Source organism: Mucilaginibacter sp. P1_A3 (genome assembly GCF_056406855.1).
Genome location: NZ_JBFTZJ010000004.1, coordinates 288,357 through 346,027, shown reverse-complemented (window position 1 = coordinate 346,027; position 57,671 = coordinate 288,357). Strand labels below are relative to the sequence as shown.

Annotated in this window: 50 protein-coding genes and 5 tRNA genes (2 of these 55 cut by a window edge); 48 read left to right on the top strand and 7 right to left on the bottom strand. The window is 37.5% G+C overall.

Features of this window, described 5'->3' with window-relative positions:
• The 31 genes from AC1D0K_RS10360 to AC1D0K_RS10210 all read left to right on the top strand — a co-directional run.
• Positions 1 to 195: the 3' portion of an acyl-CoA dehydrogenase gene (locus tag AC1D0K_RS10360; RefSeq protein ID WP_477394972.1), read on the top strand. Its footprint begins 984 nt before the window's first position; 195 of the gene's 1,179 nt are visible here — the last part of the coding sequence; its start codon lies beyond the left edge, outside the window; it ends in the stop codon at positions 193 to 195.
• A 248-nt stretch (positions 196 to 443) separates the two neighbouring features.
• On the top strand, positions 444 to 974 hold the full coding sequence (locus tag AC1D0K_RS10355; protein ID WP_477394970.1) for a hypothetical protein: 531 nt from the start codon (positions 444 to 446) through the stop codon (positions 972 to 974).
• Between the two features lie 488 nt (positions 975 to 1,462).
• Positions 1,463 to 1,654, top strand: a complete 192-nt coding sequence (rpsU, locus tag AC1D0K_RS10350; RefSeq protein WP_295717253.1) for a 30S ribosomal protein S21 — start codon at positions 1,463 to 1,465, stop codon at positions 1,652 to 1,654.
• Between the two features lie 50 nt (positions 1,655 to 1,704).
• Complete coding sequence (locus tag AC1D0K_RS10345; protein WP_477394968.1) at positions 1,705 to 2,652, top strand: tyrosine-type recombinase/integrase; 948 nt, start codon at positions 1,705 to 1,707, stop codon at positions 2,650 to 2,652.
• Positions 2,653 to 2,665: 13 nt separating this feature from the next.
• On the top strand, positions 2,666 to 3,013 hold the full coding sequence (gene hpf / locus AC1D0K_RS10340; protein ID WP_295717254.1) for a ribosome hibernation-promoting factor, HPF/YfiA family: 348 nt from the start codon (positions 2,666 to 2,668) through the stop codon (positions 3,011 to 3,013).
• A gap of 238 nt (positions 3,014 to 3,251) precedes the next feature.
• A tRNA-Thr gene (locus tag AC1D0K_RS10335) sits at positions 3,252 to 3,324 on the top strand.
• Positions 3,325 to 3,390: 66 nt separating this feature from the next.
• Positions 3,391 to 3,471, top strand: a tRNA-Tyr gene (locus AC1D0K_RS10330).
• Between the two features lie 147 nt (positions 3,472 to 3,618).
• A tRNA-Gly gene (locus tag AC1D0K_RS10325) sits at positions 3,619 to 3,691 on the top strand.
• 84 nt (positions 3,692 to 3,775) lie between these two features.
• Positions 3,776 to 3,847 (top strand) — tRNA-Thr (locus AC1D0K_RS10320).
• A gap of 68 nt (positions 3,848 to 3,915) precedes the next feature.
• Positions 3,916 to 5,103: an elongation factor Tu gene (gene tuf, locus AC1D0K_RS10315; protein ID WP_477463052.1), complete on the top strand. Its 1,188-nt coding sequence runs from the start codon at positions 3,916 to 3,918 to the stop codon at positions 5,101 to 5,103.
• A gap of 75 nt (positions 5,104 to 5,178) precedes the next feature.
• Positions 5,179 to 5,249: transfer RNA gene (locus AC1D0K_RS10310), tRNA-Trp, on the top strand.
• A 19-nt stretch (positions 5,250 to 5,268) separates the two neighbouring features.
• Positions 5,269 to 5,463 (top strand): preprotein translocase subunit SecE, encoded by a 195-nt coding sequence (secE, locus tag AC1D0K_RS10305; RefSeq protein ID WP_295717257.1) that lies wholly within the window; start codon positions 5,269 to 5,271, stop codon positions 5,461 to 5,463.
• 16 nt (positions 5,464 to 5,479) lie between these two features.
• Complete coding sequence (nusG, locus tag AC1D0K_RS10300; RefSeq protein WP_290324705.1) at positions 5,480 to 6,022, top strand: transcription termination/antitermination protein NusG; 543 nt, start codon at positions 5,480 to 5,482, stop codon at positions 6,020 to 6,022.
• A 190-nt stretch (positions 6,023 to 6,212) separates the two neighbouring features.
• A complete protein-coding gene (gene rplK / locus AC1D0K_RS10295; RefSeq protein ID WP_184542728.1) occupies positions 6,213 to 6,653 on the top strand; it encodes a 50S ribosomal protein L11 in 441 nt (146 codons plus the stop codon).
• 81 nt (positions 6,654 to 6,734) lie between these two features.
• Entirely contained in the window at positions 6,735 to 7,433 is a 699-nt protein-coding gene (gene rplA, locus AC1D0K_RS10290) for a 50S ribosomal protein L1 (RefSeq protein WP_295717261.1), read from the top strand.
• 2 nt (positions 7,434 to 7,435) lie between these two features.
• Positions 7,436 to 7,954 carry a 50S ribosomal protein L10 gene (gene rplJ, locus AC1D0K_RS10285; protein ID WP_477441910.1) on the top strand — a complete coding sequence of 173 codons (519 nt, stop codon included), beginning with the start codon at positions 7,436 to 7,438 and terminating at the stop codon, positions 7,952 to 7,954.
• Positions 7,955 to 8,017: 63 nt separating this feature from the next.
• Positions 8,018 to 8,401: a 50S ribosomal protein L7/L12 gene (gene rplL / locus AC1D0K_RS10280; protein ID WP_073405423.1), complete on the top strand. Its 384-nt coding sequence runs from the start codon at positions 8,018 to 8,020 to the stop codon at positions 8,399 to 8,401.
• Positions 8,402 to 8,626: 225 nt separating this feature from the next.
• The gene (gene rpoB, locus AC1D0K_RS10275) at positions 8,627 to 12,430 is read left to right on the top strand and encodes a DNA-directed RNA polymerase subunit beta (protein WP_295717263.1); all 3,804 of its coding nucleotides are present in this window, start codon (positions 8,627 to 8,629) and stop codon (positions 12,428 to 12,430) included.
• Between the two features lie 105 nt (positions 12,431 to 12,535).
• Positions 12,536 to 16,822: a DNA-directed RNA polymerase subunit beta' gene (gene rpoC, locus AC1D0K_RS10270; RefSeq protein WP_477394957.1), complete on the top strand. Its 4,287-nt coding sequence runs from the start codon at positions 12,536 to 12,538 to the stop codon at positions 16,820 to 16,822.
• A 209-nt stretch (positions 16,823 to 17,031) separates the two neighbouring features.
• Positions 17,032 to 17,343 carry a DUF3467 domain-containing protein gene (locus AC1D0K_RS10265; RefSeq protein WP_184542718.1) on the top strand — a complete coding sequence of 104 codons (312 nt, stop codon included), beginning with the start codon at positions 17,032 to 17,034 and terminating at the stop codon, positions 17,341 to 17,343.
• 151 nt (positions 17,344 to 17,494) lie between these two features.
• Positions 17,495 to 18,313, top strand: a complete 819-nt coding sequence (locus AC1D0K_RS10260) for a polysaccharide biosynthesis/export family protein (RefSeq protein WP_477399002.1) — start codon at positions 17,495 to 17,497, stop codon at positions 18,311 to 18,313.
• 73 nt (positions 18,314 to 18,386) lie between these two features.
• Complete coding sequence (locus tag AC1D0K_RS10255) at positions 18,387 to 20,717, top strand: GumC family protein (RefSeq protein WP_477399004.1); 2,331 nt, start codon at positions 18,387 to 18,389, stop codon at positions 20,715 to 20,717.
• A gap of 40 nt (positions 20,718 to 20,757) precedes the next feature.
• Positions 20,758 to 22,134 (top strand): MATE family efflux transporter, encoded by a 1,377-nt coding sequence (locus tag AC1D0K_RS10250; protein ID WP_477399006.1) that lies wholly within the window; start codon positions 20,758 to 20,760, stop codon positions 22,132 to 22,134.
• Position 22,135: 1 nt separating this feature from the next.
• Entirely contained in the window at positions 22,136 to 22,765 is a 630-nt protein-coding gene (locus AC1D0K_RS10245) for an acyltransferase (protein ID WP_477399008.1), read from the top strand.
• Positions 22,766 to 22,780: 15 nt separating this feature from the next.
• Positions 22,781 to 23,395: an acyltransferase gene (locus AC1D0K_RS10240; RefSeq protein WP_477399010.1), complete on the top strand. Its 615-nt coding sequence runs from the start codon at positions 22,781 to 22,783 to the stop codon at positions 23,393 to 23,395.
• On the top strand, positions 23,392 to 24,285 hold the full coding sequence (locus AC1D0K_RS10235; RefSeq protein ID WP_477399012.1) for an NAD-dependent epimerase/dehydratase family protein: 894 nt from the start codon (positions 23,392 to 23,394) through the stop codon (positions 24,283 to 24,285). Before AC1D0K_RS10240 ends, AC1D0K_RS10235 begins: the two co-directional genes overlap by 4 nt.
• Positions 24,282 to 25,418, top strand: coding sequence for a glycosyltransferase (locus tag AC1D0K_RS10230; protein WP_477399014.1), 1,137 nt, complete (start codon positions 24,282 to 24,284; stop codon positions 25,416 to 25,418). The genes AC1D0K_RS10235 and AC1D0K_RS10230 overlap by 4 nt, the downstream gene beginning before the upstream one ends.
• Positions 25,419 to 25,766: 348 nt before the next feature.
• Complete coding sequence (locus AC1D0K_RS10225) at positions 25,767 to 26,927, top strand: hypothetical protein (RefSeq protein WP_477441908.1); 1,161 nt, start codon at positions 25,767 to 25,769, stop codon at positions 26,925 to 26,927.
• Entirely contained in the window at positions 26,887 to 27,612 is a 726-nt protein-coding gene (locus AC1D0K_RS10220) for a glycosyltransferase family 2 protein (protein WP_477398985.1), read from the top strand. Before AC1D0K_RS10225 ends, AC1D0K_RS10220 begins: the two co-directional genes overlap by 41 nt.
• A gap of 293 nt (positions 27,613 to 27,905) precedes the next feature.
• Positions 27,906 to 28,268: a serine O-acetyltransferase gene (locus tag AC1D0K_RS10215; RefSeq protein WP_477463051.1), complete on the top strand. Its 363-nt coding sequence runs from the start codon at positions 27,906 to 27,908 to the stop codon at positions 28,266 to 28,268.
• A 48-nt stretch (positions 28,269 to 28,316) separates the two neighbouring features.
• The gene (locus AC1D0K_RS10210) at positions 28,317 to 29,495 is read left to right on the top strand and encodes a glycosyltransferase (protein WP_477398989.1); all 1,179 of its coding nucleotides are present in this window, start codon (positions 28,317 to 28,319) and stop codon (positions 29,493 to 29,495) included.
• A gap of 190 nt (positions 29,496 to 29,685) precedes the next feature.
• On the opposite strand, the gene AC1D0K_RS10205 is transcribed toward AC1D0K_RS10210, so the two are convergent.
• Complete coding sequence (locus tag AC1D0K_RS10205) at positions 29,686 to 31,620, bottom strand: right-handed parallel beta-helix repeat-containing protein (protein WP_477463050.1); 1,935 nt, start codon at positions 31,618 to 31,620, stop codon at positions 29,686 to 29,688.
• 427 nt (positions 31,621 to 32,047) lie between these two features.
• On the opposite strand from AC1D0K_RS10205, the gene AC1D0K_RS10200 reads away from it, so the two are divergent.
• The 17 genes from AC1D0K_RS10200 (at position 32,048) to AC1D0K_RS10120 (ending at position 51,492) form a co-directional block, all read left to right on the top strand.
• Positions 32,048 to 32,962, top strand: a complete 915-nt coding sequence (locus AC1D0K_RS10200) for a glycosyltransferase (protein WP_477463049.1) — start codon at positions 32,048 to 32,050, stop codon at positions 32,960 to 32,962.
• A gap of 26 nt (positions 32,963 to 32,988) precedes the next feature.
• On the top strand, positions 32,989 to 33,570 hold the full coding sequence (locus AC1D0K_RS10195) for an acyltransferase (protein WP_477463048.1): 582 nt from the start codon (positions 32,989 to 32,991) through the stop codon (positions 33,568 to 33,570).
• 4 nt (positions 33,571 to 33,574) lie between these two features.
• Positions 33,575 to 34,150, top strand: coding sequence for an acyltransferase (locus tag AC1D0K_RS10190; RefSeq protein ID WP_477398995.1), 576 nt, complete (start codon positions 33,575 to 33,577; stop codon positions 34,148 to 34,150).
• Between the two features lie 120 nt (positions 34,151 to 34,270).
• Positions 34,271 to 35,431, top strand: coding sequence for a glycosyltransferase (locus AC1D0K_RS10185; RefSeq protein ID WP_477398997.1), 1,161 nt, complete (start codon positions 34,271 to 34,273; stop codon positions 35,429 to 35,431).
• Positions 35,432 to 35,739: 308 nt separating this feature from the next.
• Positions 35,740 to 36,882, top strand: a complete 1,143-nt coding sequence (locus tag AC1D0K_RS10180) for a glycosyltransferase family 4 protein (RefSeq protein WP_477399904.1) — start codon at positions 35,740 to 35,742, stop codon at positions 36,880 to 36,882.
• A gap of 30 nt (positions 36,883 to 36,912) precedes the next feature.
• Entirely contained in the window at positions 36,913 to 38,166 is a 1,254-nt protein-coding gene (locus AC1D0K_RS10175) for a protoporphyrinogen/coproporphyrinogen oxidase (RefSeq protein ID WP_477399902.1), read from the top strand.
• A 131-nt stretch (positions 38,167 to 38,297) separates the two neighbouring features.
• Positions 38,298 to 39,413: a GDP-mannose 4,6-dehydratase gene (gmd, locus tag AC1D0K_RS10170; protein WP_477463047.1), complete on the top strand. Its 1,116-nt coding sequence runs from the start codon at positions 38,298 to 38,300 to the stop codon at positions 39,411 to 39,413.
• 111 nt (positions 39,414 to 39,524) lie between these two features.
• Complete coding sequence (locus AC1D0K_RS10165) at positions 39,525 to 40,256, top strand: WecB/TagA/CpsF family glycosyltransferase (protein WP_477398666.1); 732 nt, start codon at positions 39,525 to 39,527, stop codon at positions 40,254 to 40,256.
• Positions 40,257 to 40,360: 104 nt separating this feature from the next.
• The gene (gene fcl, locus AC1D0K_RS10160; RefSeq protein ID WP_477398668.1) at positions 40,361 to 41,302 is read left to right on the top strand and encodes a GDP-L-fucose synthase; all 942 of its coding nucleotides are present in this window, start codon (positions 40,361 to 40,363) and stop codon (positions 41,300 to 41,302) included.
• A gap of 368 nt (positions 41,303 to 41,670) precedes the next feature.
• Positions 41,671 to 42,225: a dTDP-4-dehydrorhamnose 3,5-epimerase gene (gene rfbC / locus AC1D0K_RS10155; protein ID WP_477398670.1), complete on the top strand. Its 555-nt coding sequence runs from the start codon at positions 41,671 to 41,673 to the stop codon at positions 42,223 to 42,225.
• Between the two features lie 48 nt (positions 42,226 to 42,273).
• Complete coding sequence (gene rfbD, locus AC1D0K_RS10150; protein ID WP_477463046.1) at positions 42,274 to 43,137, top strand: dTDP-4-dehydrorhamnose reductase; 864 nt, start codon at positions 42,274 to 42,276, stop codon at positions 43,135 to 43,137.
• 15 nt (positions 43,138 to 43,152) lie between these two features.
• Complete coding sequence (rfbA, locus tag AC1D0K_RS10145; RefSeq protein WP_477398674.1) at positions 43,153 to 44,013, top strand: glucose-1-phosphate thymidylyltransferase RfbA; 861 nt, start codon at positions 43,153 to 43,155, stop codon at positions 44,011 to 44,013.
• Positions 44,014 to 44,131: 118 nt separating this feature from the next.
• Positions 44,132 to 45,532 carry a UDP-glucose 6-dehydrogenase gene (locus AC1D0K_RS10140; protein ID WP_477398675.1) on the top strand — a complete coding sequence of 467 codons (1,401 nt, stop codon included), beginning with the start codon at positions 44,132 to 44,134 and terminating at the stop codon, positions 45,530 to 45,532.
• A gap of 137 nt (positions 45,533 to 45,669) precedes the next feature.
• The gene (gene lhgO / locus AC1D0K_RS10135) at positions 45,670 to 46,890 is read left to right on the top strand and encodes an L-2-hydroxyglutarate oxidase (protein ID WP_477398677.1); all 1,221 of its coding nucleotides are present in this window, start codon (positions 45,670 to 45,672) and stop codon (positions 46,888 to 46,890) included.
• A 132-nt stretch (positions 46,891 to 47,022) separates the two neighbouring features.
• Positions 47,023 to 48,921, top strand: coding sequence for a DUF1800 domain-containing protein (locus tag AC1D0K_RS10130; RefSeq protein WP_477398679.1), 1,899 nt, complete (start codon positions 47,023 to 47,025; stop codon positions 48,919 to 48,921).
• Between the two features lie 18 nt (positions 48,922 to 48,939).
• Positions 48,940 to 50,214: a DUF1501 domain-containing protein gene (locus tag AC1D0K_RS10125; RefSeq protein ID WP_477398681.1), complete on the top strand. Its 1,275-nt coding sequence runs from the start codon at positions 48,940 to 48,942 to the stop codon at positions 50,212 to 50,214.
• A gap of 192 nt (positions 50,215 to 50,406) precedes the next feature.
• Entirely contained in the window at positions 50,407 to 51,492 is a 1,086-nt protein-coding gene (locus tag AC1D0K_RS10120; protein WP_477442633.1) for a mannose-1-phosphate guanylyltransferase, read from the top strand.
• Positions 51,493 to 51,679: 187 nt separating this feature from the next.
• On the opposite strand, the gene cysN is transcribed toward AC1D0K_RS10120, so the two are convergent.
• The 6 genes from cysN to AC1D0K_RS10090 all read right to left on the bottom strand — a co-directional run.
• A complete protein-coding gene (gene cysN, locus AC1D0K_RS10115) occupies positions 51,680 to 52,924 on the bottom strand; it encodes a sulfate adenylyltransferase subunit CysN (protein WP_477396631.1) in 1,245 nt (414 codons plus the stop codon).
• A 65-nt stretch (positions 52,925 to 52,989) separates the two neighbouring features.
• Positions 52,990 to 53,895 carry a sulfate adenylyltransferase subunit CysD gene (cysD, locus tag AC1D0K_RS10110; RefSeq protein WP_477396633.1) on the bottom strand — a complete coding sequence of 302 codons (906 nt, stop codon included), beginning with the start codon at positions 53,893 to 53,895 and terminating at the stop codon, positions 52,990 to 52,992.
• A 145-nt stretch (positions 53,896 to 54,040) separates the two neighbouring features.
• Positions 54,041 to 54,955, bottom strand: a complete 915-nt coding sequence (gene miaA, locus AC1D0K_RS10105; RefSeq protein WP_477396635.1) for a tRNA (adenosine(37)-N6)-dimethylallyltransferase MiaA — start codon at positions 54,953 to 54,955, stop codon at positions 54,041 to 54,043.
• 219 nt (positions 54,956 to 55,174) lie between these two features.
• Positions 55,175 to 55,822 carry an IS1096 element passenger TnpR family protein gene (locus tag AC1D0K_RS10100; RefSeq protein WP_295720957.1) on the bottom strand — a complete coding sequence of 216 codons (648 nt, stop codon included), beginning with the start codon at positions 55,820 to 55,822 and terminating at the stop codon, positions 55,175 to 55,177.
• 45 nt (positions 55,823 to 55,867) lie between these two features.
• Positions 55,868 to 57,280, bottom strand: a complete 1,413-nt coding sequence (locus AC1D0K_RS10095; protein ID WP_477396638.1) for a CCA tRNA nucleotidyltransferase — start codon at positions 57,278 to 57,280, stop codon at positions 55,868 to 55,870.
• A 155-nt stretch (positions 57,281 to 57,435) separates the two neighbouring features.
• A protein-coding gene (locus tag AC1D0K_RS10090; protein ID WP_477396640.1) for an L-threonylcarbamoyladenylate synthase crosses the window boundary here: on the bottom strand, positions 57,436 to 57,671 show its final stretch. 331 nt of this gene lie beyond the right edge of the window; only the last 236 of its 567 coding nucleotides appear in the window; its start codon lies beyond the right edge, outside the window; its stop codon occupies positions 57,436 to 57,438.

Sequence of the window (57,671 nt, the reverse complement as noted above, 5' to 3'; positions counted from 1 at the left end):
TCGGCTATGGCCAAATACTTTGCATCAGAAACCGCAGTGCGTGTAGCTACAGAGGCAGTGCAGATCTTCGGGGGCTACGGCTACACCAAGGATTTCCCGGTGGAGAAATACTATCGTGATGCCAAGCTTTGCACCATAGGAGAGGGGACAAGCGAGATACAGAAGATTGTAATAAGCAGGGAAGTATTGAGATAGTATCAAGTAGTTAGTATCAAGTATCAAGATTGAATAGTTTATATAAATGCCTGGTATTGGAGTGATTGCTTCGATATTCGGCATTTAACATTAAATAACATATTAGTTGTTGAAACTAACGCTGAGGTATCTAAATTTAGATATTGAAAAAGCACCTGATTATAATCCTTATCACGCTTTCATTTGCTGAACCTGGCTTTTGCCAGCAGGCAGCCTCGTTTCTTAAAATCTCCAGGACGTTAAAACCGATGGATTCGATTGACTATCGCGCAAAAATCCAATATTTTCCGGTAATACCCTCGAATAGAGAGGATTACATTTTGTCCGTTGATGAAAGCAAAATAGAGTTTATGTACGGAGTGCCTTACACAAGCGCGAAATACAATTACCTGAAGGTGCCCGTAACATTCACCAATGCCTCGGAAACAACTTTGAGATACTTTAGCATGTCAGGTTCCTGGTGGGATATTTACAGAACAGATAATCCAAATTTAAAAGTCTTCGCTCAGCATAGTTGTTATAAAAATTCGAACGTAATTTTATCGTTGTCTCCTCATCAGTATATTAAAAGAGACATAATAATCGAAATCCCTAAAAAAGAAAGTGTGGCCATCGCATTTAAAATAGGTATTATATTGCAAAAGGAATTAGATAATGATTATTCTATTAACGCTAAACCAACTCAACCCTTGTTTTCAACACCAGGCAGGCAGAAGCTCATATGGTCCAATTATGCGATGATTTCGCAATGGCGTGCTATTAAAAATAAAAAAATATAGTCTATTAATATCTTGCTTATCGCAGGCCTTTTATTGGACGAAAATGGTGTTGAATTTTTGAAGCCATCTACCTAAATAATATTTCCTGATTTATATTTAAGAAATGAAAAGGTATTATTTGCTGTTTACTTTATTACTATCATTGTTTTATAAACCGGGGCAAGTACAGCGGCCTGCAAAGCATCAAATGACGTCCAAACGAGGTGTAGGTCAGTATGTACTAAACATTGATCAGGACGAGATATGTAGAAACCCCTTAACTCTGTAAGTCGGGGATTGCTTCGTACCTCGCAATGACGCATTTTTTTAAACCTTGTGTTTCCCTTTCGCTAAGGCATAAAGCTCAACATGCCCCCTGATCCCGCCATCAAAGTTCAAACAAAACCACTCACCTAATCAACCCAATAAACAAATTCAACTTCTCTCTTTGATTTTCAAATATTTGTCTCTATCTTTGGCCCTCCTTGAAAGGAGGTATTTAGGAAATTATGATCATTATTAACGTAAAAGACGGCGAATCATTAGACAAAGCATTGAAACGCTTCAAAAAGAAATTTGAGAAAACTGGAGTTTTAAGAGAACTACGTAGTCGTCAGGCTTTTGAAAAAAAATCTGTAACCCGTCGTCATGTTGTTAAACATGCCATCTACAAGCAAAATATGAACTTAGAAACTGTTTAATTCCCTAAAAAGAATTTTTTTCGGATTTCTTAACACTATATTAAAACTATTTGTACATTCAATCTCTGGATGTTCAAATAGTTTTTATGTTTTTAGAGCGTTTTATCCAATATATTAAGTTCGAAAAGCGATACTCTCCCCATACGGTATCAGCCTATCAATCAGACCTGGATCAGTTCATGCTCTTCCTTAACAACCCTGGTAATGCCATTGTTGTGCCTGGATCCATCATTACCCATCCCGACCAGATTAGCTATCACGACATCCGTAACTGGATGGTTGAGCTGATTGACCAAAAGCTCACGCCCCGCTCTGTAAATCGGAAAATGGCTACCCTGCGCAAATATTTTAAATTTTTACTGCAGGAGGGGATAATTACGCAAAATCCGGCATCGAAGATCCGTTCGCAAAAAATACCAAAGCATTTACCGGTTGTTGTTGAAAGTGCAAGCCTTACGCATATACTGGATAACGATATTGTTACCGACGGCGATTTTGAAGGTTTACGCAACAAACTGGTAGTTGAAATGCTGTTTGGCACCGGCATGCGGCTGGCCGAGCTTTTGGGCCTGAAAGACAGTGATATTAACGATTATGAAGGTACCTTAAAAGTGCTGGGCAAACGCAATAAAGAGCGCATCATTCCTATCAATACCGAGCTACGGATTTTACTTGGACGGTACTCGGAGTTAAAGAAAAATCAAAATTTTCATAACAATTCGGTAATGTTAATCGTTACAAGTAAGGGTGCTGATGCATACCCCAAACTAATTTACCTGATAGTGCAAAAATACCTCTCCAATATATCAACCCAGAATAAAAAGAGCCCTCACGTACTACGGCACACATTTGCAACAAGTTTATTAAACAATGGGGCAGACTTAAACTCCATTAAAGAACTTTTGGGCCACGCTAACCTTAGCGCGACCCAGATTTATACACACAATTCAGTTGAACGATTAAAGTCTATTTACAAACTAGCCCATCCAAAGGCGTAATTAAGGAGGAAACATGAAAATTACAGTGCAATCAATTCATTTTACCGCAGACAGAAAATTATTAGATTTTATTCAGAAAAAGGTAGACAAACTCGATACTTTTTATGATCATATTATTAGTGGCGAGGTTTACTTAAAGCTTGAGAATGTGGAAGATGAGGCAAATAAAATTGCCGAGATTAAACTATTGCTGCCGGGCAACCAGATTTTTGCAAAGGAAAAATGCAAAACTTTTGAAGAGGCAACGGATTTAGCGGTTGAAAGCCTTCGCAAGCAGATTGAAAAGCATAAACAGAAGAAAGCAATTGCCGACGCAGCCGCTAAAAAGGTAATTTTGACCGAGGCAGAAGAGGGATTTTAATATAAAAAAGGCCTTTTTGAGGCTAAAATCGACGGGTTTAAAGCCCGTCGATTTTTTTTAATAAAAAATTTTGCAGCGAAGTAAATTTTTGTAGATTTGCAATCCCTTTCAGAGAGGTGCTAACGACTGCAAATATTTCTGAAAATAGTTCTTTAAAATATAAAAAAGGTTGTTAGTTTTGCCGCTCGATAAATGGAGCCATAAAGGTTTCAGAAATTGAAATGCAAAAAAAATATAAGCCTCCTTAGCTCAGCTGGTAGAGCGACTGACTTGTAATCAGTAGGTCATTGGTTCGATCCCGATAGGAGGCTCAGTTTTTTTCGGAAGAGTAATGTTTAGCTTCAACTTTGAACATTGCGAATCCGGAATCAACTAACGGGGGGATACCAGAGCGGTCAAATGGGGCGGACTGTAAATCCGCTGCTTCGGCTACGAAGGTTCGAATCCTTCTCCCCCCACTTTTTTAAGTCGGCAGTTTACAATTTTCAGATAGCAATTAAAGCTTTCAGATGATTGTGAACTGCTAACTTGATTAAAAAGGTTACCGATTTGAATTATCAGCCTGGCATACTGCCAACTGAAATTATAAACTGGAAACTAAACAAGCGGAAGTAGCTCAGTTGGTAGAGCGATAGCCTTCCAAGCTATAGGTCGCGAGTTCGAACCTCGTCTTCCGCTCAGTTAAAGCAGGCAGTTAGCCGGGCGCAGTAAGCAGTTAAAAGCTACTTCACCAGATTGCTGACAACTGCAAACTAAACAATAGCCGACGTAGCTCAGTGGTAGAGCACTTCCTTGGTAAGGAAGAGGTCATGGGTTCAAATCCCATTGTTGGCTCAATAGCATAAAGAGAATAAAGAATAACAATTTTAAGTATAAATTAACCTACAAAATAATTATAAATCATGGCAAAAGAAAAGTTTGACCGCAGTAAACCGCACTTAAACATCGGTACAATCGGTCACGTTGACCACGGTAAAACAACCCTTACCGCAGCTATTACGAAAGTATTATCTGATGCAGGTTTCTCAGAAGCTCGTTCATTCGATTCAATCGATTCAGCTCCTGAAGAAAAAGAGCGTKGTATTACTATTAATACAGCTCACGTTGAGTACTCAACTGCTAACCGTCACTACGCTCACGTTGACTGTCCAGGTCACGCGGATTATGTGAAAAACATGGTTACTGGTGCTGCTCAGATGGATGGTGCTATCATCGTTGTAGCCGCTACTGACGGTCCAATGCCTCAAACTCGTGAACACATCCTTTTAGCCCGCCAGGTTGGTGTGCCTTCATTGGTTGTATTCATGAATAAAGTTGACATGGTTGACGATCCTGAATTGTTAGAGTTAGTTGAAATGGAAATCCGTGAATTATTATCATTCTACGAATATCCTGGAGACGATATCGCTGTAATTCAAGGTTCGGCTTTAGGTGGTCTTAACGGCGATCCTAAATGGGTTGGAAAAATTATGGAGTTGATGGATGCTGTAGATTCACAGATCCCTATCCCTCCACGTTTAACTGAGCTTCCTTTCTTAATGCCGGTTGAAGACGTATTCTCAATCACTGGTCGTGGTACTGTTGCTACCGGTCGTATTGAGCGTGGTGTTATCAACTCAGGTGAGCAAGTTGACATCCTTGGTATGGGTGCTGAAAACTTGAAATCAACTGTAACTGGTGTTGAGATGTTCCGTAAGATCCTTGATAGAGGTGAAGCTGGTGACAACGTAGGTTTATTGTTACGTGGTATTGAAAAAACTGATATCCGTCGTGGTATGGTTATTTGCAAACCAGGTTCAGTAACTCCGCACACAGATTTCAAAGCTGAAGTTTACGTATTATCAAAAGCAGAAGGTGGCCGTCACACTCCATTCTTCAATAAATACCGCCCGCAATTCTATTTCCGTACTACTGACGTAACTGGTGAAATTTCATTAGGCGAAGGTGTAGAAATGGTTATGCCAGGTGATAACGTTACAATCACTGTAAAGTTGATCAACGCTATCGCAATGGAAAAAGGCTTACGTTTCGCTATCCGTGAAGGTGGCAGAACAGTAGGTGCTGGTCAGGTAACTGAAATTTTGAAATAAGAGTTTCAAAAAGGTTAATTGGAAACATAAGTTTTACCCACAAGGTAAGCTTATGTTTTCTTATTAAAAATATACACGGGAATAGTTCAACGGTAGAATAGAGGTCTCCAAAACCTTTGATCAGGGTTCGAATCCTTGTTCCCGTGCATAAGCAAAGTAGTAAAGATGGCTAACGTAACTGAATATATTAAAGAATCATACATCGAGTTAACTGAGAAGGTGACCTGGCCAACGTGGCGCGAGTTGCAAAGCAGTGCCGTATTGGTACTGGTTGCTGCAATGATTATCGCTATGCTTATCTTTGGTATGGACCAGATTTTACAACGTTTAACTACGGCTTTTTATAGTTCACTAACATAATATTTAGGAGATAGAGATGAGTGATCAATTGAAATGGTATGTGGTGAGGGCCATAAGTGGTAAAGAAAAAAAGGTTAAACAATATATAGATGCCGAAATTAGTCGTTTGGGCATTACGCATTTAGTACCACAGGTATTAATACCTACAGAGAAATACTATCAAATGCGCGATGGAAAAAAGATAGCCAAAGAGCGTAACTATTTTCCTGGATATGTATTGATGGAAGCCGTACTTGATGGCGAGACTGAACACATCATCAAAAATATTAATAGTGTAATAGGATTTTTGGGCGATAAAGCCGGTAATGCTATTCCATTACGCCAAGCCGAAGTTAACCGTATTTTAGGTAAGGTTGATGAAATGAGCGCCCAGGGTGAAACCATGAATGTTCCATATTACATTGGCGAAAGCGTAAAAGTAATGGACGGACCTTTCAACGGATTTAGCGGGGTGATTGAAGAGGTTAACGAAGAGAAGAAGAAATTAAAAGTTATGGTAAAGATATTCGGGCGCCGTACGCCGCTTGAATTGAATTACATGCAAGTAGAAAAAGAATAGTATCAAGTAGTTAGTATCAAGTAGCAAGATGACTTGCAAAGCTGATAGAATGAATAGATACCAATAAAGAAATAGGTTAAAAGTAGTAAAGGTCTTGATACTTGATACTAACTACTTAATACCAATAAAAACCTTAAATGTTACTTAGCTTCCACTTACTAACATTGAGTTATAATTAAAGTAAATTAAAATGGCAAAAGAGATCGGTGCAATGGTAAAGCTGCAAGTTAAAGGCGGCGCCGCAAACCCATCACCTCCGATTGGCCCTGCATTGGGTGCAAAAGGTGTGAACATCATGGAGTTTTGCAAGCAATTTAATGCACGTACCCAGGATAAAGCTGGAAAGGTGTTGCCTGTTTTGATTACTGTTTATGTTGACAAATCTTTCGAATTTATTATTAAAACCCCTCCTGTTGCAATCCAGTTATTGGAAGCAACCGGTTTAAAAAGTGGTTCGGCTGAACCCAACCGTAAAAAAGTTGCCAATGTAAATTGGGAGCAGGTTGAAACTATAGCCAAAGATAAAATGGTAGATCTGAATGCATTTACTGTAGAATCAGCCATGAAAATGGTGGCAGGTACTGCCCGTAGTATGGGAATAACCGTATCAGGTACGGCTCCCTGGAATTAAATTGATTTCGGATTTAGGATTTTTTTAAATCTCAGATCTCAGATCAAAAATTAAATAATTTATACAAAATCAGTTTAAGAAGTGGCTAGATTAACAAAAAATCAAAAAGCGGCACTCTCCAAAATTGAGGCAAACAAATCGTATACATTAGAAGCAGCAGCAAATTTAGTTAAAGAATTAACCCTTACTAAATTTGACTCTTCAGTTGATATAGACGTTCGTTTAGGTGTTGACCCTCGTAAAGCCAATCAAATGGTACGTGGTATTGCAACATTACCTCATGGAACCGGCAAAACTGTACGTGTATTGGTGCTTTGTACTCCTGATAAGGAACAAGAAGCTAAAGATGCAGGTGCGGATTTCGTAGGTTTGGATGATTATATTGCCAAGATTGAAGGCGGATGGACTGACGTTGATATTATCATCACTATGCCAAGTGTTATGGCTAAGGTAGGTCGTTTGGGTAGAATATTAGGCCCGCGTAACCTTATGCCAAACCCTAAATCAGGAACAGTAACTCCAGAAGTTGGAAAAGCTGTAACTGAGGTTAAAGGTGGTAAAATTGACTTCAAAGTTGATAAAACAGGTATCATCCATACCTCAATAGGAAAAGCATCATTCCCTGCAGATAAAATTTATGAGAATGCATTAGAAGTATTGCAGGTTATCTCAAAATTAAAACCATCAGCAGCAAAAGGAACATATTTCAAGAGCATTCATATCTCTTCAACCATGTCTCCGGGAATAACAGTTGAAACTAAATCAGTAGCGGGGATCTAATCATGAATAAAGAAGAAAAACACGACCTTGTTCTTGCCCTTACTGAGCAAATGAAGGAGTACGGTAATTTCTATATTACTGATACCTCTAACTTATCAGTTGCAAAGATCAACAACATCCGTCGTAAATGTTTCGAAAGCGATATTACGATGAAAGTAGCGAAAAATAGCTTGATTAAAAAAGCTATGGAAGCTGCGGGTGGCGATTACAGCCCAATATTTGAAGTATTAAAAGGTTCATCATCAATCCTTTTTTCAAAATCAGCAACTGCTCCGGCAAAGTTGATTAAACAATTAAGAAAAGGAAATGAAAAACCGATTTTAAAGGCAGCTTATATTGATTCAGCAATATTTATCGGTGATAACCAGATAGATACTTTGATCAAACTAAAATCAAAGGAACAACTGATAGGCGAAATTATTGGTTTACTGCAATCACCGGCAAAGAACGTTATTTCAGCATTACAATCAGGCGGAAATATACTTGCAGGCGTAGTAAAAACATTACAGGAAAGAGGTTAACGAACACCTTATTAAAGTTCGATAATAATAAACAAAAAGCATTAAAAGTAAAATTTAAATAAAATGGCGGATTTAAAAGCGTTTGCTGAACAGTTGGTAAACTTAACAGTAAAGGAAGTAAACGAATTAGCTCAGATCTTAAAAGATGAGTATGGTATTGAGCCTGCTGCTGCAGCTGTTGCTGTTGCTGCTGCTCCTGCTGGTGGCGATGATGCCCCTGCTGCTGAAGCAGTACAAACTGCATTTGACGTTATCCTGAAAGAAGCAGGCGGCGCTAAATTAGCAGTTGTTAAATTAGTAAAAGACTTAACTGGCTTAGGTTTGAAAGAAGCTAAAGATCTTGTTGACGGTGCACCAAAAGAAGTTAAAACTGGCGTAACTAAAGAAGAAGCTGAATCTTTGAAAAAACAATTAGAAGAAGCTGGAGCAGTAGTTGAGGTTAAATAAGTTAACCCAATAAAATATAGCATGAGACTCCGACCTATTTTGGTCGGGGTCTATTGCTGTTTATAAAGGTTTGGATTGAGAAGATAATAGATATGAGATTTGAGATATGAGGCTTTACCGTTTATTAGTAACGCTAAAGTCTTTAAAACATCATTCCCGTCTCAAATCTCACATCTCAAATCTTACATCTACAAAAGTTTATTAATAAACTAAAAATTAAACACCTTGGCAAACAAAATTAATCAAAGAGTAAACTTTGCAACCAGTAGAAAGGTACTTGATTACCCCGATTTCCTGGATGTTCAGTTACAATCTTTCCAGGAATTTTTTCAATTGGAAACCACCTCAGACAACCGCTATAAAGAAGGTTTGTTTAAAGTGTTTGCTGAAAATTTTCCTATCTCAGATTCAAGAAACATCTTCGTTTTAGAGTTTCTGGATTACTTTATTGATCCGCCACGTTATGATATACAAGAGTGTATCGAGCGCGGATTAACTTATAGTGTACCATTAAAAGCCAAGCTTCGCCTGTCATGTAATGATGAGGAGCACGAGGATTTTGAAACAATTGTACAGGACGTGTATCTGGGAACTATCCCTTACATGACTCCTAAAGGTACGTTTGTTATTAATGGCGCCGAGCGTGTAATTGTATCTCAATTACACCGTTCACCAGGTGTATTCTTTGGCCAAAGCCGCCACACCAACGGTACAAAATTATACTCTGCCCGTGTAATACCTTTCAAAGGTTCATGGATTGAGTTTGCAACTGACGTTAACAACGTGATGTATGCTTATATTGACCGTAAAAAGAAATTCCCGGTTACCACGTTACTTCGTGCAATTGGTTATGATTCTGATAAAGATATATTAGAGTTATTTGAACTTGCCGACGAAGTAAAAGTAAGCAAATCTGGTTTGAAGAAATTCATTGGCCGTAAGCTTGCTGCAAGGGTGCTTAAAAAATGGGTTGAAGATTTTGTGGATGAAGATACAGGTGAAGTAGTATCTATCGACCGTAATGAGATCATTCTTGAGCGTGAAACCGTACTGGAAGATGACCATATTGATATGATCATTGATGCTGGGGTTAAAACCATTATCCTTAATAAGGAAGATGCTTCAACCAGCGGTGATTATACTATCATATATAATACATTACAAAAAGATACTTCAAACTCTGAGAAGGAAGCGGTTGAGCATATCTACCGTCAATTACGTAACGCTGAACCACCTGATGAGGAAACTGCTCGTGGTATCATCGATCGTTTGTTCTTCTCGGATAAGAGATATGATCTGGGCGATGTGGGCCGTTACCGCATCAACCGTAAGCTTAAGTTAAATACCTCAGATGAAACTAAGGTTTTAACCAAGCAGGATATCATTGCCATTGTTAAGTACCTGATCAAGTTGATCAACTCTAAAGCTGAGGTGGATGATATTGATCACTTGTCAAACCGTCGCGTTCGTACAGTAGGTGAGCAGTTATATGCTCAGTTTGGTGTAGGTTTAGCCCGTATGGCACGTACTATTCGTGAGCGTATGAACATCCGTGACAACGAGGTGTTTACTCCAACAGACCTAATTAACGCACGTACATTATCATCTGTGATCAACTCGTTCTTCGGAACAAACCAGTTATCACAGTTCATGGACCAAACCAATCCACTGGCAGAGATCACGCACAAGCGTCGTCTGTCAGCCCTTGGGCCCGGTGGTCTGTCACGTGAGCGTGCAGGTTTCGAGGTTCGTGACGTTCACTATACCCACTACGGTAGGTTGTGTACTATTGAAACTCCCGAAGGACCAAACATTGGTTTGATCTCTTCACTTTGCGTACATGCCAAGATCAACAACTTAGGCTTTATTGAAACACCATACAAGCGTGTGGTTGAAGGTAAAGTACAGGTTAATGAGCCGGTTATCTATTTATCTGCAGAGGATGAAGACGGTAAAACTATTGGCCAGGCTAACGCGCATTATGATGATAACGGAGTATTCGCGCTTCCGAAAGTAAAAGCACGTTTTGAGGGTGATTTCCCGATCATTGATCCGGAGAAACTCGACTTAATGGATATTGCTCCAAACCAGATCACCTCAATCGCGGCTTCATTAATTCCGTTCCTGGAACATGATGATGCTAACCGTGCATTGATGGGATCAAACATGCAACGCCAGGCTGTACCTTTGTTACGCCCTGAAGCGCCGATTGTTGGTACCGGACTGGAAGGTCGTGTTGCTAAAGATTCACGTACACTGATCAATGCCGAAGGCGATGGTGTGGTTGAATATGTAGACGCGAACGAGATCCGTATTAAATATGACCGTAATGATCTTGACCGCCTGATATCATTTGATGGCGATTCAAGAAGCTACCGTTTAACCAAGTTCAAGAAAACCAACCAGAGTACTACCATGAACCTTAAGCCAATTGTTAAAAAAGGCCAAAGGGTATCAAAAGGAGAAGTGCTTTGCGAAGGTTATGCTACACAAGCAGGTGAACTTGCCTTAGGCCGTAACCTTAAAGTGGCATTCATGCCTTGGCAAGGTTATAACTTTGAGGATGCGATAGTAATATCTGAGCGCGTTGTATCACAGGATATATTCACTTCACTTCACGTTGAAGAGTTTGAATTGGAAGTACGTGATACCAAACGTGGTGAAGAAGAATTAACACCAGATATCCCTAACGTATCAGAAGAAGCCACTAAAGATTTGGACGAAGACGGTATTATCCGTGTAGGTGCCGAAGTTAAGGAAGGCGATATTCTGATTGGTAAGATCACTCCGAAAGGCGAATCAGACCCATCACCGGAAGAAAAACTGTTACGCGCCATTTTTGGTGATAAAGCAGGTGATGTTAAGGATGCATCTTTAAAAACTCCACCATCAATTGCTGGTGTTGTTATTGATACCAAATTATTTAGCCGTGCTAAAAAAACGTCGAAAGCCGAAGAAAAAGCACAGTTAGAGAAACTGGATAACAAACATGATAAAGCTGTAAAAGATCTTAAGAATACTTTGATTGAAAAGTTATTTGAGATCGTGAACGGTAAAACATCACAAGGTGTTTACAACGTTTACAAAGAGCTGCATGTACCTAAGGGTGTTAAATTTACCCAGAAAATTTTAGTAGAGCTTAGCTATGAAAATATCAACCCAACTAAATGGACAACTGATGATGATAAAAACGACCAGATAAAAACCTTACTTCATAACTACAACATCAAGGTTAATGAAGAGCTGGGTGCTTACCGTCGTGATAAATTCGCTATCAGTGTGGGTGATGAACTGCCATCAGGTATTGTTCAAATGGCTAAAGTTTACATCGCCAAAAAGCGTAAGCTTAAGGTGGGTGATAAGATGGCTGGTCGTCACGGTAATAAAGGTATTGTTGCGCGTATTGTACGTGACGAAGATATGCCTTTCCTTGAAGATGGAACGCCAGTTGATATTGTGTTGAACCCACTGGGTGTACCTTCACGTATGAACTTAGGGCAGATATATGAAACCGTATTAGGTTGGGCAGGTAAAGAGTTGGGCATTAAATTCGCTACTCCGATTTTTGATGGTGCGAGCCATACTGAAGTGGAAGAGTGGGTTAAAAAAGCAAACTTACCAGAATCTGGCCGTACCTATTTATACAATGGCTTAACAGGCGATCGTTTTGATCAGCAGACCACAGTAGGTATTATATACATGCTGAAATTAGGTCACATGGTTGATGATAAGATGCACGCACGTTCAATTGGGCCATACTCATTAATTACACAACAGCCATTGGGTGGTAAAGCCCAGTTTGGTGGTCAGCGTTTTGGTGAGATGGAGGTTTGGGCACTCGAGGCATTCGGTGCAGCAAACATACTGCAGGAAATATTAACCGTTAAATCGGATGATGTTATCGGCCGTGCCAAAACTTACGAGGCTATTGTTAAAGGTGAAAACCTGCCAACTCCATCAGTTCCTGAATCATTCAACGTATTGGTTCATGAATTAAGAGGTTTAGGTTTAGATATCACATTAGAATAAGGTTAAAGCTTAAAGGCTAAAGGTGAAAGGTTTAAGACGTAACGTCGTACCCTTTTGCCTTTCACCTTTTACCTTTCACCTCAACTTTAAAAAAACAAGGAGACTATGTCTTACAAAAAGGATAATAAAATCAAAAGTAATTTCACCACGATTACTATCAGCCTGGCCTCTCCGGAGTCCATCCTTGAGCGTTCAAGCGGTGAGGTTTTAAAACCAGAAACCATCAACTACAGGACCTATAAGCCTGAGCGTGATGGTTTATTCTGCGAGCGTATTTTTGGTCCGGTTAAAGATTATGAGTGCCATTGCGGTAAATACAAACGTATCCGTTACAAGGGTATCGTTTGTGATCGTTGCGGTGTTGAAGTAACCGAAAAGAAAGTACGTCGTGAGCGTATGGGCCACATTAACCTTGTAGTTCCTGTTGCTCATATCTGGTACTTCCGTTCGTTACCAAACAAAATTGGTTACTTATTGGGCTTACCAACAAAAAGACTTGATCTGATCATTTACTACGAACGTTATGTAGTAATACAGGCAGGTATTAAAGAATCAGATGGAATCAACAAAATGGATTTCCTTACTGAAGAAGAATACCTTGACGTATTAGATACCCTTCCAAAAGAGAACCAATACCTTGACGACAAAGATCCTCAGAAATTTGTGGCCAAGATGGGTGCTGAGGCTTTAGAGGAATTATTAAAACGCCTTGATTTGGATGAGCTTTCATTTAGCTTACGCCACCAGGCAGCAAACGAAACTTCACAACAACGTAAAAACGAAGCATTAAAGCGTTTACAGGTTGTTGAGGCTTTCCGTGATGCAAAAACCAGGATTGAAAATAACCCTGAGTGGATGATTGTTAAGATCGTTCCGGTTATCCCGCCTGAGTTGCGTCCGTTAGTACCTTTAGAAGGTGGTCGTTTCGCTACTTCAGATTTGAATGACCTTTACCGCCGTGTAATTATCCGTAACAACCGTTTAAAACGTTTGATCGAGATTAAAGCACCGGAAGTTATTTTACGTAACGAAAAACGTATGTTACAGGAAGCTGTAGATTCGTTATTTGACAACTCACGTAAAGTTAACGCGGTTAAAACTGAAGGTAACCGTGCATTGAAATCACTTTCAGATATCCTGAAAGGTAAACAAGGCCGTTTCCGTCAAAACTTATTAGGTAAACGTGTGGATTATTCTGCCCGTTCGGTAATTGTTGTAGGGCCAAACCTTAAATTACACGAGTGCGGTTTACCAAAAGATATGGCTGCCGAGCTGTTTAAACCATTTATCATCCGCAAAATGATTGAGCGTGGTGTGGTTAAAACAGTAAAATCTGCCAAAAAAATTGTTGACCGTAAAGACCCATTAGTTTGGGATATTTTGGAAAACGTATTGAAAGGACACCCTGTATTACTAAACCGTGCGCCTACGCTGCACAGATTGGGTATCCAGTCGTTCCAGCCAAAACTGGTTGAAGGTAAAGCGATCCAATTGCACCCATTAACCTGTACAGCATTCAACGCGGATTTTGACGGTGACCAGATGGCCGTTCACGTACCACTTGGTAACGCGGCAATTTTGGAAGCCCAGGTATTGATGCTTGCATCACACAACATTTTGAACCCTGCTAACGGTACGCCTATTACAGTACCATCTCAGGACATGGTGCTTGGTTTGTACTACATAACCAAAGGCCGTAAAACTGATGAAGGACGTATAGTAAAAGGCCAGGGTTTAACTTTTTACTCTGCCGAAGAAGTAATTATAGCTTATAACGAAAGAAAAATTGACCTGCATGCCTTTATCAAGGTTAAAGCCTTTATTAAAGATCGTGACGGAAAGATTGTAAGCAAAATTATTGATACTACTGTAGGTCGCGTGTTGTTTAATCAGCATGTACCTGTTGAAGTAGGTTATATAAATGAATTGCTAACCAAAAAATCACTGCGTGATATTATTGGTGAAGTAGTGAAAATTACCGGTATGGCACGTGCGGCCCAGTTCCTTGATGATATTAAGGAGCTAGGTTTCAAAATGGCATTCCAGGGTGGTTTATCGTTTAACCTTAAGGATATCAATATCCCTGCAGAAAAAGTTACACTGATCGAAACAGCTTCTAAACAAGTTGAAGAGGTTATGGGTAACTATAACATGGGTTTCATTACCAACAACGAGCGTTATAACCAAATTATCGATATCTGGACACGTATCAACAATCGCTTAACAGCGAATGTAATGGACATCCTGAGCAACGATAACCAGGGCTTTAACTCGGTGTATATGATGCTTGACTCAGGTGCGCGTGGTTCTAAAGAGCAGATTCGTCAGCTTGCAGGTATGCGTGGTTTGATGGCTAAGCCTCAAAAATCAGGTTCAGGTGGTGAAATTATTGAAAACCCTATTCTTTCAAACTTTAAAGAAGGTTTGTCGGTATTAGAGTACTTCATTTCAACCCACGGTGCGCGTAAAGGTTTGGCGGATACGGCGTTGAAAACAGCTGATGCTGGTTACTTAACCCGTAGGTTGCATGATGTTGCCCAGGATATGATTGTTGGTATGGTTGATTGCGGTACTTTAAGAGGTATCTACACGACAGCTTTAAAAGACAACGAAGATATTGTTGAGCCATTATATGACCGTATCTTAGGTCGTACAACTTTACATGATGTTCATGACCCTATCACTAACGAATTGTTGGTATCAGCAGGTCAGGATATTACTGAAGAAATTGGTAAGAAAATAGAGAACTCTCCTTTAGAAGGCATCGAAATACGTTCAGTATTAACATGCGAAAGCAAACGCGGTGTGTGTGCTTTATGCTATGGCCGTAACCTTGCAAGCGGTAAACGCGTGCAAAAAGGTGAAGCTGTGGGTGTAATTGCTGCACAGTCTATCGGTGAGCCGGGTACACAGTTAACATTACGTACATTCCACGTGGGTGGTACCGCCTCAAACATTGCTGCTGAATCACAGATCAACGCAAGGTTTGATGGTATCATTGAATTTGAAAACGTGCGTACTGTTCAATACAAGACTGACGAAGTTGTAGTTGATGTAGTATTGGGTCGTTCTGGTGAGTTCCGTATAGTTGAAGAAGGAAGTAACAAGGTAATTGTTACCAACAACATTCCTTACGGTTCATACCTGTACATCCAGGATGGTAGCAAAGTAACTAAAGGCGACCGTATCTGTTCATGGGATCCGTACAATGCGGTTATCATATCAGAGTTTGCAGGTATCACAACATTTGATGCCGTATTAGAAGGTATCACTTTCCGTGAAGAATCTGATGAGCAAACAGGTCACCGTGAAAAAGTAATTATCGATACAAGAGATAAAACTAAGAATCCTGTAATTCAAATTGCTGATAATAAAGGCAACATCATTAAAGGATATAACATCCCGGTAGGTGCTCACATTGCCGTTGAAGAAGGCGAAAAACTACAAACCGGACAGGTTATTGCCAAGATTCCTCGTTCAACTGGTAAAACCCGGGATATCACCGGTGGTTTGCCACGTGTAACTGAGTTATTTGAAGCACGTAACCCATCGAACCCGGCTGTAGTAACCGAGATTGATGGTGTGGTAACTTTAGGCGGTATTAAACGTGGTAATCGCGAAATGACCATTGAATCAAAAGATGGCCAGATCAAGAAATACCTTGTTCCATTGTCAAAACACATCCTTGTACAGGATAACGACTTTGTGAAAGCTGGTATGCCTTTATCAGATGGCTCAATATCACCTGCTGATATCCTGGCTATTAAAGGCCCGGCTGCAGTACAGGAATACCTGGTGAATGGTATACAGGAAGTTTACCGTTTGCAGGGTGTGAAGATCAATGATAAACACTTCGAGGTGATTGTACACCAGATGATGCAGAAAGTAGCTATTGAGGATGCAGGCGATACCCGTTTCCTTGAACGCGAAGCTGTTGACAGCTGGGATTTCATGACCGAGAATGATGAAATATTTGACAAGAAGGTTGTTGTTGAGCCAGGTGACTCAGCTACATTGAAATCAGGTCAGATAGTTTCATTGAGAAGGTTACGTGATGAGAACTCTATTTTAAAACGTAAAGATTTAAAATTGGTTGAAGTTCGCGATGCTATCGCTGCAACATCAAGCCCGATACTGCAAGGTATCACCAGGGCCTCATTAGGTACCAAATCATTCATCTCTGCTGCATCGTTCCAGGAAACTACCAAAGTACTGAACGAAGCCGCGATAGCAGGTAAGAAAGACTTAATGCTTGGCTTGAAAGAGAACGTTATTGTAGGTCACCTGATTCCTTCTGGTACAGGTTTACGCGAGTACGAAAATATCCGCGTAGGTTCACAAGAAGAATTTGACCGCTTAATGGCTTCAAAAGCTGAAGAAGTAGAAGCATAATTAGCATACTTTTAATTTTATTATAAGCCCTCCAGTAAAATGGGGGGCTTTTTTTGTGTCAAAAATAAATTTGCTAAAACAATTGATTTCAATTTATGTTTAAGATGGAACTTATCAGGTATGCTTAATATTTAGCAAAACTTTGATAATGGAGATAATTACAGTAAAAACGACTTCGATAAAAGAATGTCTTTTTATACTTTAGTAGGATGGAAGAACAAAACGAAAATCAGCTCAATATTGAGCTTTCTGAAGAAATTGCAGAAGGCATCTATTCAAATTTGGCAATAATTACCCATTCAAGCTCGGAGTTTGTGCTCGACTTTATCCGGGTGATGCCCGGGGTACCTAAGGCGAAAGTGAAGTCGAGGATAATTTTAACGCCTGAGCATGCCAAACGTTTATTGTCTGCATTAGAAGATAATATCGAAAAATTTGAAACCTTAAATGGCCGTATTAAGATCCAGCAGGACCCTTCGGGCTTTCCAATGAATTTTGGAGGCACCATGGGACAGGCGTAAAATTTTGATTATGATATTAAAATGCGCTTTTAGTTAATAAAAAGTTATGTTAAAGGCTTGTTTATGAAAAAATTAATAATTTGTTAATTGGATTATAAAAAAAAGTATATATATTGCATTGTTTTAAAATTTACATATACCTAAATAAATTATGAGAAGATATGTCCTCGTATATTCATCTATAGTTCTATTTGTTTTATTTATTTCCTTAAACCTTTTATCTTGTTCGTCTACAAAAAACGTTAGGTATTTTCAAGACATCCCGGATTCCGGTCAATTAAAAACAATAGCTAAAGCAGAATATTCGGAACCCTTAATTAAAGTTGACGATATTTTAACTATTCTTGTTCAAACAGTTGATCCTCAAGCTACAGCTCCAATCAATTTAGGCAATGTTCCCGGTGTAAGTGCCTCGGCAGTTGCCTCATCAAGTTTAATAACTCAGCAGCCATTATCCGGATACCTGGTGAATAGTGACGGGTTCGTTGAAATACCTATTTTAGGCCGTATGAAACTACAGGGCTTAACTACAAAGGAAGCCAGGGACTCGGTATACAACCAGGCCTTAAAGTATTACAAAAATCCTACTGTAATTGTTCGTTACGCCAATTTTAAAATTAGTGTTACTGGTGAAGTGCTTAAACCAGGGCAATATGTAGTGCCAAATGAAAAGGTTACTATTCTTGATGCAATAGCCATGGCAGGTGACCTTTCTATTTTTGGAAAAAGGGAAAATGTTTTGTTAATCAGGGAAAATCCTGATGGAACAAAAACACCTTACCGGGTAGATTTAAGAAAAAGTAATACAATGAGTGGGCCTGCATTTTATTTGAAGCAAAACGATATTATCTATGTAGAACCCGGCAAGGGAAAGGCTGCTGCTAATGACGCTTCTCAGGCAAAAACCTACGCTATTATAAGTTCAATAATTACAGTAGTTATTGTCATCATTTCAAGAATAAACTTCTAATCAAAGCAGTCTTGCTTTAATCATTTTCTAATGGTTTTAGAGCGAATTTAATTTACAATTAACAGTTTAAAATATGGAATTTCCAAACGAAGATTTCAAGGCATTAACAGATACCGAAGAAGGATTCGATTTCAAAAAAAGTATTAGTCAGGTTTTAAGTTACTGGTATTTATTTGTCATTAGTATTATTGCTTGTGGGGTATTGGCTTTTTTTTACGGCAAATATTCTACGCCAACCTATAAAATCAATAGTAAAATTACTATTGATGATCAAGCCGGATCATCCGGTGGGAAATCATTAGGAAAAGGTGGCATGGACTTCGCCGATCTGTTAGGTGCGCCTAATAATGCTTACAATGAAATGGATATCCTCAACTCAAAAATGTTGATGACCAACGTTGTAAAGGATTTAAATTTAAATACCACAATTTATAGCCGCGAAAGCATTAAATCTATCGAGTTGTACGATGAAGCTCCTTTTGAAGTAAAGGTAATTGCAAAAACTGATTCGTTATTATCAAACCTGTTTCTTGTTACTTTAAATGACGATTTAATTCATATAACAAGCAGTAGAGAAGATTTAGATAAAACGGTAAAATTTGGACAGCTTGTTCAATGTAAACAATACGCTCTGGTTTTTACAAAAAAGGCGGGTTATATAAATCCAAAAGGTTATAAAATAGCAATTCAGTCTGTTGATAATAAAGTACAGGACTTAGCTGGGCGCTTTTCTGTTGATTTAACAGACAAAAAAAGCACCACACTGGCTTTAACTTTTGAATATGCCAATCCCAAAAAAGGGGAGGTTATTTTGCAAAAGCTAATGGATGTTTACCTAAAATCAAACCTGCAAATTAAGCAGCAAACAGCCGATAGTACAATAGCGTTTATTGATAACCGGTTAAAAATTGTTTCCAGTGAATTGGAGGGGGTTGAAGCTAAATTTACAGAGTTTAAGCGCGATAATAATATTGCGAATGCTGATGAACAAGGGAAAACTTTAGTTGGAAACGTTTCTGAGTATTACAAAAAACTAAATGATCAAATATTACAGCTGCAGCTATTAAATGATGTTTCGGCTTTTTTAAATAATCCGGCAAATAACAAGATCATACCAAGCACGTTGGCAACACAGGATCAATCCTATACCAATGCAATAAGTTACTATAATCAGTTATTGGCGCAAAGGTCCCAGTTAAACCTGTCTTATAAAGATGATAATCCGGTAATCAAAAATCTTGATTCTGAAATTGATGTAACAAGACAAAATTTGTTAAAAACGTTTGCCTCTTACAAAAATAACTTGCAGGTTAGTATTAATACCTTAAAGTCTCAGAATTCTTCTTTGAACGCCGAAGTAAAAACGGTGCCTCAGAAACAACGGATATTTTTAGATTATTCGCGTCAGCAAAATTTAAAAGAAGAGTTATATCTACTTCTGCTTCAAAAAAGAGAAGAAACTGCAATTTCAAGAACTTCTACAATCTCAACGGCCAGGATAATAGATCCGGCGAAAAGCGATTTTGTACCTTACAAACCTAAAGGTAATCTCTTCATATTAGGAGGTGTGGTTTTTGGCATTCTATTACCTTGTTTATATCTTTATTTTAGGTCTTTGCTCAACATCAAAATATTAAGTAAAGAAGATATAGTTAAAAATACTAAGGTTGCGATATTAGGAGAAATTGGAAATAATAAAGACGAGCATATTTGGTCGTCTGAAAAAGGGATGCGCTCCATGGTTACCGAACAGTTCAGGGCGTTAAGAACTAATCTTCAGTTTATAGTAAATAGCAATAAGTGTAACACAATTTTAATTACCTCCAGTATGAGTGGCGAGGGGAAATCCTTCATTACATTAAACCTGGCAGCGGTTTTAGCTTTAAGTGGTAAAAAAGTGGTTGTGATGGAGTTGGATCTTCGGAAGCCTAAGTTATCTGCAAACGTAGGTATCGATCATAATATGGGCTTCACAAACTTTGCAATTTCAGAAACGATGGACGTTTCTGAAATTATAAAACCTGTAGCTTTCCTCGAAAATGTTTTTATAGTGCCATCCGGCCCTATCCCTCCAAATCCAGCGGAGTTATTGATGAAAGATCGGTTAGTTACATTGCTCGATACTTTGAGAAAGAATTTCGATTATATCATCATAGATAGCGCACCTGTTGGGCTGGTATCAGATGCTCAATTGATAGAGAAGTATACCGATTTGAATTTATATGTAGCCAGACAAAACTATACTTATAAATCTCAGCTTCACATATTAAATGATTTAATTTCATCTGGGAAATTTAAGCACACCTACTTGGTTATGAATGACATTGATCAGAAAAAAGGTGGATACTATGGTTATGGCTACGGTTACGGCTATGGTTACGGCTATGGTAATTACGGTAAATAGTACAATGTTTTTATTTTGAAATTTTACTAATTACAAAAAATTGAATATTCTCTTAAAAATAGTTCCTGGTTCATTAGCAAAACGGTTTTCTCTGCAAAGTGAAAAAAGTAAGGTGTTTGTGCAGAATGCTTCGTTATCTTTTTTTATAAAAGGAATTAACATATTTGTTAGCTTTTTGACTGTACCACTCGTATTAAGTTTTTTAAATAATACACAATATGGAATTTGGCTAACTTTAACTGCCATATTGAGTTGGTTTTCATTATTTGATTTGGGGTTTGGGAACGGGCTGCGTAATCGTTTAATAACCGCATTGTCCACTAAAAACTATGAAGACGCCAAAGTATATGTTTCTACTACATATGCTGCCCTAAGCGTAATATTTGGTTCATTGTTAATTGTATTTTTGATAGTTAACAGATTTGTTAATTGGACCAAGGTGTTTAATGCGCCGCCAGAATTTCACAATGATTTGGATCTTGCTGTTTTTTATGCAATTAGTTTGTTGTTTTTTCAATTTGTATTGCGCTTAATTAATACCGTCCTTTTATCGTTTCAACAATCGGCAATGACCGATTTTACCAATACCCTGGCGCAGGTTTGTATATTAATTGGTTTGTATATACTTAAAATTACTCACCATAATTCACTGTCTTCTGTAGCATTAATTTATTCCATTGTACCTGTTGTTGTATTTTTGGGTATAAGCATTATCTTATATCTAAATAAATACAAAATTGTTAGGCCCTCATTATATTTTGTAAAGTTTAAATATGCAAAAAGCCTGTTAAACCTCGGCTTAAGCTTTTTCGTTATCCAAATTGCTGCACTTGTTATTTATGCATCTGATAATTTTATTATATCTCAACTTTTTCAACCTGCTGATGTAACCACCTATAATATTGCATACAAGTATTTAAGTATTGGCAGTATATGTATAGGCATCGTTTTAAGTCCTTTTTGGTCAATGGTAGCTAAAGCATATGTTGAGAAAGATTTACTTTGGATCAAAAAAACCATGCGAAAACTTATGCTGGTATGGTTGCTTTTAGTAGTCGGGACTGTCATCCAATTGATATTTTCAAAACCGGTGTACAGACTTTGGACTCATGGTAAGGTGGCTGTCCCTTTGAGTTTGTCCTTAATGCTTAGCTTGTATTATATTATTACAACTTGGGGAAACATATTTAGTAGTTTTTTAAATGGTGTTGGCAAAGTAAGGTTACAGCTATATTTTGCAAGTGTAAGTATGATTGTAAATATACCTTTAGCGATATTTTTCGTTAAGGTGTGCCATTTAGGGATTATGAGTGTTCCGTTAGCTACAATAATTGTAACTGCTGTGGTAAGTATCTTAGTGTATATTCAATATCAAAAAATTATAACCTCTACAGCTTCAGGTATTTGGAATAAATGATATGTTAAAGAAAATTGCAGTTGCTTTAATAAGGATTACAAAAATTCATATTCTAATTAAATCCGCTAACGAAAAAGATAACATTTTAGCATGTAAAGCTAATACCATAAGTAACGAGGCGGTTTTTCTCAAAGAAGCGATAGTTGAGAATTTTTCTAATAATCCTGGTAATATCACAATTGGAAATGGAACTTACATTAGGGGAGAATTGTGTGTGTTTAAATATGGAGGACGAATAACGATTGGTGAAAATGTTTACATCGGTGAGTCTAGCAAAATACGATCTGGGGAACATATTCAAATTGGCAATAACGTTTTAATTTCACATAATGTAAATATAATGGATACCAACGCTCATGAGATTGATCATCTTGAAAGGGCTGAAGGTTATTTGAATTTGATAAAATCCGGGCATGCGGAAATTAAAGGGTCAATAAAAACGGCTCCTGTTATTATTGAAGATTACGTTTGGATTAATTTTAATTCTATTATTCTAAAAGGTGTTACAATTGGCGAAGGAGCCATAGTAGCGGCCGGGGCTACAGTTACTAAGGACGTACCACCTTATGTTGTAGTTGGTGGAAACCCAGCAAAAATAATTAGATATTTAAAAGACCAGCAGAAAGATTGATAAGTAAGGATAAGTATGATTACCAAAATAATTAATTCAATTAAGAAACGTAAAGCGGAATCTTACAAGCGGTACATAAGTACTTTTATTGAAATTGGTAATTCTTTTTTATTTGATACTTTTAGACTTGCAAATTCTACACAACCTGCAAAAAACAGAAAAGTAGTCAAAATTGGTAATGATACCATAATAGGCTGTTCAATATTATTGGAATCTGATATTGCTGAAATTGTTGTTGGAAATAACAATTGGATAGGGGCAAGTAATATTAGTTGTAAAACTAAAGTTACGATTGAGGATAATGTCTTCATCTCCTGGGGGTGCTATATCAGCGATCATGATTCTCATTCTATTAACTATTTGGATAGAGAACAAGACTTGAAATTGCAACTTGCAAATTTCAAAAGTGGTATGCCGTTACTTACCGATAAAAACTGGGACGTGGTAAATTCAAAGCCCATAAAAATATGCTCAAATTCATGGATTGGGATGAATTGCATAATTCTCAAAGGCGTTACTATTGGCGAAGGAGCTATTGTGGCCGCAGGCAGTGTTGTTACTAAAGATGTACCGGCCTGGTGTGTGGTGGCAGGGAACCCTGCAAAAGTTGTAAAAACATTGGCAAAATGAAAGTATTAATAATAGGATCAAAGGGCTTTATAGGTGCCAGTTTGGCATTGTATTTATCAAACAAGTTGTATGAGGTATATGAGTGCGATGTAGTGGTTGATTATAACAAAACCAACTATATGGTAATTGATGTTACCAACTCTGATTTTCATTCAATATTTTCAGAACACACTTTTGATATTTGCATTAATTGTTCGGGTGCGGCAAGTGTACCGGATTCAATTGTTCATCCGTTAAGAGATTATAATTTAAATACATATAATGTATTTAAAATGCTTGATGCAATAAGGCTTTATCAGCCCAAGTGTAAATTCATTAATCTATCAAGCGCGGCCATTTATGGTAACCCACCCACCTTGCCGGTGATGGAAAATTTTGTACCAAGCCCTATATCACCCTACGGAATTCACAAAGTACAGGCGGAAACCATTTGTAAAGAGTTTTATGATTACTATGGAATTCAGAATTGCTCTTTGAGAATATTTTCTGCCTATGGCGTTGGGTTAACCAAGCAGCTGTTATGGGATCTGAATAAGAAATTTAGCACTTCGGATGTAATTGAATTATTTGGAACTGGTAACGAATCGAGAGATTTTATAAATATAAAAGATCTTTTGATTGCAATAGAATGTTGTTTACAAGCAAATAAATTTGAAGCTGATGTTATCAATATAGCCAACGGCGTTGAAATAACCGTGAAACAAATAGTTGATATTTTTAAACAGCATTTTGCCGAAACGAAGCAAGTGAAATTTAATGGAATTGTTAAGGCCGGAGACCCGCTTTACTGGAGGGCCGATGTTACCTTACTAAAATCCTTAGGTTATTTACCCACAGTTGCTATTGAGGATGGCATAGCAGAATATATTATATGGGCCAAAACAATATGAAAAGGTTAAAAGTAGGATTAACGTTTTTTTATGATTATAAGGGATGGGCCGGCGGAGTGATGTATACATTAAATATCATTAGCTCATTGAATTTGCTGGAAGATGCACTTAAGCCAGAATTATACATCTATTATAACAATATATCTCCTATTGAGGACGTCAAAAAGATAGGTTATCCCTATCTGAAGTTTTTAAAAGTAAAAAATTACCCGCCGCCCTTTATAATAAGCACGTTAAGTTTTATTAGTATCAAATTATTTGGAAGATCGTTTCTTTTTAAGGAAAAGCCAGACTTAGTATATACATATTTTAAATATTTGAATTATGGCAGGCGTTCATTTTTTTGGATCCCTGATTTCCAGGAAAAATATTTACCCGAACTTTTCTCTGAAGAAAGTATAGCCACCCGCTCCAAATGGCATCAGTTTATTGCTGAAAACAAAAAGGGCGTAGTTGTTTTTAGTAGTATGGATGCTATGAATGACTTTAAGCTCTTTTATCCCGGCTACGTATGTACCATTGCTTTGGTTAGATTTGCCTGTATTTTACCGGAGTTTAAAAGCCTTTCGATAGATAGCTTAAAAAGCAAATTTGGTATTAAAAATAAATTTTTTATGGTGACCAATCAATTTTGGGCTCATAAAAACCATAAGGTAATATTGGAAGCAATTGCATTGCTTAAAAGTAAGAATCTTGATTTCCAGGTAGCTTTTACCGGTAGTACCCGTGATAAGAGAAACCCGGAATTTTTCAATACACTTGATGAATTCATTAAAACAAATGATTTAAATAGGTATATTGTATTTTTAGGATTTATTGAAAGGGAAGAACAGTTAAAGTTAATGGATGAATCAGTAGCTATTATTCAACCTTCACTTTTTGAGGGATGGAGTACGGTAGTTGAAGATGCTAAAGCTTTGAGTCAGAATATTATTTTGAGTAACCTTAAGGTTCATCAGGAACAGATAAGCAAAAATTGTTCTTTTTTTGATCCTCATAACGCGACTGAATTAGCCTCATTAATAGAAAGCTACCTGGTAAAAAGCCCGGAACGACTTTCTATTGATTATACACAAAATATTCGCAGGTTTGGAGAAGATTTTTTGGAGGCGTTAAAATATAATGAATTATAATGTTGTTGAATTACCTGGCGCTCTTTGTTAAGAATTTAAAAATGGCAACTAAAATTTAAATTTGTAAATACTCATCACTTTACCTATGTATGTAATATAAGGGTGATAAACAGTTAGTAAATTATGATCAGTCTTCTTTTAGCGGCAATCAGTATATTTTTATATTTAAGAAGAAAATATTTTGCGTCGTTAATAATATTTTTCTTTCTATTTCTTGATGGATTTCAAATAGTTCCCTTAAGTATTTTAACTGCCGGGTCTTTTTCTGGTGCAACTTTAGATAGTGCCTTATTCATTTTTGTTGGCCTGTTTTTGACGAGGGGAAGAGTTTGGCTTAAACATCCCATCATGCAAACTTCGTTTGCCAAATGGATTATGGTATTTATTGGCCTGGTTATATTGAACCTTATATATGGCTTGTTTGTGATGGATTATACCTTCGCAGATATATTTAAAGGGGGGCGCTTATATTTTTTTCTGTTAAGCTTTTTAATGTTTACCGAAGTGCCTCTTCAAGTAATTCATAAACTAATAAAGACGTTAGTAGTTATAACCTTTTTCCAGTCGATACTATTTGTGTTACAAATTGTAACCGGGCATTCCATTTTGCAAGGTCCAAAAGAGCTGGAGGACGAAAAACTGAGTTATGTGCGTTTCTATAACGTACCTATGCTTTTAAACTTTGCAATGTTAATTGCCATGTTTTGGAATCCCTTCGAAAAATTTAAGTGGTTAAAATGGGCCTTTATTGCTGTTTTTGGAGCTACCATTGTTGGCCCGTTAGATAGGGGATATTTGTTTGCGTGGTTTTTTTCTATCGGTTTGTTCACCGTTATTTATAATAGGCTCGACCGGAAAATATTTTATATTTTAGGTATTGTTATCCTTGGTTTTGCAGTTCTTTCCATCAGCGTAGTGCAAAAAAGAATTAACGAGGGAATAGAAGATTTATCTGCTTTAGAAACTATTTCATCAGGGCATACTATTCTTCAGGATAACACTTTTACTTACCGGATACAACATTTAGCAGAAAGAATAGATTATATAAGTTCAGAACCTGTAGGATGGTTATTTGGTATTGGATTGGTTGATGAAAGGGCTCCGCAAGTGGATCACCTCCCATTTCATTTTGGGTTATCAGACCCCTCAACAGGCAGAATTACCAAAGTTTACACAGCTGATATAGCGTGGTCAATGTTGTTTTTAACATTGGGGTTTGTGGGTGCCTTTTTATACGTAATGATTTTTATCCGGATATTATTAAAGTTTTCAAAAAATTCATTTATACCCGAAATCTCAAAGATCATATTTATACTTATTGTACTAAATTTTATAACGTCTATCACGTCCAGTGCATTAATACAACCTACGTTCTATATTCCCCTATTTTTGCTCGTTGTGTTTATATTCAAATATCAAATGCTGCAGCAGAACAATAAAAAAAAGATAGCTTTAATTCAGCAGCGTCATGATACAACCCCTAATATCGATTATAACAGTAACCTATAATAGCGCAGCCACAGTAAGGCGTACTATTGAATCTGTAAAGCAGCAAAACTATTCAAATATTGAATATATTATAGTTGACGGCGCATCTGCAGATAATACCGTGGAAATTTGTAAAAACGCTCTGAGTGATAGTAATATTAAATTTACAATTATCTCCGAACCTGACAATGGTATTTATGATGCCATGAATAAGGGTATTGAAATTGCAAAAGGGGACATAATAGGGATTATAAATAGTGATGATTGGTATGAAAGCAATATGTTTTTGGATATTTGTAATGCATGGAAGGTTTCTGGCAGCGGCATTTATGTTGGAATAATGCGTTCATGGCTTAACAACAAAGAATATTTACTCGAACGCAGATCTCACCTTTTTCTTAATACTTACATGATCCTGCACCCGGCTACTTTCATTACAAAAGATTTGTATACTAAATACGGTGCATATAATACAAAATATAAATATTCGGCCGATTTAGATCTGATACTTAAATATGATGCCAAAAAAGTTAATTTTTATTATATCGATAAAATCATCTCCAATTTTACAATAGGGGGGGCATCGTCAACGTCTGTCGCTGTTTTAGAATCTTTAAAAGTGAGGCTTGCATACAATTTAATTACTAAAAGGCAATTCTTCTTAAAGCGGCTAAAACTTGCTTTAAAGAATGTTATAGGTCGTTAAGGTAAGAATTTGATTAGTGAACGGAGTCGCCGTTCTTAATGTTAAGGTTTGGGCTGTCTGCCGTAAGTTAAAAGCAACAATAAGTAACAATAGTCATGAATGAACAATTGGTCACCTGTATTAAGGCGGATATATTTAGATATACTGGTAAAACTGGTTCAAAATATTTTTTCAAATGTTTTACACAAGAGATTGGCTTTCGGGTTACTCTTTTTTATAGGTTAACGGCGCATTATAAAAAGTATAACGTAATTGGCTTTTTCAGCAGATTTTTTTACCGGTATTATTTTTACATGCTTGGGTTTCAAATTCCGTTGTCGGCTAAAATTGGAAAAGGGTTAATAATTAAACATTTTGGATCAATAGTTCTGAATGGCGGTACCGTTATGGGAGATAATTGCTATATATCTCATGGAATAACTATTGGGCAAACCAATAGAGGGAAGATGAAAGGCGTCCCCAAAATTGGTAATAAAGTTTGGCTGGGGCCAAACTGTGTAGTAGTAGGGAATATACAAATTGGAGATAATGTTTTGATAGCCCCTAATGCTTATGTGAATTTTGATGTGCCGCCTAATAGTATTGTTATAGGTAATCCTGCAAAAATAGTGCATGATGAAAATGCCACAGATTGTTATATAAACAATATAGTTTAATGTTGCTTTACGAAGCTTAAATCGAACTTTAATATTTGATTTTTTAATATGCGTGTTCTTATTTTACCTTCATTTTATCCTACCCAGGACGAGCCTAACCGGGGCATTTTTTTTCAGCAACAAGCTCAACTATGTGTTAGAGATGATGTAGAAATTCACGTTTTGTTTTATGAATTGAGAAGTTTGAAAAAGCTAAAGGCTTTTAAAAACCTGAAGAACTTTTTCCAGACAAAGGCTTACCAGGAAAAAAATTTATTGGTTTACAGATGTCATGCATGGAATATAGTTCCTACACAATATAAATTAGGAACAGAAATTTGGATTAATGCTTCGTTTCGCCTTTTTCAGAAATATGTAAGCCAGTATGGCCTGCCAGACTTTATTCATGTTCAATCTGCATTTGCAGCAGGTAAACTCGCTTACCTGATAAACAAAAAGTATAACGTACCTTACTTTATTAACGAGCACGCATCAAGTGTTAAGTTGGGGAATTTTTCAGTTGAAGAAATTGAAAATTTAAAAAAGTATTATAACAAAGCTTACTGCGTTGTAGCGGTAAGTGAGCCTTTTAAAAATCTTATTGTTGAAAGGTTTTCTATAAATGCCGACCATATCAGGGTTATTCCGAATTTTATTGATATTGATTTTTTTAAACCACAGATTCATTCGGAGCCCCAAGGCCAAAAGATTCATTTTTTGACCGTTTGCTTTTTGGAAAAAAAGAAGGGGCTCGATCGATTGATAGACGCATTTTACGAAGCCTTTAAGGGTAACATGCAGGTTAAGTTAACAATAGGAGGCGAAGGGCCCATGAAACCGCTGCTGATTAGCCAAATAGAAAAGTACCAGTTGCAGGATCAAATTACTATGCTTGGGGCATTATCACAACAAGCAGTTAAAGAACAAATGCGGCTTTGTAGTAGTTTTGTTTTGGCCAGTAGAGTTGAAACCTTTGGAGTTGTTTTAATTGAAGCTATGGCAATGGGGAAGCCCGTGGTAGCTACACGGTGTGGTGGGCCTGAGGATTTTGTAGTTGATGAAGTAGGTATACTTGCAGAAAATAATCTTGATGCTGTGAAAGATGCATTATTAACTATGAGTCATAATTTGAACAAGTTTGATAATGGTATCATTCGTAAATATATAGAGGATAACTTTAGTGCCAGCGCAGTTTCCAATAAGGTAATAGCTTTATATAAAGAAATAAAAAACAGAGGTCAAAATTAATGATCTTCGATATTTTTCGTAAACTAGGTGATAAGCCATTGTAAAAGAATTGCTTGTTTGCGCCATTGACTATAATTGCATTTTAAAGGAAGGGGTTCATAAAACGAAATTCAGCGACCACTTAAGTTTCAGGTATATTTTACCTAAAACAATGGGCTGCTTATTTAAAACAGCCCATTGTTTATTTAACTTAATTTCGTTTAAGAAGTATTACAGAAGAATACGGCGCCAGGGTGATCTGTTGACTCACCGGTTTACCTTTTAAATCCTTATATAGGTGTGTTAAGGTAATTTTCTTCGAAACGCTGGATTTGTTACATCTTAACTCAACATCGCTATCTCCAAAAGATATTCCCGCGTTTAAATCTGTTGATGAGTCGTCATGACTGTAAGTATCCCGCCATTTTGATAAAGACATCCTGGATGTTGAGGGCATTTGCGCGGTAGTAGGCGTTACTACAATCATGCGTTCTTTGTCCGGTGAAACATAGGTGTTTTTTGAAAAGCGACCTATAGTTGACATATCATTTTTTGTTGCCAAAATAGCCACGGGCTGACTCTTTAGCTTGCTAAAGAAAGTGTTATTGCTTATTATATTATTCTTGGAGTCGCACTTGTCACTATTAACCGAATAATATTGTAAGTTGTTATTGTAACAAGTGTTGCTATCCACTAAAACGTTTATTGTACCGTGGAGATATATGCCGCTGGCAACGCAATTAAGAATCGTATTATTAGTTACATGGATATTTAAAGAACAATCATCAAGATAAATACCCTGTACATGGGCCCTGCTGATATTCGTTAGCGGGGAGTCATTATCGCCACCTGTAACAATATTATGTGATATAACTATATTGCCATTATTATTTCCGTTACCGTTCCAAGTATATATCCCTCCTCCGTCACCTTTTATCAAACAAAAATTTGATACCAAATTGTTTTTGATTAAAACATTTCCTGATGTAAAATCAATGCCATTAAAGCCAATGCTATCTATAACGTTATTTGAAATTGTTGCGTTGCCTGTTTTGCTGGAATATTGAAATCCCAGATATTGACCGTTATCACTTTTACCTCTGCCGAGAGTTAGGCCGCAATTTTTAATGGTGTTATTGGTAAAAGTAACATTCGATGATTCCCAAAGTACCACACCGTTATTATTAACGTGATTTATCACATTTTTAGTCAATTTGCATCCGCTGTTAGCTCCATCAAACTTAATTCCATCCTGTCCGGAATAATTTACAGTGAGATTATTTAATGTTATATAAGATGAGCTATGAGCATAAACAGAGATATTGGAAGTTTTGTTAATCTCAATATTTTGAATTGAAATATAATTTGCATTATTAATGTATATGCCATAGGCATAATAGGGAATTTCAAGCTTAGAATTATTTGGATCTGCAGCGGCAGAATATAAATAGATTTTTTTGTTTTTATAATCAAAATACCACTCGCCGTTTACATCAAGCGTCCCCAAACTGTTCTGAATGAAATAGCCCCAGCCATCAACAAAATTAAATTGATTGTATTGAATCTTTATTAAATTGCCCTTTACATAATCAATTTTCCTTTTTTCAATCAGGTATTCTGCAGGTTTAAAAACTAATTCTGCATCCTTCCAATCGCCCGTAAGGGGCTCTTTGGATACCATTTGGTATTTATCCAGGTGGCTTGCTATCGTCAAACTACCGGTATTCGGATACCTTCCCAATGGGAGCGGCCGCGAGTTTTGGTAAAAATCGGAGATGTCAGAATCTTTTTGGCAAGCAGCTTGCCATATATTATTATTTGTTGGTGACTGTGTCCAACTGGTAATTTGTTTAGCGCCGGTTATAACGGGCTTTTTACCAATATCATATGAGCTAATTTGTATTAATTTTCCAGGTGCTCCGGAATTTTTAATGTTTATCTGACCGACGAAGGTATCATTACAACGAAATAGAACTTTATCACCCGGTTGCAATGTCAATTGGTTTAACTTATCAATGGTTTTAAAAGCTGAGTTTTTTGCCTTTCCATTATTAAGATCGTTCCCGTTATTAGAAAAATAATACGTAACTTGCCCAAAAGATGATAAATTGATAAAAAGCAGTATATAAAAGAAGAAATATTTCATTTTTTGTTTGTTTTTTATTTTAAAAATGTTGGTTGTTAATAATAAGACTATCTATAAAACATAGATTTAATATAGTCAAAACGTAATCGACCTTGAAAAGTTATCGTATTTGTGTTTTAAATGAAGGTTAGTAATCACTTATTTAACAATTTAAGAAAGTGAAACTTTTTATGCTAAAGTTTATAATTATAATATGATGCTTCAAATGTCGAAGGCTCTACTCGAAATAGATAAACTGTTTGTATTACATGGCGAAAAAAATCATGACAGGCTAATAGTTAAACTTCAAATTATACATCCGTTTTTCTTAAATATTTTAGGACCTTAAGAAATAAAATTTGCTATGAAAAAACATTTAGACCTTGTTTGACTTCTTTCAAGGATAAATGACTGAAACGCTTTTTTCAATATATGTATAGATCTTCCAATGAATAATTATGCACCAATAGTACTGTTTGTCTACAACAGGCCAAATCATACTGAACGTACAGTTAATGCCCTGCTTGATAATCACCTGGCGTCTGAAAGTGATTTATTTATATTTTCTGATGCTGCAAAAAATAGTGAATCTTTAGGAGATGTTAAGCTTGTAAGGGATTTTATAAAAAAAATCGATGGATTTAAAAGTATCACAATTATTGAGCGGGAAGTCAACTTCGGGMTAATAAAATCAATATCAGAAGGTGTAACCGATATTGTAAATAGATACAAAAAAATAATTGTAATCGAAGATGATCTCATCACTCACAAACAATTTTTACAATACATGAATGAAACATTAGAATTATATGAAAATAATTCGAATGTTTATGAAATAACGGGTTATTCACATATAAATAATACCGCTAAAATTGTTGAAAATCAATCGTATTTTTTAAAAATTACAAGTACCTGGGGATGGGCAACGTGGGCTAACCGTTGGGAGATATTTTCAAAGGGATTGGAAGGCGTTGAAGATTTAGATAGCAATAGAAAACTTAAATATCTGTTTAACTATAATAACTCATATAATTATTATAAAATGTTAAACGATATGAAAACTGGGAAAGCCAAATCATGGGGAATAGTTTGGTATTGGAATATATTTAAGAATAATGGTTTAACACTTTACCCAACTGAAACATTAGTGGATCAAATTGGTTTTGACGGTACCGGTCAAAATGCCAAAAATTATGTAGTATCATCCAGTAGAATTAAATCAGAAGCGTATGAATTTGTTTACCCTACTGTAATAGAGGAAAATTCTAAAAGTAGAAATCAAATTATAAAAATACTTAGAACACGAAAGCTATTTCTAATTCTTAAAGTAATAGGTCATACTTTGAGAATTAAGCGTAAATAATTCATAGTAATAATCATTATTAAAGAATGAGTTTAAAAAAGCAAGTAAAATATATAATAAGAAGAATTTTAAGCATTCCTATCCGTCGTAAACTTACTGCTGCCTCAAACGTGGTTTTTTATAGTGGAGTTAAGGTTCATAACTTATTAAATAATCCCGATAAAATAGTAATAGGAGATCAAAGCCATATCAATGGTGAATTACATGTGTTTGGTTATGGTGGCGAGATTAGAATTGGAAAAAGGTGTTATATCGGCGAAGGTACCCGCATTTGGTCTGGTAATAAGATTATTATAGGCAACGATGTATTAATTTCTCATAATGTGAATATAATGGATACCAATTCGCACGAAATTAATTATTTAGAACGCGCTGCTGGTTTTTTGCATATCATCACAGAGGGGCATCCCAAAGAGGCCGTAAATGTGAATACAGCTCCAATTGTAATCGGTGATAATGCATGGATAAATTTCAATAGCATTATTTTAAAGGGAGTAACCATTGGGGAAGGGGCAATAATTGCAGCCGGAAGTGTTGTTACTAAAGACGTTCCGTCATTTGCCCTGGTCGGGGGAAGTCCAGCCAAAATAATCAAATATGTAAATTAAAAAAATGCTAAGAAAAGTAATCAAATTTTTATACCGCTTTTATTTGACTAAAAGATTTCGGAATAAATTAACCATTGGTAATGAATCAAAACTGGCATTCAATAAGTTTAACTTTAAAGAAGGTTGTACTATTTCAATTGGAGATAGATCTATTATTGAGTCAAATATATATTTTGATAAGTCAGAGGGCCATGTAATTATAGGTAGCAGAACATTTATTGGAGGGTCTAAATTAGTTTGTGCTGATAAAATTGAAATTGGCGATGACGTTTTAATATCCTGGGGCTGCACTATTGTCGATCATGATTCACACTCGTTGTTGTTTTCCGAAAGGAAGGACGATGTGATAAATGGATTAAAGGGGATTAAAATTTGGGAAAACGTTACTACTAAACCTGTTAAAATAAATAACAAGGTATGGATAGGATTTGAAGTAAGAATTTTAAAAGGAGTAACGATAGGTGAAGGGGCCTGCATTGCTGCAGGTAGTTTGGTAACGAAGGATGTGCCCCCATACACGTTAGTTGGAGGTGTACCGGCGAAAATACTCAAGAGTTTACCGAAAGAATGTTACCGGTAAGGGCGATTCAAAATATTATCATTTTGCTGTAGGATCTTTATTGGGTAAAGACCAAATGCCTGAAATTGCTTTGCATGGTGTATCAAAAAATATAGTAAATGGTTTAAAGAATATAATTATATGATAAGAGTAGGATTTACAATTATTGATGGAAAAGTGAATTGGATGGGTGGAATAAATTACCTTAAAAATTTGCTTTATGCAATTTCACAATTGGAAGAAAGAAAAATCCAGCCTGTATTGTTTTTAGGAAATAACATTGACAAAAAAATTGTTCAGGAATTCAAAGACTTAGCCGAAATACACCAGGATTCATTATTTGACAGGAAGAGTTCGAAATGGATTATTTATACTTTTTTGAGAGACGTTTTTAAAAGAAACCCTGCTGTTAATCAAATAATAGAAAAATATAACATACAAGCATTTAGCCACTCATTTATTTATGGCCCCGATATAAATTGTTTGAAAATTAATTGGATACCCGATTTTCAGCACATTCATTTGCCAAAATTATATTCAAAACTTCATCTGCTTGTTAGGGATTATCGTTTACGATCATTGGCGAAATACAGCGATATTGTTATATTAAGCAGTTATGATGCTTTAAACGATTATAAAAAATTTACTCCTGAATATACTGCAAAAGCCCGTGTAATTCATTTTGTTTCTCAAACAACATCCTTCGAAGACAAAGGGTTAGCGTATATCAAAGAAAAATATAAAACAAAAGAGGGGTATTTTTTCTTACCCAATCAATTCTGGGCTCACAAAAATCATAAAGTAGCATTTGAAGCAATTAAAATAGCTATAGAAAAAGCGCCCGATATCATGTTAATATGCAGTGGTCATTTAAATGATGACAGAAATGCAAAACATATAATCGAATTAAGAGCATTTATAGAAGAAAATAAATTGCAGGATAACATAGTTCTTTTAGGACTTATTCCTTTCGGAGATGTTTTGTTACTTATGAAATATTCCATTTCAGTAGTAAATCCATCTTATTTTGAAGGTTGGAGTTCAACAGTTGAGGAATCAAAAAGTATGAGAAAAAATCTTATACTTTCTGATATTCCGGTTCACCGGGAACAAGCGCCTCATCAAGTAGTATTTTTCCATCCCGATGAGCCAGCGGAATTGGCAAATATTTTAATTGATAAATGGGAGCATAAAGAGGATATAGATCAGAAAAGTACTATTGGAAATGATGACTTAATTAAACGCACTATTGAGTTTGGCAGTAAGTTTCAATCCGTAATATTAGAATCTATAGAAAATTAAGTCATGTGGTTGGTTTTTTGGCTAAAAATGAATAGTCGTTAAAAATGTCATCAAATTAATTGATTATTAATAATAAAACATTTACTTTGTTATTGAATTGAAAATTTAACCAAGATTAATTACCTTTGAACTGTATCAATATAGAGGTTTAATAGTTTACTTAATAAAAATCAATCTTAATACGTACCAATGAAATTCTGATATTACTGTCCATCAAAAGCCCTGATGATTATAAAAGCAGCAACACAGCATAAAATAAGTTTTAAATACTTTGCACATCTAATTAATTATTTCCATTCCATCTTTAAATGAAAAATGAACAATTTCCTGTCAAAATAAATTTATGTTCAAGCGGTGATGTAACCAACCCTAAAACATGGTCAGGTACGCCATACAATATTTATTGCGAGCTAAAAAAAATGGATGCTGTTGGTATCACTTTTAGTCTACATGATAAATTGCCCTTTAAAAGGCTTGCTGGCCCATTATCTTTGCTTTATTATTTTAATAATCAGGATGCTTTTCGTGGTAAATTAGTCAGGTATATTAGTTCAAAAATTGTTCTCTGGAACTTAAAAAATGCGTCTTCCAGGCATACGCTTCATTTTGGAACCTTGGGTTTCTCAACAATGAAGTTTCCCAAAAATCATTCCCACTATATTTATATCGATTCAACATGGGCTCTTCGTTCAAGCCAGGCTGCTTTTATAGATAAGTATTCAAAGAGATTAATTGAAGATTCTGAATTATTGGAAAGCAGCAGTTTTAATCAATGTAAGCACATATTCACAATAAGTGAATATGTAAAAAAAAATCTTATTGATCATTATTTGATCCCAGAGTCTAAAATAACGGTGGTGGGAACAGGGGTTGGAGTAATCAAGCCCTATACTGGATTAAAGGATTACAAAAACGGGAAAATATTATTTGTTGCAAAAGGTCGTTTTGAAGATAAGGGTGGATATTTAGTTATGAATGCTTTTAAAAAGGCATTAGAGAAAAATCCTAATCTGGAATTAACAATCGTGGGACAAAAATCCTATGCACACCTGGAAAAACATCCTAAAGTCAAAACATATGGTTTTCTTCCGTTAGAGGAACTGCAGGCTTTATTTGAAACCCATAGTTTGTTTTTAATGCCTGCTTTTTACGAGCCATGGGGGCTTGTGTATCTTGAAGCATTGATATGTAAAATGCCAATTGTTGGTTTAAACAAAAACAGTTTTCCTGAGCTTTCAAATTACGGTGAATTTGGATTTGGGATTGATACTCCTTCAGAAGATTTATTAGCGCAAACCATAAATTATGCTTTTGATAATCCAGAGTTATTAGAAAAAATGGGTATCGCTGGGCAAGCATATTGCTTGTCAAATTTTACCTGGGAGGTTTCTGTTGATAAAATGATCAACAAGATCAATTCTTTTAATGAAAGCAGTTTGGTAACAGTTTGATGGTTGTTAATAATGAATAATAATTAATTTATGAAAATCGGAGTAATAGGCAGTGGAATATCCGGGTTGAGTATAGCAAATCTTCTAAAAGATAACCATGAGGTAATCGTATTTGAGAGGCAAAAAAAACTAGGCGGCCTGATTAAATGTGAACGTGTAAATGACTGTTTATTTCACAAGGTTGGTGGCCATGTTTTTAATTCAAGAAATCAGAAGGTTTTTGACTGGTTTTGGTCACACTTTGATAAAGACAAAGAGTTTGTTCAGGCTAAAAGAAATGCTAAAGTCTTTTTTAATGAAAAAATTATTGGGTATCCTATAGAGAACTATATCTATCTTTTCGATAAGGCGCTGGTGAAAGATATCGTAGCTGAACTTTTGGAACTGCAAACAAAACCCAAGATCTCTCCCTTTGACTATGAAAATTTTGAAGACTTTTTAAAAGGAAATTTTGGTAATACGTTATACGAAATTTACTTTAAACCATATAATCACAAAATTTGGAGAACAGACCTTAATACGGTATCCATGAAATGGCTTGACGGGAAATTGCCGATGCCAAATCTTGAAGAAATCATTCAAAATAACATTACCCGATCTGAAGAGGATAATATGGTACATTCTACCTTTTATTATCCCAAGGAAGGCGGGTCGCAATTTATAGTTGATCGATTGACCTCAGGTTTAACAATTCTGAACAATTCTAATATTGATACTATTAAAGAATCCAATGAAAAACTCATTGTTGAAGAACATGAGTTTGATAAGCTCGTTTTTTGTGGCGACATAAGAAACATTCCAGCTTATTGTAAACAAATTCTTATAGACGCAGGTGTTGATGTTAACTATTTAGAAAATTTGCGATCCAACGGCACTTCAAATTTGTTTTGTGAAACTGATGAAAATGATATTTCCTGGATGTATATCCCAGAGGATTTTACTAAAGCGCATCGGATAATATATACCGGAAACTTTAGTAATACTAATAATAGGGGTTCATCGAAAAAAACTTGTGTTGTTGAATTTTCTGGAAAGGTTGATTATGACGTTATGGTAAGTGAAATAAAAAAATTGCCGGGAAATTTGTCGCCCTTATCCTATAATTACGAGCCTAATTCATATGTTATTCAGGACCATCGTACAAGAAGTGAAATAAGCGCTGCCAAAAATGCTTTAAAAGAGAAAAATATTTTTTTACTTGGTAGATTTGCTGAATGGGAATACTATAATATGGATAAGGCGATGGAGGCTGCTTTTGAATTATATGAAAATGAACTAAACTAATTGCGCCAAACTGTCGGGATGTAAATAAGTCACTCGTATTAATTTAATCGTCTAATTATCTTTTAAGGAAATATAAATAAACACACCTAAACTTAGATCAAAAAAATATTTGTTCAATCATTAAATTTATCATGAAAAAAATCGCGCTATTAACAGGCATAACCGGTCAAGACGGGGCCTATCTTACAGAGTTGTTATTATCAAAAGGGTATGAGGTGCATGGTATAAAAAGAAGAAGTTCTCTTTTTAATACAGATCGCATTGATCATTTATACCAGGATCCTCATGATACTGACGTTAAGCTTACATTACATTATGGAGATTTGAGCGACTCGACTAATCTTATACGCATTATTCAACAAGTACAGCCAGACGAAATTTACAATTTGGGTGCCATGTCTCACGTAAAGGTGAGTTTTGATACCCCAGAATATACCGCTAATGCGGATGGTATTGGAACACTTCGTTTATTGGAAGCTATAAGGATTTTAGGTTTAGAGAAAAAAACAAAAATATATCAGGCATCCACTTCGGAATTATATGGTTTGGTACAGGCTGTTCCTCAGTCAGAAACTACGCCTTTTTACCCTCGTTCACCTTATGCAGTGGCTAAGATGTACGCTTACTGGATAACCGTTAATTACCGCGAGGCTTATGGTATTTTTGCTTGTAATGGTATTTTGTTTAACCATGAAAGCCCATTAAGAGGCGAAACTTTTGTAACGCGTAAAATTACAAGAGCAGCAGCTAAAATTGCCATGGGAATGCAGGATAAACTATATTTAGGTAACCTGGATTCTCAAAGGGATTGGGGACATGCAAAAGATTACGTAGAGGCGATGTATTTAATATTGCAGCAAGAAACTCCTGAAGATTATGTTATTGCTACAGGTRTAACTACCCGGGTACGTGAGTTTGTACGCATGGCGTTTGCAGAAGTGGGTGTTGCTATTGAATTTAAAGGCGAGGGTGTAAACGAAGTTGGTTATGTTGTGTCTTGCGAATCTCCTGATTATCAAATAGAAATTGGAAGAGAAGTTGTTGCTGTTGATCCTAAATATTTTAGGCCTACAGAAGTAGATCTTTTAATAGGCGATCCAACTAAATCAAAAACAAAACTGGGTTGGAAACCTAAATATGATTTGAAAATGTTGGTTGAAGATATGATGAATGCCGATGTAAACCATTTCCGTAAAGAAAAACTGCTTAAAGATTCTGGCTATGTTATAAAAAATCAATATGAATAATCAATTTGTTGATTCATATTAATTATATATTAATATTATCTGGTTACTTCGGCGTTTAATTGATATTAAATTAAAACGCTGAAGTAACCAGATATATAACTTCTATTATAAATGAGCAAATTTGAATCTGTAAATTGGCTGTCATATAATATTTTCAAAGGAGATCTTGGACAGATCTCCTTTGAAAATAAATTATTGATTAATACAATTAACCAATATTCTTACTGTATAGCTGAGAAAGACAGCGAATTTAAAGATGCCTTAATTAATTCTGATATACTACTACCTGATGGTATTGCTATAGTAATGGCAGTACGAAAGATGCTTAAATTAAAAATAAAAAAAATTGCTGGAGCTGACGTTCATTCGCATCTCCTATATTCTTGTAATAACAATAAAAAAACTTGTTTTTATTTGGGTTCTTCAGAAAAAACTTTGAATGAAATAAAGAATCGTTTAAGTAAAGAGTATCCAGGTATGAAGGTTGGCTTTTACTCACCTCCATATAAAAACAAGTTTACCGATGAGGATAACCGCAACATGTTAAATGCTATTAATTCATTTAAGCCGGATGTATTGTTTGTTGGGATGACAGCCCCCAAACAGGAAAAATGGGCAAATGAATTTAAAGCGCAAATAAATGCACACGTAATTTGCACAATAGGTGCTGTTTTCGATTTTTATGCAGGTACAATAGACCGGCCTCATAAGATATGGGTTAAGTTGGGATTGGAGTGGTTTATACGTTTTTTAAGAGAACCCTTACGGATGTGGAAAAGGTATTTTTATTACGGCCCTGTTTTTCTCTTCAAACTATCAAGGTTATCTAATAAAAATATATAATTATAGCGTTAGGGTATAGAGGTAGTAACTAAAGTAATTTTTTTTGCCTCAGTTAGCTAGCAAGTGTATTATCATATAATAACACTCTTTTTAATAAAATTTAAATGGAAAAAAACGCCAAGATTTACATCGCCGGCCATCGTGGGATGGTTGGTTCTGCCATTTTTCGTAAACTGAAAAGTGAGGGATATGATAATTTAATAACACGCACATCTGCTGAGCTTGACTTGCGCGATCAGCAAGCAGTGGTGAACTTTTTTGCTTCAGAAAAACCAGAATACGTTTTTCTTGCGGCTGCAAAAGTGGGTGGTATAGTTGCTAATAATACCTATCGTGCGGATTTTTTATATGAAAACTTACAAATCCAGAACAACATCATTCATCAGTCGTATGTTGATGGCGTAAAAAAATTGATGTTTTTGGGTTCAAGCTGTATATATCCTAAAATGGCACCTCAGCCTTTAAAGGAAGAGTATTTGCTAACCGGTGTGCTTGAGCAAACAAATGAGCCCTATGCAATAGCTAAAATAGCCGGTATTAAAATGTGCGATGCTTACCGTGCACAGTATGGCTGTAATTTTATATCTGTAATGCCTACCAATTTGTATGGGTATAATGATAACTATCACCCGCAAAACTCCCATGTATTGCCGGCGTTAATTCGCAGATTTCATGAAGCTAAAGAGCAAAATTCCCCCGACGTTACTATTTGGGGTACAGGTTCGCCAATGCGTGAATTTTTATTTGCAGATGATCTGGCCGAGGCCTGTTATTATTTAATGCAAAATTATGATGAGGAAGGCTTAGTGAATATCGGAACTGGTGAAGATATAACCATTAAGGATCTTGCTTTATTGATAAAAAATATTGTAGGATATCCCGGAGAAATTAAGTTTGATACTACTAAACCTGATGGTACGCCACGAAAACTAATGGATGTTTCAAAGCTTCATGACAGAGGATGGAAGCATACCATTGAATTGGAAGAAGGTATTAAACTTGCATATCAGGATTTTTTGAGTAAAAATACCGTTAAGCAAGACTAAAGTTTATCTGCTTGAATTTGTGCTGTAAGCTTTATCGCTTTGATCAAAAATACAAGGATTAGCCTGTAAGGTATATTAACACTTTACAGGCTAAAATTTAACCTGTTATGAAGTATGCAAAGAACATAAGCAGAGGTTAGATACGCAAAATATAATAGTATACAGGAAAAACTTCTCAAAGTACATATAATGGGCCATTGCGAGTCTATTACCGAAACTGAGTTTGTTTAAAAAAACCTGTAAATAATGGGTTCGGATTAGTTTTTGCAAACAAAACCCGCTTAATAATGTTATGAGTGGTGCTTATGCCAATTATTATAATCATCTATATCCTAACCAATAACCATAAGTAATTTATAAAGCATATCATGACAATTACACCTACCCCAATCCAGGGATGCATAATATTAACCCCAAGGATTTTTAATGATGAGAGGGGATATTTTTTTGAATCATTTAACGCGCAAAGTTTTAACGATGCAATAGGTTACAAAGTCGATTTTATTCAGGATAATCAATCATACTCCACAAGAGGGGTGCTTAGAGGGCTTCACTTTCAAAAAGGAGAGTATTCTCAAGCGAAATTAGTGAGGGTAACTCAGGGAGAAGTATTGGATGTAGCTGTTGATCTCAGAAAAGGATCGCCAACTTACGGACAGCAATTTTCTGTAATTCTATCTGAAGATAATCATCAACAGCTTTTTATCCCCCGCGGCTTTGCACATGGATTTATAGTTTTAAGCGATTCTGCTATTTTTCAATATAAGTGCGACAACTATTATAACAAAACTTCGGAAGGCGGGTTGCATTACGCCGATCCGGAACTTAATATAGATTGGAGCATGTCTGTAGATGAATTGGTGGTATCAGAAAAAGATATTGAGCTGCCATTTTTAAAAGACGCAGGCGATTTAGGTTTTTAATAAATTACTTTAGTACTTTTAACATCTATAAATAGTATTAATTTTAATATGGGAAATATTGTAGTGTTTGGTGCTTCGGGTCAGCTTGGGCAGTGTTTAAAAAAAGTTGCCGCTTTAAAAGGCATAACTTCTATTATTTTCCCAACAGAATCAGAAGCCAATATATTGGACGCAGACCTGCTGAATAAAATATTTGAACATTACAAGCCAACGTATGCCATCAATTGCGCGGCGTATACAGCTGTTGATAAAGCCGAAGATGATATTGAACTGGCCCGCAAGATAAATAAAACAGGCGCCCAAAATCTGGCGATACAATGTAAAGCACATGGTGCCATATTGGTGCAGATATCAACCGATTTTGTTTTTAAAGGAGATATACCAAATCCACTCGTAGAAGATGATATTGCAGAGCCTATAAGTATTTACGGCCTTACTAAATTGGAAGGAGAGCAGGACGTTGCTGCTATTTTATCACAGCACTATATTATTCGTACAAGTTGGCTATACTCGGAGTTTGCTAACAATTTTGTTAAAACCATGCTTAAACTTGGTGCTGAACGGGACGAGTTAAAGATTATTGTTGATCAGGTGGGCACGCCAACATACGCTATTGACCTGGCAGGTGCAATACTTGATATCATAAATTCCGGCGCAGGAAATTTTGGCATCTACCATTACAGTAATGAAGGCGTAACTTCATGGTATGATTTTGCAAAAGGAATATTTGACATATCCGGTACGCAAGTAAAAACCTATCCGATACGCACAAGTGAGTATCCTACAAGAGCAACCAGACCGGCTTTTTCTGTAATGGATAAAACTAAGATAAAAAAAACATTCGGTTTAGAAATACCTTACTGGCGCGATAGCCTGATTACCTGTGTTAAGGCATTAGAATTGGCTCAATAATAATATAATACATTTATGAAAGGAATTATACTGGCAGGCGGCTCCGGAACCCGTCTATATCCCATAACTAAAGCCATCAGCAAGCAATTGATGCCTATTTATGATAAACCAATGATTTATTATCCCTTGTCAATATTGATGTTGGCCGGGATAAGCGAAATATTGATCATAACTACAGCAGAAGATCAAGCCGGTTTTATACGCTTATTGGGTGATGGCAGTGAATTAGGCTGTCGCTTTGAGTTTGCCGTACAGGAAGTACCTAACGGCCTTGCCCAGGCTTTTGTTATTGGTGCCGATTTTATTGGTAATGATAAAGTTGCTTTAGTGCTTGGCGACAACATATTTTATGGATCGGGTTTTAGTGCGCTAATACAAAGTTTTAACGATGTAAATGGTGCAGCCATTTTTGCTTATCCGGTTGCCGATCCTGAACGCTATGGGGTTGTTGAGTTTGATAAAAATTTAACGGCTATTTCTATCGAAGAAAAGCCTTTAAAACCAAAATCAAATTATGCCGTTCCCGGGCTTTATTTCTATGATAACCAAGTTGTTGAAATAGCTAAAAATATCCCCGTATCGCCAAGGGGCGAATTTGAAATTACTGATGTTAACAGAGTGTATCTGGAAAAGCAACAACTTCATGTAGGAGTAATGGATAGGGGAACCGCCTGGCTGGATACCGGCACTTTTGATTCCCTTAGCGATGCTACAGAATTTGTGCGTGTTATTGAAAAACGACAGGCTACTAAAATTGGATGTATTGAGGAAGTTGCTTACCGCATGGGCTTTATAAATTATGAAGCGCTACAGGTTTTAGCTATAAAATATATAAAAAGTGGATACGGGAAATATATTCAAGGCATTCAACCTTAAAAACATCCTCTTTAAATGAAATTAAAATGCCCAGATATAAATAAGTAAAGTCTAAAACTTATCTTAAAGAAGAAACGCCAAATTATTAATTCAACAAAGCTATAGTATTAAATAATATATGACCAAAATCACTAAAATTTGCTGTATTGGAGCTGGTTATGTTGGGGGACCAACCATGGCGGTAATAGCAAAAAAATGCCCACACATCAAGGTAACAGTAGTCGATCTTAATGAACAACGGATAGCTGCATGGAATGACCCGAATGTTGACAATATTCCCGTTTATGAACCAGGTCTGAGCGATGTTGTTGCAGAATCAAGAGGTCGCAATTTGTTTTTTTCTACAGATGTGGAGGCTGCTATTAATGAAGCCCAAATGATATTTATATCTGTAAATACGCCAACCAAAACCTATGGTGCAGGTAAAGGGCAGGCGGCAGATTTAAAATGGATTGAGCTTTGTGCCCGGCAAATTGCCAGGGTAGCAAAGGATAATAAGATAATAGTTGAAAAATCAACTCTGCCGGTAAGAACAGCCAGCGCAATAAAAGATATTCTTACCCATACAGGGAATGGCTCGCAGTTTCAAATATTATCCAATCCGGAGTTTTTGGCAGAAGGAACAGCTGTTGAGGATTTGGAGGCTCCCGATCGCGTTTTAATAGGTGGGGATATCACGCCGGAGGGGCAAATTGCTGTTCAGTCCCTGGTGGAGATTTATGCAAACTGGATTCCAAGAGAGCGTATTTTAACTACTAATGTTTGGTCATCTGAGTTATCAAAATTAACGGCAAATGCATTCCTGGCTCAACGGGTATCTTCAATTAATTCGTTAACTGAGCTTTGTGAAAAAACAGAGGCGGATATTAACGAAGTTGCCCGGGCTATTGGTACCGATAGCAGGATAGGGCCTAAGTTTTTAAAGGCTTCTGTAGGTTTTGGCGGTTCATGCTTTCAAAAAGATATTTTAAACTTAGTTTACATTGCAAGAAGTTACGGTTTGCCAGAAGTGGCAGATTACTGGGAACAGGTAATCATTATGAATGATCATCAGAAAAAGCGTTTTGCAAATCAGATGATCAGGGAACTGTACAATACCGTTAATGGAAAAAAAATAAGCTTTTTGGGTTGGGCCTTTAAAAAGGATACCAATGATACAAGGGAATCGGCAGCAATTTACGTAGCCGACCATTTGTTACTTGAGCAAGCCAATATTATGGTTTATGATCCCAAAGTTTTAGAAGGGCAGATCTATTTCGACCTTGATTACCTTGGAACAAGGACATCTGAAGAAAATAAAAAAGGGCTTAAGGTAATAAATGATCCTTACGAAGCCTGTAAAGGCGCCCATGCCATTGCTGTACTTACCGAGTGGGATGAGTTTAAAGATTATGACTGGCAAAAAATATATGATAGCATGTTAAAGCCTGCCAAAATATTCGACGGGCGAAACTTACTTGATGCCAACAAACTAAGAGCTATAGGTTTCATAGTACAATCCATAGGTACTAAAGCTTGATTGCAGATATAAGGTTCAATTAATCAATAGGCAATAAATAAAACTGCAATTTGTGTTAAACAAGTTGCAGTTTTCTGTTTAAAAGGTGCAATTTTGAATGCAAATTGCCATTAGGGTTTACCATTCATTGAATTAATATGGAAAATGTATATGACCTCATTATAGTAGGAGGCGGCATCGTAGGAATGGCTACAGCCTACAAGATCAATACGCGTAACCCCGAAAAAAGGATACTTGTACTTGAAAAGGAAAGCGAAGTAGCCGCGCATCAAACCGGGCATAACTCGGGCGTAATCCATTCAGGCATCTATTACAAGCCAAACTCCTATAAAGCTAAACTTTGCGTTGACGGCCGCCGGGAGCTGGTAGCATTTGCACAGGAAAATAAGGTGCCTCATGATATCTGCGGAAAGGTTATCGTAGCTACCAAACAATCTGAGCTGGCCCACATGAACAAAGTTTTCAATAATGGCCTTGCTAATGGGGTAGAGGGGATAGAGAAGATTGATAGTAAAAGGATAAAGGAAATAGAACCTTATTGTGAAGGCATTGAAGGGATCTGGGTGCCTTGTACAGGTATTATCAGCTTTGCCGCCGTTACCCGTAAATACCGGGAATTGTTTGAGGCCAAATTCCCACAAAGTAAAGTATTAACTAATTGTGCGGCAAAAGCATTTGAACACCATGCAGATTACACAACAGTTGTTACCAATAGAGGTAACTTTCACGCAAAGTATTTAATTACTGCTGGCGGGCTTCAGGCCGATAGGTTGGCATCAAGTGCAGGTGCACCAAGTGAAGCTCATATTGTTGGTTTCCGGGGCGATTATTTTGATTTAACGGAACAAGGGAAAAGCAAGGTGAAAAACCTTATTTACCCGGTACCCAATCCAGAGTTTCCTTTCCTGGGCGTGCATTTTACCCGTATGATTGATGGTACGGTAGAATGCGGCCCAAATGCAGTTTTCGTGTTTAAAAGGGAAGGCTATGAAAAAATAGACTTTTCTCTCGGCGATACCATTGAAGCTTTTAAATTTAAAGGTACGTGGAAGCTTTTTGCCAAACATTGGCGATTTGGTTTGGATGAATACAGGCGGGCATTTTCAAAAAAACGTTTTTTAACGGGTTTACAGCAGCTAATTCCAAGTCTTACGATGGATGATTTGCAGCCTGGCCGTGCAGGCGTAAGGGCAATGGCCATATCTGGCGAAGGCGAAACGCTGGATGATTTTAAGATAGAGGCTAAAGATAACATGTTGCATGTTTTAAATGCACCATCACCTGCGGCAACCGCGTCATTGGCTATTGGTAATGCTATTGCCGATATGGCAGCCGGGCGATTCTCTTCTTTTAATTAGCATCCCCAATACAATAATTTAAGGCAATCAAATATGTACATTATAGTTTGATTGCCTTTTTTGTTTTATAGGGTTGGGATAACTAAACCATATGTAATTATTTAAGTCATAAAATTGTCACCGGCGATAGCTATGAAATCAGTCAAAAGCATCTTTCCATCATTATGTATGTTAATTGGCGGCCTGCTGCTGTTTTCTTCATTTTACAACGGTCATAAAGCAAGTGAAATCTATACATTCCCATACCGGCAGGCATGTTTAACCAAAATGCAGGCTGCGGCTCATTTAATAAGTCGGTTTACCTACGGGGCCACACCCGGTGAAGTTGACGCTGTGGCCAACGAGGGATTGGAAAAATGGTTCATGGAACAACTGGAGGCTAAGTTACCAGATGATTCCCTTAACAAGTTACTGGATCATTTTGATGCCCTTAAACTTAGTAATGCCCAAATTGCCAACATATATCCAAGGCCGGGGCAGGTTGCTCAACAGGCGATAAAAAGTGGTATTATCAATAAAGATTCTGTACAAACCAATAAACCAGCTTACCGCCAAATGCTCCAGAACTATATGGCGCAAAATGGGATGAAGCCTCAACAGGAATTATTCAGGCAGTTTATCAATCAAAAAATATTAAGGGCTGCATACAGTAATAATCAGTTGCAGGAAGTGATGACAAGCTTTTGGTTTAATCACTTTAATGTATCAATCACCAAAAATCAATGTGCAGAATTTATTCCTGATTATGAGCGTGATGTGATCAGGCCCAATGCCTTAGGTAAATTTAATGATATACTACTGGCTACAGCAAAGTCTCCGGCAATGTTATACTACCTCGATAATTTTAGCAGCTCATCTGCAAGTGCGCCTAAGCAGCAATTAATGGCAGATATAGCACCTGATACCAGTAAACAGGGGATGCTGATAGCTAAACTCAAGCAAGCAAGGCAGCAACGTGGCCTTAATGAAAACTATGCCCGCGAGGTGATGGAATTGCACACATTGGGCGTTGATGGTGGGTATACACAGCAAGACGTTACGCAGGCTGCAAAAGTGCTTACAGGTTGGTCCGTTTATCCTGTTGGCAATTATGGTAAAGGAAACAATATCGTATTAAAGGCAATAGAGAAGAGGGGGCCTAACGGCGGCTTTGTGCATGATGGCGACTTTTTATTTATGCTTAACCGTCATGATAGCAGTGAGAAAACGGTACTGGGTAAACATTTTGGCCCTAACGGTGGGTATGATGAAGGAGTGCAGTTATTAAATATGCTGGCGCATAATCAATCAACGGCAAAATTTATATCGCGCAAACTGGCGGTACGTTTTGTAAGCGATGCCCCACCACAAACTTTGGTTGATAAAATGGCCAAAACATTTTTAAGCAGTGATGGCGACATAAAAAAGGTGCTCATCACTATGGTAGCAGCTCCCGAGTTTTGGTCTGTATCGGCTTTGCGCGAAAAAATAAAATCACCGTTTGAATTAACTATCAATACGGTTAGAAGCTTGAATGCCCAGATAAGCCAGCCATACCAGTTATACAACTGGATAACCCGCATGGGCGAAAAAGTATACTATTACCAGGCGCCGACAGGCTTCCCGGATAAGGGTCAGTATTGGATTAACACAGGTGCTTTGTTGAGCAGAATGAATTTTGGCCTTGCATTTGCCTCTGGGCGTATACCAGGTATAAAGTTTGATCTGTTAAAACTGAACAAAAATCACGAACCCGAAAGCGCCCAGGCAGCATTGGTTACCTATAGCAAGATACTAATGCCGGAGCGTCCGTTGGATAAAACAATAAAACAACTCACGCCCATGCTAAATGATCCGCAGTTGATGATAAAAGTAGATAAGGCCAGCAATAGTTTTTCATCTCAGGCAAAAGAAACTTATACACCTCGAGATTCAATTAGCCCCAATGCCGGCGAAAAGAATCAGTTAATGACAGTGGCTGATGAAAATAGATCAATCCTGGCACAGGTGGTAGGGATAATAATTGGTTCACCGGAGTATCAAAGGCGTTAATTTGATTAATTAAAGAGGATGTTATCAAGAAGAGGGTTTTTAAAAGCAGGCGGACTCACATTATTTGGTGTTGGTCTCATGGGTGGTATTCCTGCATTTATTGCTGAAGCTGCCGCGCAGGATAAAATAATAGCGCCATACAAAAAAGGTAAAACGTTGATTTGCATTTTTCAGCGTGGCGCTATGGATGGGTTGATGGCTGTTACCCCTTTTACAGATCAACATCTAAAAGCAGCCCGAACGAATTTATTTATGGATGCCGCTAAAGGTGGTAATGATAATCCGTTGATTGATTTAGACGGTAAATTTGGCTTACACCCATCCATGAAAGCCTTTGAACCTATGTTCCGCGAAAAGAGGTTAGGCATTGTACATGGTATTGGCTCACCAAACAACACCCGGTCGCATTTTGATGCCCAGGATTATATGGAAAGTGGAACGCCATTTAATAAAGGCACATCAAGTGGCTGGCTTAACCGCGCTGTTGGGTTATTGGGGCATGATGCCTTAACGCCGTTTACCGCAGTAAGTTTAACATCGGCCATGCCACGTTCTTTCTATGGTGATAACCCGGCCGTGGCTATCAGTAACCTACAGGATTTTGCGCTGCAAATGCGTGGTAGCCCTATGGGGGGCAACTTCGCCGCCAAGAGCTTCGAGGAGCTGTACGATCAAACTACGCCCGGCTTATTAAAGGATACTGGTAAAGAAAGTTTCGATGCGCTAAAAATGCTGCAAAAGGCTGACGTTAAAAATTATACACCTGCAAATGGCGCCGTTTATCCAAACTCTGCTTTCGGCAGCTCATTAAAACAGATTGCTCAGCTTATTAAAATGAATGTAGGTTTGGAGGTTGCCTTTGCCGAATCTAACGGATGGGATACACATTTTAACCAGGGCACAGGTAATGGCATATTCGCCCGTAATGTTGCCGACCTGAGTAATGCCATGATGGCTTTTTGGACAGACATAGGTACTGCTTACCAGGATGAGGTAACAGTAATGACCATGACCGAGTTTGGCCGTACCGTTCACCAAAACGGTACCGGCGGTACAGATCATGGCCGCGCTTCATGTAATTTTATTTTAGGCAATAATGTTAATGGTGGAAAGGTACATGGAAACGTGCAGCCATTGGCTGTTGAGAACCTGGAAGATGGCCGCGACCTTGCTGTTACAACCGATTTTAGGAATGTATTTAGCGAAGTGGCTGATAAACATTTAAAAATCAATAACGATAAAATTTTATTCCCCGATTTTAAAGGTAAACCGATAGGAGTGCTTAGAGCGTAAAAGTGTGTTTTTTTGAAAAGAAACGATCCCGAATACTATAATAGTAATCTGGATTTTTTTTGCGCTAATAATTATTTAATAGATTCTTAATGAAACCTTAATTTAGTTAAGATTGTTACTGTATTTTAGATGATATCAAATCATTATTGCATTTTTATTTTGTTATATTCAGCATAATCCTTAAAATTACACATGAACAAAAACAACTATGCCATCATTATGGCAGGCGGAATAGGCAGCCGTTTTTGGCCGATAAGTCGTACTTCACACCCCAAACAGTTTATTGATATCCTGGGAACCGGCAAAACTTTAATACAAAACACCTATGAACGCTTCCTGAAAGTGTGCCCCAAAGAAAATATTTACATTGTAACCAATGAAAACTATACCAAACTGGTAAAAACCCAGCTTCCGGATATGGAAGACCAGCAGATCCTCACTGAGCCGGTAATGCGCAACACAGCTCCTTGTGTAGCTTATGGCTGTTTCAAGATAGAAAGCATGAATCCTGACGCGGCTATCGTGGTGGCCCCCTCAGATCAGCAGATCCTGGATGAGGATGCCTTTGTAAGTTCCATTGAAAAATCACTGCGAACAGCGACCGAACATAATTGCCTGGTAACCTTGGGCATCAAGCCTACCAGGCCGGATACCGGTTATGGATATATTCAGTATACGGAAAATACCATCAGCGAAGATTTTCATAAGGTTAAAACCTTTACCGAGAAACCTACGCTGGAGATAGCCAAAACTTTTATCCAAAGCGGCGACTTCTTATGGAATGCAGGCATCTTTGTATGGTCGGCAAAAGCCATCGTAAAAGCATTTGATACGTATTTACCCGAGATGCACGAGATATTTACCTCTGCCAAACCTTACTATAATACGGATAAAGAAAAAACACATATAGACAAAGCTTACCAGCATTGCACCAATATTTCGATAGATTACGGGGTGATGGAGAAAGCCGGCAACGTATACGTACTGCCATCGGAGTTTGGCTGGAGTGACCTGGGCACCTGGGCATCTATTTATGACCTGGCCGAAAAGGATTACGTGGGCAATGCCGTTATTCCATCAGATAAGGTAATCATGTATGATTCATCCAACTGTATGGTCAACGTACCCGGCGAAAAGCTGGTGATCCTTCGGGGCCTGCATGACTTTATCGTGGTGGAATCAAACAACACCCTACTTATTTGCCCAAGAGACCAGGAGCAAAGCGTTAAACAGGTTGTAGCCGATGTGAAGAGTAAGTTTGGAACAAAGTACATCTAATTGGTGAATGGTTGATTGAGTGAGTGGTTTATTGAATTGATCAACCACTTGCTTTAACTTACACGAAAGGCAGGCCCGCTATCACTAAACGAGGCTTGTATTTATAAAAAAAGACCGGTTCTTTTCGAATCGGTCTTTTTTAGTACTTATGCAAATCAAAAAGCTGCCCCTTTAGGGGGCTGGGATACTACATTAATATGGTTCCCGCGGCAACAGTTTCATTAGTCGCTTCATCAACCAATATCAATGATCCTGTGATGCGGTTTTTGCGATACTCATCAAAAACAAGAGGCTGAGTGGTACGCAGGCGTACACGGGCCATTTCGTTCATTTTGATATCGCCGGCATTTTCCAGCTTTTCCATTGTGTTGATATCTAATTTGTAATATACCTCTTTTATAATGGCCATTACTTCGCGCGTGGTGTTTTTAAGGTGATATTTAGCACCGGGGCGTGGGCCACGGGTGCCCATCCAGCATAGCATAACCTCAATATCCTGACTTACATGTGGCTCACTATCGTGCTTTATGATCATATCGCCACGGCTTACATCAATATCATCCTCAAGGGTGATAGATACTGACATAGGGGCAAAGGCTTCTTCAACAGGGCCTGAAAACGTATCAATAGATTTAATAGCCGACGTTAAACCCGAAGGTAGAACAGTTATTTTGTCGCCGGGTTTAAATATGCCACCGGCTATGCGGCCGGCATACCCCCTGTAATCATGATACTCATCTGCATGCGGACGGATCACGGTTTGCACCGGGAAACGTGCATCGGAATGGTTTTCATCGCTGCCAATGTGAATGGTTTCCAGGGTGTGCAACAAGCTTTCGCCTTTATACCATGGCATATTTACAGAATCATTTACCACATTATCACCATCAAGCGCGCTGATAGGTACAAAACGAATATCTGTAACATCTATTTTCGCAGCAAAAGCTTCGTATTGTTCAACTACTTTATTGTATGCATCTTCCGAGTAATCAACCAGGTCCATTTTATTGATGCAGACGATGATATGAGGAATTTTTAATAACGAAGCGATAAAGGAGTGCCGGCAGGTTTGTTCAACCACGCCTTTGCGGGCATCTATCAGCACCAGCGCTAAATTGGCGGTTGATGCACCGGTAACCATATTACGGGTGTATTGAATGTGCCCCGGGGTATCGGCTATGATAAATTTACGTTTTGGCGTAGCAAAGTAACGGTAGGCTACATCAATAGTAATGCCTTGTTCCCTTTCAGATCGCAGCCCATCGGTGAGCAATGAAAGATCGATATGCTGTAATCCTTTTCTTTCGCTCGATTGTTTTACGGCTTCCATCTGATCCTCAAAAATGGATTTGGAGTCGTAAAGTAACCGCCCTATGAGTGTGCTTTTCCCGTCATCTACGCTGCCGGCTGTTGTAAAACGTAATAGTTCCATAATTCAATGTGTGGTTCCTGTAGGTATCCCACGTTATATTTAAGCTAAAAAGCTAATTGACTAATTTAAAAATAACCCTGTTTTTTCCTGTCTTCCATAGAGGTATCTGAGCGCTTATCATCGCTGCGGTTACCACGCTCGGTACTGCGGGTGGCTGATACTTCGGCTACAATTTTTTCCAGGGTATCCGCGTCAGATTCAATACCGCCGGTAATGGTGATATCACCCAACGTACGGAAACGCATTAGTTTATTCTCCACAGTTTCGCCCTCACGCAGTGACAAAAATTCCGACGCGGGCAACCAGGTGCCATCGCGGTAAACAGCGTTACGGTTATGCGCGAAGTATAAGGAAGGAATATCTATATTCTCCTGCAGTATGTAGTTCCAGATATCCATTTCGGTCCAGTTACTTATCGGAAACACTCTGAAATGCTCGCCCATACGTTTGCGGCCATTAAAGATGTTCCACAATTCGGGACGCTGATTTTTAGGGTCCCACTGGCCAAACTCATCACGGTGCGAAAAGAAACGTTCTTTTGAACGGGCTTTTTCTTCATCGCGACGGGCGCCACCAATAGCAGCATCAATTTTATGATGTTCGATGGTATCTAATAAGGATACTATCTGCAACTCATTTCTGCTTGCATTAATACCACTTTCTTCAACCGCACGGCCTTTATTGATCGCTTCCTGTACCGAGCCGACTATTAACTGCACTCCAAGTTTTTCAACCAGCTTATCCCGAAACTCCATGGTCTCCGGGAAATTATGCCCGGTATCTATGTGGATAAGGGGCATAGGTATTTTGGCCGGCCAAAAGGCTTTTTGGGCCAGGTGGGTAACCACGATAGAGTCTTTACCGCCCGAGAACAGTATAGCAGGACGATCAAACTGGGCAACCACTTCCCTTATTACGTAAATGGCTTCTGATTCTAATTCCTGCAGATGAGTAAGATAATATTTGTGCATGCTAATTTAAAACTCCGCTAAATCCACCTAAATAGTAGTGTTTAGCAATCAAACTGCAATATTAGCAATTTTATGCTAATGTTGAGGTGATTAAATGGATTTTAAGTTTAATACATTGATGGAAACTGAATATTGATTCTCAGTATCATGCATTAATTTGAGTTATCATTTGAGCAATAACATCCGGGTCGCCGGCATCAAACCAAATAAATGACGTATCTTTTCTAAACCAGGTAAGCTGTCTTTTGGCAAAACGCCGGGTATTTTGCTGAATCATTTCAACAGCTTTTTGAAGGGTAAGCTTGCCATCAAAATAATCAAAGATCTCGGAATATCCTACGGTGTTTAATGCGTTTAAATGACGATAAGGCATCAACTCCGTTACTTCTGCTAATAAACCTTGCTGCATCATGATGTTTACGCGATCATTAATGCGTTGGTACAATATTTCGCGCGGGAGATTTAAGGCCAGTTTTATAATATTGAACGGGCGCTTATTAACTGTGGATTGCCTGTAAAAGGATATGGGTTTGCCCGAGCTTTCAAAAACTTCCAATGCCCTTATAATACGTTGTGGATTATTGAGGTCAACCTCGGCGTAATAAGTAGGATCAACAGCTTTTAATTTTTCCTGCAAGTGGGTTAACCCTTTTTCTTCCAGTTCCTGGTTTAGTTTTTCTCTTGTGTTTGGATCGGCAGTTGGCAGATCGTCAAAGCCCTCACAAATTGCTTTAATATAAAGCCCCGAGCCACCTGCCAAAATAACATGGTCATGTATTTTAAAAAGTTCGTCAAGCAAAGCAAGGCCCTGTTTTTCAAAGTCGCCAACAGAGAAAGGCTCATTTATGGAATGTGAATCAATAAAATAATGCTTAACCTGGGCCAGTTCTGCTGCATTGGGTTTTGCGGTACCAATACTCATTTCCCTAAAAAACTGCCTCGAATCGGCCGATACTATTACAGTATTATAATGCTTTGCCAATTCAATAGCGGCAGCTGTTTTCCCTACAGCTGTGGGGCCTGCAACTACTATGAGGTTTTTAGGAGTGGGTTGAGGCATATTATTCAGTGAAATAAAAATTCATTTTTTACAATGACATGTTTGTATAAAAAATTGTCATCCTGAACGTAGTGAAGGATCTATTCGCAGACTTTACAGGGCGAATAACCGATCCTTCACTACGTTCAGGATGACAAAGCTTTAACGCGTCGTTGCGCTTTCAGTGTTCACTGGATTTTTAACTCGCAATGACGGGTATAAGTATCTTTATAACTTATATTAATAATCATCGCCACCGCGGTGTGGTTTATCGTCATCCTCGAAGCCTTCATCATCAGAGAATTCATTGCCGAATTCATCATCTTCTTCCTCTTCGGCCTTTTCTTCGGGTAGGTCTGTTTCAACATCTGTAACTTCAGAGAAGTCTTCTGCATCTTCGGGATTAAATGCCATCTCGTTTAAAAAGTCGAAATCTTCATCAGGCGCAGCTGTAGCAGTAGGGGTGAATACATTACCAAACTGTTTTGGTGCTTCACCAACAGATTTAATTACGGCCGGATATGTGGTGCCCGGTGTATCATTAAGAATGATCTTCATCAGTTCTACGTGAAAATCAAACGGACGATCAAAATTGAAAGTGTAATAAAATTTCTGGTGCGGATCGTCAATAAAGCTTAATAGTTTTACATTGCTCATCAGCGATATGCCACGATCTTTTCTTTTTTGATTAGGCAAATAGGTTATTTCTTCACCTTTGGTCCATTGATCATTGCTGATATAGAACGATGAAGAAAATTCGGGATTATAACCGGTTGACTGGTGTATTGCGCGGTGTAAATCTTCGAAAGTTTGATTCGATTTCACATCAATCTCTCTCATCACGTCATCATAATCTTCGAAAGTAACCCTGAACCTGTATAGTGCCATTGTTTTAGTAAATTTTTAAAATGGGGACAAAAATAGTGTTTTAATTTAATTTGAACTTGCCACAACTTTTAAGCCAATTTCTAAGCCTTTGGCAATTGTGTAATTAATGGCAGCCTCACGTTCGTTAGGAATTTCACCTTCTAAAATGGCCTCGCGGATCTGGTTTTTGATAATTCCTACTTCACGGCCTTCTTTTATACCAAAAAGCTGCATAATATCTACCCCGGTAACCGGTGGCTGCCAGTTTCTTATGCTATCGCGCTCCTCAACATCTTTTAATTTTTGTTGAACAAGCTCAAAATTGTTACGATATTTTTTTACCTTATATTCATTTTTTGTGGTGATGTCTGCTTTACACAACAACATTAGTCCTTCAATGTCATCACCGGCTTCAAAAAGTAATCTGCGTACAGCTGAGTCTGTTACGATGGATTGTGATAATACAATAGGACGTAAATGCAGCTGAACAAGTTTTTGCACCTGTTTCATTTTTTCGTTTAGCGGCAGTTTTAACTGTGCAAATATTTTAGGCACCATGCGCGCTCCGCGATCTTCATGCCCATGGAATGTCCATCCGTGACCGGGCTCAAAGCGTTTGGTTGCGGGTTTGGCAATGTCATGCAAAATGGCAGCCCAGCGCAGCCAAAGGTCGGTAGTGGTGGTGCAAATGTTATCCAAAACCTGCAGCGTATGGTAAAAATTATCTTTATGGCCTTTGCCGTCAATATAATCAACTCCGTAAAGAGCGGTCATCTGCGGAAAGATTTTATGCAGCAAGCCTGTATCAAACAAATAGTTAAAACCGATTGATGGCACAGGCGCTAGGATGATTTTATTCAACTCGTCGGTAACACGTTCCTGCGATATGATACTGATCCGATCAACGTTGTTTTTGATAGCCGCCACAGCAATATCATCAATCCTGAAATTAAGCTGTGAAGCAAACCTGATAGCCCGCATCATGCGTAGGGGATCGTCAGAGAAAGTTTCGGCAGGATTAAGAGGCGTTCTGATTAGTTTATGTTCCAGGTCGGCTAAGCCGTTGAAGGGATCAAGAAGCTCGCCAAATGTTTCTGGATTGAGAGAGAGGGCCAGCGCGTTAATAGTAAAATCACGGCGTTTTTGGTCGTCTTCCAAAGTTCCGTTCTCCACAATGGGCTTGCGGGAATCCCGGCGGTATGATTCTTTACGCGCACCAACAAATTCAATTTCCAGGTCCTGGTATTTGAGTGATGCGGTACCAAAGTTTTTATAAATGGCAACCTTTACTTTGAGTTTGGCGCCCACTGCCTCGGCAAATTCAATACCATTGCCAATAATTACAATGTCTATATCTTTTGAAGGGCGGTTTAAGAAAATATCGCGTACAAAGCCACCAATGGCATACACCTGTACATGATGTTGTGCAGCAAGTTTGGATATAACAGAAAATACAGAATGCTGCAGATGTTGTTTCATAGAAACTCTAAATTCTAAGTTCTAAATTCTAAATTTTAGGCTTTGAAGCAAAGTGCAAAGGTAAGGTTAAATTCCAAACTCCAATTTCTAAATCCTAAATCTATAATCTGAACTCCTGAAACAAAACTTTCTGCCGTTATTTTCAAACTTTAAGTCTACCTTCTGATAAACTCAAAACGACCATCTGGAGCAAGCTTCATAATGGTTGACGGGTTTTTGATTTCCTTACTATGCTGATCTATATCAACTACGTAATCAACACCATCTATAATCTCCTGGTCAATTTGCGAAAAGTATTGTGGCGAGGGTTTGCCGCTGATATTGGCCGATGTAGATACCAAGGGTTTGCGCAAGCGCTGTATAAGCTGCTGGCAAAATTGGTGGCTTGTAA

Bases quoted from the DNA above. Each gene is read 5' to 3' on its own strand.
- AC1D0K_RS10355 (WP_477394970.1), top strand. From the start codon at position 444: ATGGATTCGATTGACTATCGCGCAAAAATCCAATATTTTCCGGTAATA.
- rpsU (WP_295717253.1), top strand. From the start codon at position 1,463: ATGATCATTATTAACGTAAAAGACGGCGAATCATTAGACAAAGCATTG.
- hpf (WP_295717254.1), top strand. From the start codon at position 2,666: ATGAAAATTACAGTGCAATCAATTCATTTTACCGCAGACAGAAAATTA.
- secE (WP_295717257.1), top strand. From the start codon at position 5,269: ATGGCTAACGTAACTGAATATATTAAAGAATCATACATCGAGTTAACT.
- nusG (WP_290324705.1), top strand. From the start codon at position 5,480: ATGAGTGATCAATTGAAATGGTATGTGGTGAGGGCCATAAGTGGTAAA.
- rplK (WP_184542728.1), top strand. From the start codon at position 6,213: ATGGCAAAAGAGATCGGTGCAATGGTAAAGCTGCAAGTTAAAGGCGGC.
- rplJ (WP_477441910.1), top strand. From the start codon at position 7,436: ATGAATAAAGAAGAAAAACACGACCTTGTTCTTGCCCTTACTGAGCAA.
- rplL (WP_073405423.1), top strand. From the start codon at position 8,018: ATGGCGGATTTAAAAGCGTTTGCTGAACAGTTGGTAAACTTAACAGTA.
- rpoC (WP_477394957.1), top strand. From the start codon at position 12,536: ATGTCTTACAAAAAGGATAATAAAATCAAAAGTAATTTCACCACGATT.
- AC1D0K_RS10265 (WP_184542718.1), top strand. From the start codon at position 17,032: ATGGAAGAACAAAACGAAAATCAGCTCAATATTGAGCTTTCTGAAGAA.
- AC1D0K_RS10260 (WP_477399002.1), top strand. From the start codon at position 17,495: ATGAGAAGATATGTCCTCGTATATTCATCTATAGTTCTATTTGTTTTA.
- AC1D0K_RS10255 (WP_477399004.1), top strand. From the start codon at position 18,387: ATGGAATTTCCAAACGAAGATTTCAAGGCATTAACAGATACCGAAGAA.
- AC1D0K_RS10245 (WP_477399008.1), top strand. From the start codon at position 22,136: ATGTTAAAGAAAATTGCAGTTGCTTTAATAAGGATTACAAAAATTCAT.
- AC1D0K_RS10240 (WP_477399010.1), top strand. From the start codon at position 22,781: ATGATTACCAAAATAATTAATTCAATTAAGAAACGTAAAGCGGAATCT.
- AC1D0K_RS10235 (WP_477399012.1), top strand. From the start codon at position 23,392: ATGAAAGTATTAATAATAGGATCAAAGGGCTTTATAGGTGCCAGTTTG.
- AC1D0K_RS10230 (WP_477399014.1), top strand. From the start codon at position 24,282: ATGAAAAGGTTAAAAGTAGGATTAACGTTTTTTTATGATTATAAGGGA.
- AC1D0K_RS10225 (WP_477441908.1), top strand. From the start codon at position 25,767: ATGCAAACTTCGTTTGCCAAATGGATTATGGTATTTATTGGCCTGGTT.
- AC1D0K_RS10220 (WP_477398985.1), top strand. From the start codon at position 26,887: ATGATACAACCCCTAATATCGATTATAACAGTAACCTATAATAGCGCA.
- AC1D0K_RS10215 (WP_477463051.1), top strand. From the start codon at position 27,906: ATGCTTGGGTTTCAAATTCCGTTGTCGGCTAAAATTGGAAAAGGGTTA.
- AC1D0K_RS10210 (WP_477398989.1), top strand. From the start codon at position 28,317: ATGCGTGTTCTTATTTTACCTTCATTTTATCCTACCCAGGACGAGCCT.
- AC1D0K_RS10205 (WP_477463050.1), bottom strand. From the start codon at position 31,620: ATGAAATATTTCTTCTTTTATATACTGCTTTTTATCAATTTATCATCT.
- AC1D0K_RS10195 (WP_477463048.1), top strand. From the start codon at position 32,989: ATGAGTTTAAAAAAGCAAGTAAAATATATAATAAGAAGAATTTTAAGC.
- AC1D0K_RS10190 (WP_477398995.1), top strand. From the start codon at position 33,575: ATGCTAAGAAAAGTAATCAAATTTTTATACCGCTTTTATTTGACTAAA.
- AC1D0K_RS10185 (WP_477398997.1), top strand. From the start codon at position 34,271: ATGATAAGAGTAGGATTTACAATTATTGATGGAAAAGTGAATTGGATG.
- AC1D0K_RS10180 (WP_477399904.1), top strand. From the start codon at position 35,740: ATGAAAAATGAACAATTTCCTGTCAAAATAAATTTATGTTCAAGCGGT.
- AC1D0K_RS10175 (WP_477399902.1), top strand. From the start codon at position 36,913: ATGAAAATCGGAGTAATAGGCAGTGGAATATCCGGGTTGAGTATAGCA.
- AC1D0K_RS10165 (WP_477398666.1), top strand. From the start codon at position 39,525: ATGAGCAAATTTGAATCTGTAAATTGGCTGTCATATAATATTTTCAAA.
- fcl (WP_477398668.1), top strand. From the start codon at position 40,361: ATGGAAAAAAACGCCAAGATTTACATCGCCGGCCATCGTGGGATGGTT.
- rfbC (WP_477398670.1), top strand. From the start codon at position 41,671: ATGACAATTACACCTACCCCAATCCAGGGATGCATAATATTAACCCCA.
- rfbD (WP_477463046.1), top strand. From the start codon at position 42,274: ATGGGAAATATTGTAGTGTTTGGTGCTTCGGGTCAGCTTGGGCAGTGT.
- rfbA (WP_477398674.1), top strand. From the start codon at position 43,153: ATGAAAGGAATTATACTGGCAGGCGGCTCCGGAACCCGTCTATATCCC.
- AC1D0K_RS10140 (WP_477398675.1), top strand. From the start codon at position 44,132: ATGACCAAAATCACTAAAATTTGCTGTATTGGAGCTGGTTATGTTGGG.
- lhgO (WP_477398677.1), top strand. From the start codon at position 45,670: ATGGAAAATGTATATGACCTCATTATAGTAGGAGGCGGCATCGTAGGA.
- AC1D0K_RS10130 (WP_477398679.1), top strand. From the start codon at position 47,023: ATGAAATCAGTCAAAAGCATCTTTCCATCATTATGTATGTTAATTGGC.
- AC1D0K_RS10125 (WP_477398681.1), top strand. From the start codon at position 48,940: ATGTTATCAAGAAGAGGGTTTTTAAAAGCAGGCGGACTCACATTATTT.
- AC1D0K_RS10120 (WP_477442633.1), top strand. From the start codon at position 50,407: ATGAACAAAAACAACTATGCCATCATTATGGCAGGCGGAATAGGCAGC.
- cysN (WP_477396631.1), bottom strand. From the start codon at position 52,924: ATGGAACTATTACGTTTTACAACAGCCGGCAGCGTAGATGACGGGAAA.
- cysD (WP_477396633.1), bottom strand. From the start codon at position 53,895: ATGCACAAATATTATCTTACTCATCTGCAGGAATTAGAATCAGAAGCC.
- miaA (WP_477396635.1), bottom strand. From the start codon at position 54,955: ATGCCTCAACCCACTCCTAAAAACCTCATAGTAGTTGCAGGCCCCACA.
- AC1D0K_RS10100 (WP_295720957.1), bottom strand. From the start codon at position 55,822: ATGGCACTATACAGGTTCAGGGTTACTTTCGAAGATTATGATGACGTG.
- AC1D0K_RS10095 (WP_477396638.1), bottom strand. From the start codon at position 57,280: ATGAAACAACATCTGCAGCATTCTGTATTTTCTGTTATATCCAAACTT.